Annotated in this window: 47 protein-coding genes and 1 tRNA gene (1 of these 48 running past the window's edge); 17 read left to right on the top strand and 31 right to left on the bottom strand. The window is 71.2% G+C overall.

Annotated elements, in window-relative coordinates:
- The 5 genes from BKI49_RS28165 to miaA form a co-directional block, all read right to left on the bottom strand.
- Positions 1-617: the 5' end (the start) of a M1 family metallopeptidase gene (locus tag BKI49_RS28165; protein WP_095937071.1), read on the bottom strand. Its footprint begins 880 nt before the window's first position; 617 of the gene's 1,497 nt are visible here — the first part of the coding sequence; its start codon is at positions 615-617; its stop codon lies off the left edge, out of view.
- Between the two features lie 78 nt (positions 618-695).
- Positions 696-2,906, bottom strand: a complete 2,211-nt coding sequence (locus tag BKI49_RS28160) for a RelA/SpoT family protein (protein WP_095937070.1) — start codon at positions 2,904-2,906, stop codon at positions 696-698.
- A 467-nt stretch (positions 2,907-3,373) separates the two neighbouring features.
- Positions 3,374-4,243 (bottom strand): diaminopimelate epimerase, encoded by an 870-nt coding sequence (dapF, locus tag BKI49_RS28155; RefSeq protein WP_095937069.1) that lies wholly within the window; start codon positions 4,241-4,243, stop codon positions 3,374-3,376.
- Between the two features lie 70 nt (positions 4,244-4,313).
- Positions 4,314-4,877, bottom strand: a complete 564-nt coding sequence (locus tag BKI49_RS28150) for a hypothetical protein (protein WP_095937068.1) — start codon at positions 4,875-4,877, stop codon at positions 4,314-4,316.
- A gap of 107 nt (positions 4,878-4,984) precedes the next feature.
- Positions 4,985-5,923, bottom strand: a complete 939-nt coding sequence (gene miaA / locus BKI49_RS28145; protein ID WP_095937067.1) for a tRNA (adenosine(37)-N6)-dimethylallyltransferase MiaA — start codon at positions 5,921-5,923, stop codon at positions 4,985-4,987.
- A 183-nt stretch (positions 5,924-6,106) separates the two neighbouring features.
- Here miaA and BKI49_RS28140 point away from each other — a divergent pair, with 183 nt between their 5' ends.
- Both BKI49_RS28140 and BKI49_RS28135 read left to right on the top strand, forming a co-directional pair.
- A complete protein-coding gene (locus BKI49_RS28140) occupies positions 6,107-6,364 on the top strand; it encodes a hypothetical protein (RefSeq protein WP_095937066.1) in 258 nt (85 codons plus the stop codon).
- A gap of 24 nt (positions 6,365-6,388) precedes the next feature.
- Complete coding sequence (locus tag BKI49_RS28135; RefSeq protein WP_028802327.1) at positions 6,389-6,652, top strand: antitoxin; 264 nt, start codon at positions 6,389-6,391, stop codon at positions 6,650-6,652.
- A 106-nt stretch (positions 6,653-6,758) separates the two neighbouring features.
- Here BKI49_RS28135 and BKI49_RS28130 read toward each other — a convergent pair whose 3' ends face one another.
- The 3 genes from BKI49_RS28130 to BKI49_RS28120 form a co-directional block, all read right to left on the bottom strand.
- Positions 6,759-7,478 (bottom strand): class III extradiol dioxygenase subunit B-like domain-containing protein, encoded by a 720-nt coding sequence (locus tag BKI49_RS28130; protein WP_095937065.1) that lies wholly within the window; start codon positions 7,476-7,478, stop codon positions 6,759-6,761.
- A 407-nt stretch (positions 7,479-7,885) separates the two neighbouring features.
- Positions 7,886-9,412, bottom strand: a complete 1,527-nt coding sequence (miaB, locus tag BKI49_RS28125; protein ID WP_095937064.1) for a tRNA (N6-isopentenyl adenosine(37)-C2)-methylthiotransferase MiaB — start codon at positions 9,410-9,412, stop codon at positions 7,886-7,888.
- Positions 9,413-9,452: 40 nt separating this feature from the next.
- Positions 9,453-9,971, bottom strand: coding sequence for a pyrophosphohydrolase domain-containing protein (locus BKI49_RS28120; RefSeq protein WP_095937063.1), 519 nt, complete (start codon positions 9,969-9,971; stop codon positions 9,453-9,455).
- 87 nt (positions 9,972-10,058) lie between these two features.
- Between BKI49_RS28120 and BKI49_RS28115 the strand changes: the two genes are divergently transcribed.
- The gene (locus BKI49_RS28115; RefSeq protein ID WP_095937062.1) at positions 10,059-11,057 is read left to right on the top strand and encodes a TAXI family TRAP transporter solute-binding subunit; all 999 of its coding nucleotides are present in this window, start codon (positions 10,059-10,061) and stop codon (positions 11,055-11,057) included.
- Positions 11,058-11,212: 155 nt separating this feature from the next.
- On the opposite strand, the gene BKI49_RS28110 is transcribed toward BKI49_RS28115, so the two are convergent.
- Together BKI49_RS28110 and BKI49_RS28105 are read right to left on the bottom strand one after the other, a co-directional pair.
- Positions 11,213-12,619: a HAMP domain-containing sensor histidine kinase gene (locus BKI49_RS28110; RefSeq protein WP_095937061.1), complete on the bottom strand. Its 1,407-nt coding sequence runs from the start codon at positions 12,617-12,619 to the stop codon at positions 11,213-11,215.
- A 9-nt stretch (positions 12,620-12,628) separates the two neighbouring features.
- A complete protein-coding gene (locus BKI49_RS28105; RefSeq protein ID WP_095937060.1) occupies positions 12,629-13,315 on the bottom strand; it encodes a response regulator transcription factor in 687 nt (228 codons plus the stop codon).
- Positions 13,316-13,600: 285 nt separating this feature from the next.
- Between BKI49_RS28105 and BKI49_RS28100 the strand changes: the two genes are divergently transcribed.
- The 8 genes from BKI49_RS28100 to BKI49_RS28065 all read left to right on the top strand — a co-directional run bounded on the left by BKI49_RS28100 (position 13,601) and on the right by BKI49_RS28065 (position 20,303).
- Positions 13,601-14,377: an amino acid ABC transporter ATP-binding protein gene (locus BKI49_RS28100; RefSeq protein ID WP_095937059.1), complete on the top strand. Its 777-nt coding sequence runs from the start codon at positions 13,601-13,603 to the stop codon at positions 14,375-14,377.
- Positions 14,378-14,485: 108 nt separating this feature from the next.
- Positions 14,486-15,325: a glutamate ABC transporter substrate-binding protein gene (locus tag BKI49_RS28095; RefSeq protein ID WP_095937058.1), complete on the top strand. Its 840-nt coding sequence runs from the start codon at positions 14,486-14,488 to the stop codon at positions 15,323-15,325.
- 132 nt (positions 15,326-15,457) lie between these two features.
- On the top strand, positions 15,458-16,123 hold the full coding sequence (locus tag BKI49_RS28090) for an amino acid ABC transporter permease (RefSeq protein ID WP_095937057.1): 666 nt from the start codon (positions 15,458-15,460) through the stop codon (positions 16,121-16,123).
- Positions 16,120-17,001: an amino acid ABC transporter permease gene (locus BKI49_RS28085; protein ID WP_095937056.1), complete on the top strand. Its 882-nt coding sequence runs from the start codon at positions 16,120-16,122 to the stop codon at positions 16,999-17,001. Before BKI49_RS28090 ends, BKI49_RS28085 begins: the two co-directional genes overlap by 4 nt.
- A gap of 289 nt (positions 17,002-17,290) precedes the next feature.
- On the top strand, positions 17,291-18,958 hold the full coding sequence (locus BKI49_RS28080; RefSeq protein ID WP_095937055.1) for an FAD-dependent monooxygenase: 1,668 nt from the start codon (positions 17,291-17,293) through the stop codon (positions 18,956-18,958).
- A gap of 61 nt (positions 18,959-19,019) precedes the next feature.
- Positions 19,020-19,304 (top strand): putative leader peptide, encoded by a 285-nt coding sequence (locus BKI49_RS36370; RefSeq protein WP_373557596.1) that lies wholly within the window; start codon positions 19,020-19,022, stop codon positions 19,302-19,304.
- A 76-nt stretch (positions 19,305-19,380) separates the two neighbouring features.
- Positions 19,381-19,908: a cupin domain-containing protein gene (locus BKI49_RS28070; protein WP_179332605.1), complete on the top strand. Its 528-nt coding sequence runs from the start codon at positions 19,381-19,383 to the stop codon at positions 19,906-19,908.
- Positions 19,905-20,303, top strand: coding sequence for a rhodanese-like domain-containing protein (locus BKI49_RS28065; RefSeq protein WP_373557595.1), 399 nt, complete (start codon positions 19,905-19,907; stop codon positions 20,301-20,303). The genes BKI49_RS28070 and BKI49_RS28065 overlap by 4 nt, the downstream gene beginning before the upstream one ends.
- A gap of 104 nt (positions 20,304-20,407) precedes the next feature.
- On the opposite strand, the gene BKI49_RS28060 is transcribed toward BKI49_RS28065, so the two are convergent.
- From BKI49_RS28060 to recA, 4 genes are all read right to left on the bottom strand, one after another.
- Complete coding sequence (locus BKI49_RS28060) at positions 20,408-22,942, bottom strand: FtsX-like permease family protein (protein WP_095937051.1); 2,535 nt, start codon at positions 22,940-22,942, stop codon at positions 20,408-20,410.
- Positions 22,939-23,601, bottom strand: coding sequence for an ArsR/SmtB family transcription factor (locus BKI49_RS28055; protein ID WP_095937050.1), 663 nt, complete (start codon positions 23,599-23,601; stop codon positions 22,939-22,941). Before BKI49_RS28055 ends, BKI49_RS28060 begins: the two co-directional genes overlap by 4 nt.
- 232 nt (positions 23,602-23,833) lie before the next feature.
- Positions 23,834-24,670 carry a recombination regulator RecX gene (gene recX / locus BKI49_RS28050; RefSeq protein ID WP_095937049.1) on the bottom strand — a complete coding sequence of 279 codons (837 nt, stop codon included), beginning with the start codon at positions 24,668-24,670 and terminating at the stop codon, positions 23,834-23,836.
- A gap of 3 nt (positions 24,671-24,673) precedes the next feature.
- Positions 24,674-25,798 (bottom strand): recombinase RecA, encoded by a 1,125-nt coding sequence (recA, locus tag BKI49_RS28045; protein ID WP_095937048.1) that lies wholly within the window; start codon positions 25,796-25,798, stop codon positions 24,674-24,676.
- A gap of 415 nt (positions 25,799-26,213) precedes the next feature.
- Between recA and BKI49_RS28040 the strand changes: the two genes are divergently transcribed.
- The gene (locus tag BKI49_RS28040) at positions 26,214-26,993 is read left to right on the top strand and encodes a hypothetical protein (RefSeq protein ID WP_095937047.1); all 780 of its coding nucleotides are present in this window, start codon (positions 26,214-26,216) and stop codon (positions 26,991-26,993) included.
- A 51-nt stretch (positions 26,994-27,044) separates the two neighbouring features.
- Here BKI49_RS28040 and BKI49_RS28035 read toward each other — a convergent pair whose 3' ends face one another.
- Together BKI49_RS28035 and BKI49_RS28030 are read right to left on the bottom strand one after the other, a co-directional pair.
- Positions 27,045-28,259, bottom strand: coding sequence for an AI-2E family transporter (locus tag BKI49_RS28035; RefSeq protein WP_095937046.1), 1,215 nt, complete (start codon positions 28,257-28,259; stop codon positions 27,045-27,047).
- A 60-nt stretch (positions 28,260-28,319) separates the two neighbouring features.
- Positions 28,320-28,514 (bottom strand): DUF3046 domain-containing protein, encoded by a 195-nt coding sequence (locus BKI49_RS28030; RefSeq protein WP_095937045.1) that lies wholly within the window; start codon positions 28,512-28,514, stop codon positions 28,320-28,322.
- Positions 28,515-28,594: 80 nt separating this feature from the next.
- On the opposite strand from BKI49_RS28030, the gene BKI49_RS28025 reads away from it, so the two are divergent.
- The gene (locus BKI49_RS28025; protein ID WP_095937044.1) at positions 28,595-29,539 is read left to right on the top strand and encodes a hypothetical protein; all 945 of its coding nucleotides are present in this window, start codon (positions 28,595-28,597) and stop codon (positions 29,537-29,539) included.
- A gap of 40 nt (positions 29,540-29,579) precedes the next feature.
- Here BKI49_RS28025 and BKI49_RS28020 read toward each other — a convergent pair whose 3' ends face one another.
- The 3 genes from BKI49_RS28020 to BKI49_RS28010 are packed head-to-tail and all read right to left on the bottom strand — an operon-like array spanning position 29,580 to position 31,494.
- Positions 29,580-29,888: an AzlD domain-containing protein gene (locus BKI49_RS28020; RefSeq protein ID WP_095937043.1), complete on the bottom strand. Its 309-nt coding sequence runs from the start codon at positions 29,886-29,888 to the stop codon at positions 29,580-29,582.
- Positions 29,885-30,604: an AzlC family ABC transporter permease gene (locus tag BKI49_RS28015; RefSeq protein ID WP_257004992.1), complete on the bottom strand. Its 720-nt coding sequence runs from the start codon at positions 30,602-30,604 to the stop codon at positions 29,885-29,887. Before BKI49_RS28015 ends, BKI49_RS28020 begins: the two co-directional genes overlap by 4 nt.
- Positions 30,505-31,494 carry an AraC family transcriptional regulator gene (locus BKI49_RS28010; RefSeq protein ID WP_257004984.1) on the bottom strand — a complete coding sequence of 330 codons (990 nt, stop codon included), beginning with the start codon at positions 31,492-31,494 and terminating at the stop codon, positions 30,505-30,507. The genes BKI49_RS28015 and BKI49_RS28010 overlap by 100 nt, the downstream gene beginning before the upstream one ends.
- 232 nt (positions 31,495-31,726) lie before the next feature.
- Between BKI49_RS28010 and BKI49_RS28005 the strand changes: the two genes are divergently transcribed.
- The 3 genes from BKI49_RS28005 (at position 31,727) to BKI49_RS27995 (ending at position 38,597) form a co-directional block, all read left to right on the top strand.
- A complete protein-coding gene (locus BKI49_RS28005) occupies positions 31,727-36,715 on the top strand; it encodes an ATP-dependent helicase (RefSeq protein WP_095937041.1) in 4,989 nt (1,662 codons plus the stop codon).
- 245 nt (positions 36,716-36,960) lie between these two features.
- Positions 36,961-37,803 (top strand): Fpg/Nei family DNA glycosylase, encoded by an 843-nt coding sequence (locus BKI49_RS28000; RefSeq protein WP_095937040.1) that lies wholly within the window; start codon positions 36,961-36,963, stop codon positions 37,801-37,803.
- 32 nt (positions 37,804-37,835) lie between these two features.
- Complete coding sequence (locus tag BKI49_RS27995) at positions 37,836-38,597, top strand: SDR family NAD(P)-dependent oxidoreductase (protein ID WP_095937039.1); 762 nt, start codon at positions 37,836-37,838, stop codon at positions 38,595-38,597.
- A gap of 3 nt (positions 38,598-38,600) precedes the next feature.
- On the opposite strand, the gene BKI49_RS27990 is transcribed toward BKI49_RS27995, so the two are convergent.
- The 10 genes from BKI49_RS27990 to BKI49_RS27945 form a co-directional block, all read right to left on the bottom strand.
- Positions 38,601-38,837 carry a hypothetical protein gene (locus BKI49_RS27990; protein WP_095937038.1) on the bottom strand — a complete coding sequence of 79 codons (237 nt, stop codon included), beginning with the start codon at positions 38,835-38,837 and terminating at the stop codon, positions 38,601-38,603.
- An 89-nt stretch (positions 38,838-38,926) separates the two neighbouring features.
- Positions 38,927-39,397 carry a Dps family protein gene (locus BKI49_RS27985; protein ID WP_095937037.1) on the bottom strand — a complete coding sequence of 157 codons (471 nt, stop codon included), beginning with the start codon at positions 39,395-39,397 and terminating at the stop codon, positions 38,927-38,929.
- Positions 39,398-39,630: 233 nt separating this feature from the next.
- On the bottom strand, positions 39,631-40,008 hold the full coding sequence (locus BKI49_RS27980) for a helix-turn-helix domain-containing protein (RefSeq protein WP_028802355.1): 378 nt from the start codon (positions 40,006-40,008) through the stop codon (positions 39,631-39,633).
- 109 nt (positions 40,009-40,117) lie between these two features.
- A complete protein-coding gene (locus BKI49_RS27975; protein ID WP_095937036.1) occupies positions 40,118-40,663 on the bottom strand; it encodes a CinA family protein in 546 nt (181 codons plus the stop codon).
- Positions 40,660-41,382 carry a CDP-diacylglycerol--glycerol-3-phosphate 3-phosphatidyltransferase gene (gene pgsA, locus BKI49_RS27970; protein ID WP_095937035.1) on the bottom strand — a complete coding sequence of 241 codons (723 nt, stop codon included), beginning with the start codon at positions 41,380-41,382 and terminating at the stop codon, positions 40,660-40,662. The genes BKI49_RS27975 and pgsA overlap by 4 nt, the downstream gene beginning before the upstream one ends.
- The gene (gene rimO, locus BKI49_RS27965) at positions 41,379-42,857 is read right to left on the bottom strand and encodes a 30S ribosomal protein S12 methylthiotransferase RimO (RefSeq protein WP_095937034.1); all 1,479 of its coding nucleotides are present in this window, start codon (positions 42,855-42,857) and stop codon (positions 41,379-41,381) included. Before rimO ends, pgsA begins: the two co-directional genes overlap by 4 nt.
- A gap of 92 nt (positions 42,858-42,949) precedes the next feature.
- The gene (locus BKI49_RS27960) at positions 42,950-43,816 is read right to left on the bottom strand and encodes a helix-turn-helix domain-containing protein (protein ID WP_095937033.1); all 867 of its coding nucleotides are present in this window, start codon (positions 43,814-43,816) and stop codon (positions 42,950-42,952) included.
- A gap of 264 nt (positions 43,817-44,080) precedes the next feature.
- Entirely contained in the window at positions 44,081-46,816 is a 2,736-nt protein-coding gene (locus BKI49_RS27955; RefSeq protein WP_257004982.1) for a DNA translocase FtsK, read from the bottom strand.
- A gap of 183 nt (positions 46,817-46,999) precedes the next feature.
- Positions 47,000-47,683, bottom strand: coding sequence for a response regulator (locus BKI49_RS27950; protein ID WP_095937031.1), 684 nt, complete (start codon positions 47,681-47,683; stop codon positions 47,000-47,002).
- Positions 47,684-48,025: 342 nt separating this feature from the next.
- The gene (locus BKI49_RS27945; RefSeq protein ID WP_095937030.1) at positions 48,026-53,527 is read right to left on the bottom strand and encodes a HAMP domain-containing protein; all 5,502 of its coding nucleotides are present in this window, start codon (positions 53,525-53,527) and stop codon (positions 48,026-48,028) included.
- A gap of 319 nt (positions 53,528-53,846) precedes the next feature.
- On the opposite strand from BKI49_RS27945, the gene BKI49_RS27935 reads away from it, so the two are divergent.
- Entirely contained in the window at positions 53,847-56,594 is a 2,748-nt protein-coding gene (locus tag BKI49_RS27935) for a SpoIIE family protein phosphatase (RefSeq protein ID WP_095937029.1), read from the top strand.
- 122 nt (positions 56,595-56,716) lie between these two features.
- On the opposite strand, the gene BKI49_RS27930 is transcribed toward BKI49_RS27935, so the two are convergent.
- Positions 56,717-56,789, bottom strand: a tRNA-Thr gene (locus BKI49_RS27930).
- Positions 56,790-56,894: 105 nt separating this feature from the next.
- Positions 56,895-57,557, bottom strand: coding sequence for a DegT/DnrJ/EryC1/StrS family aminotransferase (locus BKI49_RS27925; protein WP_095937028.1), 663 nt, complete (start codon positions 57,555-57,557; stop codon positions 56,895-56,897).
- Positions 57,558-57,671: the final 114 nt, after the last annotated feature.

Raw genomic sequence — 57,671 nt, 5'->3', positions numbered from 1 at the left:
GCGGGCAGGCCGTTCGCCACGGCCGTGTACCCGTCGGGCGCCGTGACGTGGAAGGTGAACATCGCCTTGTCGGAGGGGTGGTCGTTGCACGGGAAGACGAGGTGGGCGGCGTCGGCCTGGTTGGCCATGGCGAGCCCGTCCTTGGTGCGGACCCAGCCGCCGTCCTGGTCCTCGGCCGTGACCGGGTCGCTCGTGTGATGCACGACGACGTGCATCCGGCTGCCCAGCGGCAGCGGCTTCGCGGGCGTGACGACGAGGTCCTGCCCGGCGGTCGTGTATGCCGCGCGCTTCCCGTTGACCTCGACCGATTGCACCTTGCCGTGGGCGTAGTCGAGGTTGATGCGTTCCAGCCGGGAGGACGTGAGGGCGTCGATGGTGGTGACGGCCGCGAGCGGCTTGTCGTTGGCTCCGGGATAGGTGAACGCGAGGTCGTACGACTGGACGTCGTATCCCGGGTTGCCCAGGTGCGGGAAGAGGCTGTCGCCGATCCCGAGAGGGGTCGCCGGCGAGGGGGCGCTCGCGGCGATCAGGCAGACGGAGACGGCCGAGGCGAGCAGGGCGGCCCTGATGCGGCGGGTCGGGGGACGGGGAATCCTGGGGCGGATGTTGCGCAGCATGAAACACCGCTACCAGCGCCCACGCGCCACACGGTGACGGCGCGCGCCCGGCCCACCCGAACGGGTCGGCGCGGCGGCCTATTGCGGGGCTGCCGCCTGGTGCTGCGCGCGGCTCACGTCGTACACCCCCGGCACGTTCCGCATGGCCCGCATCAGGCGGGGCAGGCGCGCCGCGTCCGGAAGTTGGAGCGTGTACGTGTGGCGCACGCGCTGCTGGCTGGGGGGTTCGACGGTGGCCGAGACGATGGCGACGCCCTCCAGGGCGATGGCCTCGGTGAGGTCGGCGAGCAGGTGGGGCCGGCCGAAGGACTCGGCGACCAGGGTGACGCGGCATTCGGTGGTGTCCCCCCAGCGCACGCCGATCTCCGCACGTCCCCCGCTCTTCATGCGCGTCGCCCCGGCGCACTCCACCCGGTGGACGGTCACCACTCCCCCGCGCACGGCGAAGCCGGTCACCTCGTCGGGCGGTACGGGCGTACAGCATCCGGCGAGGCGTACGGACGCGCCCGGTTGGTCGACGACGGCGCTGGCGGCGGGCCGTTCCGCGGGCGTGTCCTGGACGGGACGCTCGGCGGGGGCCTCGACGGCCGGGCGGCGGGCGGCCTCGGGTGCCCCGGAATCCTCGGACGACGGGTCGGCGGCGGGTGAGGGGTGCGCGGCCAGCCAGCGCTGGATGGCGATCCGCGCGGCGGGCGTGTGCGCGTGCTCCAGCCACTCCCTGGACGGCTCGGAGGCCGGGTCCTGGCCCATCAGGAGCTGCACGGTGTCGCCGTCCCTGAGGACCGTACTCAGCGTCGCCAGACGGCCGTTGACGCGGGCGCCGATGCAGGCGTGGGCGTCCTCGCCGTACTGCGCGTACGCCGCGTCCACGCAGCTGGCTCCCTCGGGGAGGCCCAGCGAGCCGCCGTCGGCTCGGAAGACGGTGATCTCGCGGTCCTGGGCGAGATCCTCGCGCAGGGTGGACCAGAAGGTGTCCGGATCCGGGGCACCCTGTTGCCAGTCGAGGAGCCGGGACAGCCAGCCGGGGCGGGTCGGGTCGGCGCGCTCGCCGTCGGGCCGTTCGCCGTCGCCGTCGGCCTGGTCCTCCGACGGCGTGGCGTAGGGGCTGCCGAGCGCGATGACTCCGGCCTCGGCGACCTTGTGCATCTGGTGGGTGCGGATGAGGACTTCGGCCACCTCCCCGTCCCCGCGCGCCACCGCCGTGTGCAGCGACTGGTAGAGGTTGAACTTGGGGACGGCGATGAAGTCCTTGAACTCCGAGACCACCGGGGTGAGACAGGTGTGCAGTTCGCCCAGGACGCCGTAGCAGTCCGCGTCCTCGTTCACCAGCACCAGGAGCCGCCCGAAGTCGGCGCCGCGCATCGGTCCGCGCTTGCGCGACACCCGGTGCACGGAGACGAAATGCCGTGGCCTCACGAGGACTTCGGCCTGGATGCCCGCGTCGCGCAGGACCGCGCGGGCCTCGTCGGCGATCTCCGCGAGCGGGTCGCCGGCGCGCGCCGCGTTCTCGGCGATCAGCTCCCGGGTGCGCTCGTACTCCTCGGGGTGCAGGATCGCGAAGACGAGGTCCTCCAGCTCGGTCTTCAGCACCTGGACGCCGAGCCGTTCGGCGAGCGGGATCAGCACGTCCCTGGTCACCTTGGCGATCCGCGCCTGTTTCTCGGGGCGCATGACGCCGAGGGTCCTCATGTTGTGCAGCCGGTCGGCGAGTTTGATCGACATCACGCGGACGTCGTTGCCGGTCGCGACGAGCATCTTGCGGAAGGTCTCGGGCTCGGCGGCGGCGCCGTAGTCGACCTTCTCCAGTTTGGTGACGCCGTCGACCAGGTAGCGGACCTCCTCCCCGAACTCCTCCCGCACCTGATCGAGCGTCACTTCCGTGTCTTCGACGGTGTCGTGGAGCAGGGAGGCGGTCAACGTCGTGGTCTCCGCGCCGAGTTCGGCGAGGATCAGGGTCACCGCGAGGGGGTGCGTGATGTACGGCTCGCCGCTCTTGCGCATCTGGCCCCGGTGCGAGGACTCGGCCAGCACGTACGCGCGGCGCAGGGCCTCGAGGTCCGCGTCGGGGTGGTGGGCGCGGTGCGCGTCGGCGACATGGCCGATGGCGTCGGGCAGCCGGTCGCGGGCCGCCGGGCCCAGCAGCGCGGCCCTGCCGAGGCGGCGCAGGTCGATCCGCGGACGGCTCTTCCTGCGGTGTGCCGCGGGGACCGCCTGCTCCAGCGAGGCCGAGACCTTGGGGGCGGGCGTCGCAGGACCTGGCGTCGCGGGATTCGTCGCCTCCGCACTCATGGGCACCTCCGGCTGCGTAGACCGGCGGACGGGTGCCCCATGGCGAACACGGCTCAGGGGATTGCCTCGATCCCCCGTCCGGGCCGGTGCTTGATGCTACCGAGCCCATCACGCTCGACTGACCGCCTCTCGCCGAGCGTGAAACGGATCACCCATTCGAGCGATGGATCGGGGGTTTACGGTTTCGATCTTTGGTTGGGGAGAGAGCGGGGAACGACACCTCGACCGGAGCGGCACGGTCCGGTGCCGTGCGGCGCGGTCCGGTGCCGTGTGGTCCCGGCCGGACTCGTGCGGCCCGGCCGGAACGGGCCGATGCCATGCACTGCGCCGCCGCGCCGCATGATCCCGACCAGAACCGTGCGGCCCGGCCGGAACGGGGCGGTGCGGTGCGGTGCGTGCATCGCACCGCGGTGCCGTGTGGTGCGGCTGAAGGCCGGGCGGTTCGCCGGACGGGATGCCGCGGGGGCTCAGCCCTGCGCGGCGGCCAGCCATTCCGCGTCGATCTCGCCCTCGGCGACGATCACCGCGGGCCCCGTCATCTCGATCTCGCCGTCCGGGCGCTCGGTGATGACCAGGCGCCCGCCGGGCACGTCGACGGTGTACGTCGCGGGCGTGCCCGTCACGGCCGGGTCGGCGCCGTCGCGGCGCGCCGTGGCGACGGCCACCGCGCACGCGCCCGTGCCGCACGAGCGGGTCTCCCCGACGCCGCGCTCGTGCACCCGCAGGGCCACGTGGCGCGGTCCGCGGTCGACCACGAACTCGACATTGACCCCGTCCGGGTAGGCCGACGCCGGGCTGAACGGCGGGGGCGTGAACAGATTGCCGGCGTGCGCGAGGTCGTCCACGAAGGCGACCGCGTGCGGATTGCCCATGTTCACGTTGCGGGCGGGCCAGCTGCGCTCGTCGACCCGGACGGTCACGTCGCCTTCGGGGAGGAGTGCCTTGCCCATGCCGACCGTGACGTCCCCGTCCTTGGCCAGGTGCACGGTCTTCACGCCCCCGCGCGTGGCGACCGCGATGTCCCCTTCGGCCACGTGTCCGGCACGCTGGAGGTAGCGCGCGAAGACCCGCACGCCGTTGCCGCACATCTCGACGGTCGAGCCGTCGCCATTGCGGTAGTCCATGAACCACTCCGCCTCGGTGGCCATCGCCCTGGCCTCGGGATGCGCGGCGGACCTGACCACGTGCAGCAGACCGTCGCCGCCGATGCCCGCGCGCCGGTCGCACAGGGCGGCGACGGCGGCCGGAGGCAGGTCGATGGCGTTCTCCGGGTCCGGGATGATCACGAAGTCGTTCTCGGTCCCGTGGCCCTTGAGGAAGGCGATCCGCGTGCTCATTCCTCGATCGTACGGGGTCGGCACGACACTCCCGCCGCCGCGGGGCCCGTCGGCACGGGCGACGGCGGGGTCAGCGCAGCCGCGCCACACGCCACACGGCGAGCACCGCCACCGCGGCGACGACCACCATGTACGCGATCGCCACGCGCCAGTCCGGGCGGCGGCCGGAGCCCCGCGGCGGGAAGCCCGGCCAGGTGTAGCCGACGCGGCGGGCGGCCATCATGCCCCAGCCCGCGGCGCACGAGCAGATCAGCAGGCCGAGCATGGCGACGACGGCTCCGCCGTCACCGAACTCGAAGGCCAACGGGAAGGCGAACATCAGCGAGCCGGTCGCGGCCAGCCCCACGATGGGCGCGAGCTGCCAGATGCGCAGCCTGCGCTGCGGGCGCAGCTCGACCTCGACCTCGGGTCCCGGGGACATCTCGTCGAGCCCGGGCCCGTCGGCGGTCACACCGCCCGGGGTGTCCTCGGGACCGTCGGAGCTCAGTCGCTCCGCGCCCGGCTCGGGGTTCAGACGGTCTCCGTCCGGGTCGATGCTCAGACGATCTCCATCGGGGCCGATGCCCGGACGGTCTCCGTCCGGATCGGCGCCGTGCTCGGTGTCTCGTGCTGTGTCGCGAGGGCCGGCCTCCATCGCCACGCGCCCTCCCAACTCGGACTTCACTGGTCGATCGAAGCTCGATGATGGCACGGCGCCGGAGGCCGCGATGACGGCCGGAGCGTCCCGATGCCATGACGTGATCAGGCTGTAACCGGTCGTTCGACCAACGCCAGTGCGAGTTCCGGGAGTTCTGTGAGATCCGCCGCAGCGCCGCTGAGCCAGTGCACCCGGGGGTCGCGACGGAACCAGGAATCCTGTCGGCGCGCGAAGCGTTTGGTGGCGCGCACGGTCTCCGCGCGCGCCTCTTCCTCGGTGCATTCGCCCGCGAGAGCCGCCAGCACCTGCTGGTATCCGAGCGCACGCGACGCCGTGCGCCCCTCACGCAGGCCCTGCTCCTCCAGCGTGCGCACCTCTTCGACGAGCCCCGCGTCCCACATGCGGTCGACCCGGCGGGCGATGCGGTCGTCGAGCTCGGGGCGCGCCACGTCGACGCCGATCTGGAGGGTGTCGTAGACGGAGTCATGACCCGGCAGGTTGGCGGTGAAGGGCTTCCCGGTGATCTCGATGACTTCGAGGGCGCGGACGATGCGCCGGCCGTTGCTGGGCAGGATCGCGCGGCCGGCCTCGGGGTCGGCCGCGGCCAGACGGGCGTGCAGGGCGCCCGATCCGCGCAGGCCGAGCTCCTCCTCCAGGCGGGCCCGCACCTCGGGGTCGGTGCCGGGGAACTCGAGGTTGTCGACGGCTCCCCGGACGTACAGGCCGGAACCCCCGACCAGGATCGGCCAGCGGCCTTCGGCGAGGAGGGAGTCGATACGGGTGCGGGCGAGCCGCTGGTACTCGGCGACGCTGGCCGTGACCGTGACGTCCCAGATGTCCAGGAGGTGATGCGGGACGCCGTCGCGCTCCTCGGGCGTCAGCTTGGCGGTGCCGATGTCCATCCCTCGATACAACTGCATCGAGTCGGCGTTGACGACCTCGCCTCCGAGGCGCCGGGCGAGGAAAACGCCCAGATCAGACTTTCCTGCCGCGGTCGGTCCTACGACGGCGATGACCCTGGGGGCGGGGGGTGCGCTACTCACCGCACCAGTCTCGCAAACCTCCCGGACTCTCCTCCAACGAGCTACGTGACGCCACGGGTCCGGCGTCGTTGCCTGTTGCGAGGTTCCAGCCGCCGGTTTTCGAGGACCGGTGACCCGGGCGACGCAATGGGACGCACCGGGTGACGCGGGATTTCGCCCTCACGAGTAACGTATGGAGTGGATATGGGCGTTTTTGCACGGCTTCTCCGGAAGTCGAAGGCCACGGAGGAGGCGTCGACCGCCGAGGTGCAGACCGGCCCGCGCCGGGCCGACGCCGCGGCGGAGACGGCGGAGGAGGCGAAGGCATCGTCCGAGACCGGAGGACCGGCCACCGCGGAGAAGCCCGCGGCGACCGCCGCCGAGGAGGACGTGGAGATTCCTCAGCAGCAGACGGCCGACAAGGCCGCGGACAACGAGGCCGGTGAGGGCGCCCGCAAGTAACTGTCCCGCGAGAGAAGGGGAACCATGAGTCTCCTGGAGACATTGAAGTCCAAGCTGGCGCCTGCGAAGGACAAGGTCTCGGACCTCGCGCAGCAGCACGGGGGCAAGGTCACCGACGGTCTGGACAAGGCCGCGAAGGTGGTCGACGAGAAGACCAAGCACAAGTACAGCGACAAGATCCACACGGGCACGGACAAGGCGAAGGGTGCCATGGACCGACTCGCGCACAAGGACAGTGGCGGGCCCACGCCCCCGCCGGACGCGCCGTCCCCGCCTCCGGCATCCTGAACAGCACCGCATATCGGCGGACGGCCGCGGAGCGCACCAGGCTCCCGGCCGTCCGCCGTTTTCACGCCCGGCCCACCCGGCCGGCTCGCGCGCACCGGCAGGTCCGCTACGACCAGGCCGCGACCAGGTATCCCACTCCGTAGGGAGCGTCGTCGTAGAGCAGGGCGCCGCCCAGCCCCGCGCCCTCGGCGGCGCCCGCGAGGACCTGCCAGGCGGCTCGGCCCGAGGCCTTCAGCTCGTACGCAAGCTCGCTGTCCAGCGCCTTCAGCGCCGCCAGGTCCGCCGCTCCCAGCGCCCGGGCGACCTCGGCGTCGAAGGCTTCCGCACGCTCGTCGAGATAGCCCGGCGCCTTGAGCGTCCGGCACGCGCTGGCGTCGCCCATCACCAGCAGCGCCACCCGCTCGGCCCGTCCGGCGATCGCCTGCCCGGCCCGGACGCAGCGCTCGGCCGCGAGGGGTTCGCCCACGCCGAGTCCCTCGACGGGGGCGTCGGACCAGTCCGTCCGCTCCAGCAGCCACGCGGCGACGGCCAGCGACGGCGGCAGCCCACGCTCCGCCGCGGCCGGGGCGGGCCCCTCTCCCCCGAGGTGCACGTCGAGATCGACGCCGAACCCACGGAAGGAGCCAGGTGCCCCTTGCGGGAACGTCCCACGCCCGGACTCGTCGGCGGGCCCCACGACGACCAGCAGGTCGGGACGGGAAGCGGCCAGCAGTCCCACCGCGTCGGTGCACGCGGCGCGCGCGGCGTCCAGCTCGGGGGCCGCGGCGGCGGCGACGTCGGGGACGAGCAGCGGAGGGCAGGGGCAGACTGCGGCGGCTACAAGCATGATCCGCAGCGTAACGCGCTCGGTGGGTGATCAGCCCCGAGTCGCCTTCCAGCCCGTGAGCAGGAAGGGGCGCGTGCGCGTGCAGCCGGGTGAACCCTCGCCGACGAGCCCGCCCGCGGGTCCGGGGCTCGCGTCAGCCCCCGCCTCCGGTCGGTCCGGGACAGTCCCTGGGTCAGGCCTGGGTGGGCTCGTCCCGGTCAGGCCTGGGTGGGCTCGTCCCGGTCAGGCCTGGGTGGGCTCGTCCCGGCCAGGCCTGGGTCGGCTCGTCCCGGCCAGGCCTGGGTCGGCTCGTCCCGGTCAGGCCTGGGTGGGCTCGTCCCGGTCACGTCGGAGCGGCCGACCCTGATCGGACCGGGGTCGGCCTGACTCCGGTCAGGCCGGGTCGCCCCGGCCCCGGTCAGGCCGGTTCAGTCGCAGCCGCAGCCGCTGCCCGTGGCGACCGGGAGCGGTGCGGGCACGCCGATCTTCGGCAGCCCGAGCATGACACCTGCCGGCTTCGCGGCCTCGGCGGCGGTGCGCTTCTCCCAGGCGTCCCCCGCGCGCGTGCGGCGCACGTTCAGGACCTGCCCCTCGGCGAGCAGGTGGTGCGGGGCGGCGTACGTGATCTCGACGGTGACCACGTCGCCGGGGCGCACCTCTTCGTCCGGCTTGGTGAAGTGGACCAGGCGGTTGTCGGCGGCGCGGCCGGAGAGCCGGTGGGTGGCGCCGTCCTTGCGGCCCTCGCCCTCGGCGACCATCAGCTCCAGGGTGCGGCCGACCTGCTTCTTGTTCTCGTCCCAGGAGATCTCCTCCTGGAGCGCGACGAGACGCTCGTAGCGTGCCTGGACGACCTCCTTGGGGATCTGCCCCTCCATGGTGGCCGCCGGCGTTCCGGGGCGCTTGGAGTACTGGAAGGTGAACGCCTGGGTGAACCGGGCCTCGCGGACCACGTGCATGGTCTGCTCGAAGTCCTCCTCGGTCTCGCCGGGGAAGCCCACGATGATGTCGGTGGTGATCGCCGCGTGCGGGATGGCCGCGCGCACCTTCTCGATGATCCCCAGGTAGCGGTCCTGGCGGTACGAGCGGCGCATCGCCTTCAGCACGGTGTCCGAGCCGGACTGGAGCGGCATGTGCAGCTGCGGCATCACGTTCGGGGTCTCCGCCATCGCGGCGATCACGTCGTCCGTGAAGTCGCGCGGGTGCGGGGAGGTGAAGCGGACGCGCTCCAGTCCCTCGATCTGCCCGCACGCCCGCAGCAGCTTGCTGAAGGCCTCGCGGTCGCCGATGTCGCTCCCATAGGCGTTCACGTTCTGTCCGAGCAGCGTGATCTCGGAGACGCCCTCGCCGACCAGCGCCTCGATCTCGGCCAGGATGTCGCCCGTCCTGCGGTCCTTCTCCTTGCCGCGCAGCGCCGGGACGATGCAGAAGGTGCAGGTGTTGTTGCAGCCGACGGAGATGGAGACCCAGGCGGCGTACGCGCTCTCACGCCGAGTGGGCAGCGTCGAAGGGAACGCCTCCAGCGACTCGGCGATCTCGACCTGGGCCTCTTCCTGGACGCGGGCGCGCTCCAGGAGGACCGGCAGCTTGCCGATGTTGTGCGTCCCGAAGACGACGTCCACCCAGGGCGCCTTCTTCACGATGGTGTCGCGGTCCTTCTGGGCCAGGCAGCCACCGACGGCGATCTGCATCCCGGGGCGCTTCGACTTCATCGGGGCGAGGCGGCCGAGGTTGCCGTAAAGGCGGTTGTCGGCGTTCTCCCGGACGGCGCAGGTGTTGAAGACGACCACGTCGGCGTCGCCGTCCGAACCCTCGGGCGCACGCACGTAGCCGGCGCCCTCGAGGAGCCCGGAGAGCCGTTCGGAGTCGTGCACGTTCATCTGGCACCCGTAAGTGCGCACTTCGTAGGTCTTGGGTTCCTGAACGTCCACTGCCTGACTCCGGTCGCTGCTGCTCATGTGACAAGGGTAGGCGGTACCCGGGGTACCTCCTGTCGCCCTATGCCTCAGCGGCCGTCCAGCCCTGACCGCGAAGGATCCGGGCGACGTCCGGGGCCCTGTAGTGGTCCCCCTTGAGGACCTTGCCGTCGGCCCTGCGGGCGACCCTGCCGTCGGGGCCCAGCTTCGTCATGTTGGACCGGTGGACCTCGGCGATCACGGCGTCCAGGTCGATGCCGTGGACGAGCGCGGTGCCGTAGGCCACGTACACGACGTCGGCCAGCTCGTGCGCCAGCCGGTCGAGCGGGCCGCCGACCGAGACCTCGGCGACCTCGGCGGCCTCCTCGGCGAGCAGGTCACCGCGCTGTGCGGCCAGGGCCGGGGACACCTCGGTCGGGGTACTGCTGGCGTCCAGACCGAACGCGAGGTGGAACTCGCGCACCAGGGACGCGGGCGACGCGGCAGGAGCGCCAGGGGTACGGGGCGAAGGCACGGGGACGGCGGAGGAGGGGTCCGGGACGCCGGAGGAGGGGGACGGGACGACGGGCGCGGGGTCCTGGGAGGGGTGGGAGGACTGCATCCGGCGACCCTACCGATCCGGGAGGTGGCCGCGCGGTCGGCGGGGGCGGCCCTGGTCATGGCAGCCCCCGGCTGGCAGGATCGCGGAATGCTTCAGGCACTCCCCCGTATCGGCCGGCGCCGCGCGCTGCTCGGCTCGGCGGCCGCGTTCGTGGTCTTCGGGCTGCTGCTGTGGTGGCTGCTGCCGCTGGGCGAGGAGTCGCCCAGCGGGACGGTCAGGTTCAGCACGGGCACGCCGACGGGGGTCTACCAGAAGTACGGCACCCTCCTCCAGGACGCCATCGCCAAGGACCTCCCCCGCCTGGACGTGCGTCTGCAGAACAGCGACGGCTCGCAGGAGAACGTCCAGCGGGTGGCCACGGGGCAGGCCGACTTCACCATCGCGGCGGCCGACGCGGTGGAGACGTACCTGCTGCACGGCAAGCCGGGGGCGAAGCGGCTGCGGGGCTGCGCCCGGCTCTACGACGACTACGTGCACCTGGTGGTCCCGCGCTCGTCGTCCGTGAGGTCGGTGGCGGACCTGCGGAACAAGACCGTCGCCGTGGGCCCGAGCGGCTCCGGGGTACGGCTGATCGCCAACCATGTGCTCCAGGCGGCCGGGCTCGACCCCGCCGAGGACATCCGCCCGGTGGCCGACGGCATCGCGACCATGCCGGACCTGCTCAAGCGGCACAAGATAGACGCCTTCTTCTGGTCCGGCGGACTGCCGACGAGCGCCGTGGTGGAACTGTCCAAGACGGACAGCATCAGGCTCGTGCCGATCGGCAGCAAACTCATCAAGAAGCTGCACGAGCAGGGCGGCGCCTCCCGCTACTACCGCGCCGCGGTGATGCCCGCCGACGCCTACCCCAAGGCTCAGCGCGGCATGTCCGTGCAGACGCTGGCGGTCGCCAATTACCTGATCACCCGGGAGGACGCGGACGCGGAGCTCACCCAGGAGCTCACCCGCACGGTGATCGCCAGCCGCGACCGCATCGGCGCCGTGGTGCACGCGGCGCAGCTCGTCGACCTGCGCACGGCCATCTACACCGACCCCCTGCCGCTGCACGAGGGCGCCCGCCGCTACTACCGGTCGATCAAGCCCTGACTCCGCTCAAGTCCAAGCCCTGACTCCGCTCAAGTCCTGGCCGCGCGCCGGGGCGGTCACCCACGGCCGGGCCGCGCGTGGGACGTCCGCTCCTCGGGCCGAGGCTCCGCACGAGGGCGGTCGATCGAGCCCCGCCCCGGCCGGACGGCGGTCGCTCAGGCGGCCGGCCCCGACCTCGGCACCTTCACCGTGACCCGCAGGCCGTGCGGCTCGTGGTGGTCGTACGCGATGGAGCCGCCGCCCGCCGAGAGCAGTGCGCGCGAGATGGACAGGCCGAGGCCCGAGCCCTTGATGTTCTGGTGTCCCGCGCTGCGCCAGAACCGGTCCCCGATGCGGGCCAGGTCCTCGTCGCTGAGGCCGGGGCCGCCGTCGGTCACGACGATCGTCGAGGCCTCCCCGTTCGAGGCGACCTCCACGTCGACGCTTCCTCCCCCGGGCGTGAACTTCACCGCGTTGTCGATGACCGCGTCCAGGGCGCTGGACAGTGTGACGGGGTCCGCCCAGGCCGTGGTGGCCGGGCAGGCCCCCGCGAGCCGTACGCCCTTGCTCTCGGCGACGGGCTGCCAGGACGCCACGCGCTCGGCCGTCAGGGCCCCGATGTCGGTCAGCTGGAGGTCGGCCTCGGCGTGCTCGGCGAGCGCCAGGTCGAGGAGGTCGTCGAGCACCTGGGCGAGCCGTTTGCCCTCGGTACGGACCGACGCGATCTCCTCATTGCCCTCGGGCAGTTCCAGGGCGAGCAGCTCGATGCGCAGCAGCAGCGCCGAGAGCGGATTGCGCAGCTGGTGCGAGGCGTCGGCGACGAAGGCGCGCTGCTGCTCCAGGACCTCTTCGACGTTGTCCGCCATCTCGTTGAACGACCGGGCCAGGCGTCTGAGCTCCGGCGGGCCGCCCGCGGCCGCCACCCGGGACTTCAGACGCCCGGTCGCGATGTCGTGGGTGGTGGCGTCCAGGACGCGTACCGGCCTGAGGACCCAGCCGGTGAGGCGCAGCGCCGCGCCGAGCGCGAGCAGCATCGCGGCGATCTCGCCCGCGCCGATGATCAGCCAGCCGTGCAGGGTCTTGGAGCGCATCTGCCCGGTCGGCGAGTCGGTGACGACGACGGCGATGACGTCACCGTCCCTGATGACCGGGGAGGCGACGACGAGGCGGTGCCGCTGCCAGGGCCAGACCTGTTGCGGGTCGTGGCTGCGCCGGCTGACGCGCGCCTCGTTGAACGCGTCGCGCGCCTCGCCCTTCTTGGGCAGGAGCCAGGTGTCCGGGGCGTTGGCCATGGGCGTGTCGTTGCGGTAGAAGACGCCGGCCCGGATGCCGTACACGCTGTAGTAGCGGGCGAGTTCCGTGCGCAGGGTCTGGCCGCGTTCGTCGGTGAAGTTCTCCGGGGCCGCGGTCGGCGGGTCCGTGACGAACTGGGCGAGGGCCGCGAAGCGCGCCGTGTCGTCGATGCGGTCGACGACCACCCGTTGCTGCTCGGCCGCCGCCACACTCACGGCCAGCGGAACACCGAGCGCCAGCAGCACGGCGGCCATCAGGACGATGAGCAGCGGCAGAAGACGTGTGCGCACCCGGCCCCGCTACGGCACCGGGGCGACGAGCCGGTACCCGACGCCGCGTACGGTCTCGATCAGCGCCGGCATGCGCAGTTTGGAACGCAGGGACGCGACGTGCACCTCCAGGGTGCGCCCGGTCCCCTCCCAACTGGTCCGCCACACCTCGCTGATGATCTGTTCCCGGCGAAAGACCACCCCGGGCCGCTGGGCCAGCAGTGCGAGGAGATCGAACTCCTTGCGGGTCAGTTGGACGGTCGAACCGTCGACGGTGACCTGGCGGTTGGGAAGTTCGATGTGCACGGGTCCGAGCCGCAGCGCGGTCTCGCCGTGCGTGGCGGCCTCGTCCGGCACGCTGCGCCGGCTCACGGCGTGGATACGGGCGAGCAGCTCTCCGGTGTCGTACGGCTTCACCACGTAGTCGTCGGCGCCGAGGTTGAGGCCGTGGATGCGGGAGCGTACGTCGGAGCGGGCGGTGACCATGATCACCGGGGTGCTGGTCCGCTTGCGGATCTTGCCGCACACCTCGTAGCCGTCCTGGTCGGGCAGTCCCAGGTCGAGCAGGACGACCCCGAAGCCGTCGCACTCCGGCACCAGCGCCTGGAGCGCCTCCTCGCCGCTGCGGGCGTGCGTGACGTCGAAACCGTGTCGCGCCAGCACCGCGGACAGGGCAGCGGCGACATGGTTGTCGTCCTCGACGAGGAGCAGTCTCATTCCGGCCCCCTCCGGTTCATCGGTCGTACGGTCTCGGCTTGTAGAAACGCGACGCACGCGCGCGTGCACTGTGGAAGTCACGCCGATGGATAAGGATGGCGTCAAGAGCCATCGGGTTGCCGACGGCTTCCGTTACCCAGCCGGTACGCGACCGCGTACCCCCTGCTACGACACGTGTCCGATTGCTACCGGATCGTGATGCTCAAGTTCCCCTCAGATGTAATGACGCTGGTCGTACGGGGTTACTACTGTCCTCCGAAACCGAGGAGGATGGAGCCAAAAGCGATGACCGAAGCATCGGTGGCCAAGGACGCCGTGGCCGCGGCCGAGGAACTGGTCGTCCTGAAGGGCGTCAACAAGCACTTCGGCGCGTTGCACGTGCTCCAGGACATTGACCTGACGATCGCCCGCGGCGAGGTCGTCGTGGTCATCGGGCCCTCCGGGTCCGGAAAGTCCACTCTGTGCCGCACCATCAACCGCCTGGAGACCATCGACTCGGGTGACATCTCGATCGACGGCAAGCCGCTGCCCGAGGAGGGCAAGGCACTCGCCCGGCTGCGGGCCGACGTGGGCATGGTCTTCCAGTCCTTCAACCTCTTCGCGCACAAGACGGTGCTCGAGAACGTGATGCTGGGGCAGATCAAGGTCCGCAAGGCCGACAAGAAGGCCGCGGCGGAGAAGGCCCGCACGCTTCTCGACCGCGTCGGCGTCGGCACGCAGGCGGACAAGTACCCCGCACAGCTGTCGGGCGGCCAGCAGCAGCGTGTCGCGATCGCCCGGGCGCTGGCCATGGACCCCAAGGTCATGCTCTTCGACGAGCCGACCTCGGCGCTGGACCCCGAGATGATCAACGAGGTCCTCGAGGTCATGCAGCAGCTCGCCAGGGACGGCATGACCATGATCGTCGTCACCCATGAGATGGGCTTCGCCCGTTCTGCCGCCAACCGGGTGGTGTTCATGGCCGACGGTCGCATCGTCGAAGAGGCTGTGCCGGACCAGTTCTTCAGCAACCCGCGCAGCGACCGTGCCAAGGACTTCCTGTCGAAGATCCTGCACCACTGACGTCCTGCACTTCTTCACGGCTGGCCCTCGTCGACGGAGTCCAGCCCCCGAAGTCCCTCATTCGTTCCTGAAGAACTGCATCTCTTCACCAGTCAAAGGATGTTCACCATGAAGCTCCGCAAGGTCACCGCCGCCTCGGCCGCCGTCCTCGCGCTCGCGGTCACCGCCACGGCGTGCGGCTCCGGCGACAAGGACGACAACGGGTCGTCCTCCGGCGGCGGCAAGATCAAGATCGGCATCAAGTACGACCAGCCGGGCCTCGGCCTGAAGGAGCCCAGCGGCTCGTTCTCCGGCTTCGACGTGGACGTGGCGACCTATGTCGCCAAGGAGCTCGGCTACAAGCCGAACCAGATCGAGTTCGTCGAGACCAAGAGCGCCGACCGCGAGAACGCGCTCGCCCGCGGCGACGTCAAGTTCATCGCGGCCACGTACTCGATCACCGACGAGCGCAAGCAGAAGGTCGACTTCGCCGGCCCCTACCTGCTCGCCCACCAGGACCTGCTGGTCAAGACCGACTCGGACATCTCCAAGGGCACGGACCTCAACGGCAAGAAGCTCTGCTCCGTGACCGGCTCCACCTCGGCCCAGAACGTCAAGGACACCATCGCCCCCAAGGCCAACCTGCGTAAGTACGCCGGTTACTCGGAGTGCATCGCGGGCCTGCAGAGCGGTGCCGTGGACGCGGTGACCACCGACGACTCGATCCTCGCGGGCTTCGCCGCGCAGGACAAGTACAAGGGTCAGTTCAAGCTCGCCGGGCTCAAGCTCAGCAACGAGAACTACGGCGTCGGTGTGAAGAAGGGTGACACCGCCACGGTCAACAAGATCAACAAGGCGCTGGAGAAGATGGTCAGCGACGGTTCCTGGCAGAAGGCGGTCGAGAAGAACTTCGGCCCGGCCAACTACAAGAACGAGCCGGCCCCGAAGATCGGCGCGATCGTCAAGTAAGGCGGAACTCCGCCGACGCAGGACTCCCGCGGGCAACGCGGGGCTCCGCGGGTGCGCCGCCGCTCACCGCGATCACGGCGGCGGCGCGCCGCGTCCTCCACGTACGCCACAGACCCGGAAGCGCGGGAGATCGTGTTCGACTTTCTTCAAGGTTATGACGTCCTAGGGGCGTTCTGGATGACGGTGAAACTCACCGTCCTGTCCGCGGTCGGCTCCCTCGTCTGGGGCACCCTGCTGGCCGCGATGCGGGTCAGCCCGGTCCCGCTGCTGCGTGGAGCGGGCGCCGCCTACGTGAACATCGTCCGGAACATCCCCCTGACGGTGATCATCGTCTTCAGCTCGCTGGGCCTCGCCGACATCTTCGGCGTGACGATGGGCACCGACAACTTCGACATCCAGGGCTTCCGCCTGGCGGTCCTCAGCCTCGCCGCCTACCACTCCGCCTTCGTGTGCGAGGCACTGCGGTCCGGCATCAACACGGTGCCCGTGGGCCAGGCCGAGGCCGCCCGTGCGATCGGGCTCAGCTTCAGCCAGACCCTGCGGCTCATCGTGCTGCCCCAGGCCTTCCGCTCCGTCATCACCCCGCTGGCGAACGTGCTGATCGCGCTGACCAAGAACACGACCGTGGCAGCGGCGATCGGTGTGGCCGAGGCCGCCAGCCTGATGAAGACGATGATCGAGAACGAGGCCCAGACGCTGCTCATCGGCGCCGTCTTCGCCTTCGGGTTCGTGGTGCTGACCCTGCCCACCGGCCTCTTCCTCGGCTGGCTGGGCAAGCGACTGGCGGTGAAGCGATGACTTCCGTTCTCTACGACGCTCCCGGCCCCCGGGCCAAGCGGCGCAACGTGATCGTGTCCGTGGTGTCCTTCGTCCTGTTCGCCCTCTTCCTGTGGTGGATCTGGCGGACGATGGACGACAAGGGACAGCTGAAGTGGTCCCTGTGGGAGCCGTTCACCACCGCGGAGGCGTGGACGACCTATCTGCTGCCGGGACTCGGCAACACCCTCAAGGCCGCGGCGCTGGCCATGGTGATCGCCCTTCCGCTGGGCGCGCTCTTCGGCATCGCCCGCCTGTCCGACCACCGGTGGATCAGCGTGCCTGCCGGTGTGGTGGTCGAGTTCTTCCGCGCCATCCCGGTGCTGCTGCTCATGCTGTTCGCCAACGAGCTGTACGTCCGCTCCAGCGGTCTCAGCAGCGAGGAGCGCCCGCTCTACGCCGTCGTCACGGGCCTGGTGCTGTACAACTCCTCGGTCCTGGCCGAGGTCGTGCGCGCCGGCATCCTCGCCCTGCCCAAGGGGCAGTCGGAAGCCGCCATGGCCATCGGCCTGCGCAAGAACCAGACGATGACCAGCATCCTGCTCCCGCAGGCCGTCACGGTCATGCTGCCCGCCATCGTCAGCCAGCTCGTCGTCATCGTGAAGGACACGGCGCTGGGCGGTGTGCTGCTCCAGTTCACCGAGCTGCTCAACGCCCGCAGCACGCTCGCGGCCAACTACGCCAACGTCATCCCGAGCTTCATCGTGGTGGCCGTCATCTACATCGTGCTGAACTTCGCCCTCACGAGCTTCGCGTCCTGGCTCGAGGGCCGGCTGCGGCGCGGCAAGAAGTCGACGGGCACGGTGCTCCCGGCGGCCGACACGGGAGACGCGACCGCCGCCGGCGCGACTGTCGCCTGACGGACAGTCAACCCGGGCGGTGACCGAGGGGCAGTGGCGATCGCGCCGCTGCCCCTCGCCGCTTGCCGGAGGTACGGGCACCGGCCTCTCACGCCCTGCGCACACCGCGCGGATGAGGTGCGCGTCGCGCACTCCTCGCGCCATCCGGCGCTAAGGGGACCATTCGTGCGTCCGGCTTGACCAGGTGGCGCACAGTCTGTTGCATACGTTCTGTGATCGTGCACCCCGCTCCAACTGCCTGTTCCCGTACGCCCCTCAGGGCACCGCACCGGGCAGGGGGCGCCGCGTCGTGGACCCGGTGATCATCGTCGGAGCCGGCCCCGTGGGGCTCGCGCTAGCCCTTGCGCTGGCCCGCCAGGAGGTGCCGTGCGTGGTCCTCGACGAGGGGCCGGGCAAGGATGAACAGCGACTCGCCAGGACGGTCGTGCTGCGCGAGGACACGGTCGCGCTCGTCGAGCGGCTGACCGGTTTCCCGCTCTCCGAGCTGGGGTTCCGTTGGGCCGGATGGCGGTCTCTGCGGCGCAAGCAGGTGACGCGCGAGATCACGTTCGGCGGCGAGGCGCCGGCAGCGGACGACCCCGCCGGGACACCCGGCACGGCGTCCCCCCAGAGCAGCGCCGGCGCCGGGACGTACGCCGCCCCGTTGCACATCACGCAGCACGCGCTGACCGGCGCCCTGCGCGACGCCATCGGCGACGAACGGCTGATCAAGCTCGCCGTGGACAGCCGCCTCGACGCCATCGAGCAGGAGCCCTCGGGCGTCACCGCGCACACCAAGGGCCCCAAGGGCACATGGTGGCGCGGCAGCTACCTGGTCGGCTGCGACGGCCCCCGCTCCACCGTGCGCAAGCTCCAGGACATCCGGTTCCCGGGACGCACGGCCGTGGAGCGGCACGCGGTCGCGGCACTGCGCACGGAACTTCCCTGGCCCGGCGAGGCGTTGTTGCATCGCACGCCACCGTGGCGGACATCGAGCCCCTCGGCCGCAGAGGTGACCGCGCGCCCGCTCGCCGACGACCTGTGGCGCCTCGACTGGCTGCTGCCCCCGGGCAAGGACCTGGTGACGCCCGATCTGCTGGTGACCCGTGTCCGGGAAACCCTCGCCGGCTGGAGCGGCGGCCCCACACCCCCGTACGAGCTGCTCGACACCGGAGTCCACACCGTCCACCACCGGCTCGCCCGCCGGTGGCGCGCCCGACGTGTCTTCCTCGCCGGTGATTCCGCGCACCTGCTGGGCGCGCTCGGCACCCAAGGGCTCGACGAGGGGCTGCGCGACGCCGACAACCTCGCCTGGAAGCTCGCGCTCGCCTGGCACCACGGACCGCACGATTCGCTGCTGGACAGCTACCAGACGGAGCGTCGCGCGGTCGTCGCCGCCCGGCTGCGCGCCGCCGACCAGGCACTGCCGCTGCTCCGCGGCGGCGGAGGTCTGCGCGCCTACGTTCCCGGGTCCGCCCGCGGTCATGACGCGCTGCTCACGGACGGTCATCTGGGACGCGGCCCGCTGGGCGCGCCGGGGACGTACGCGGACTCGCCGCTCGCGCCTCCGCGTGCCGAGTCGGAGACCCCCGTGGACACCGCTCCGGGCGCGCCCGTCGTCGACGTGCGGGTGACCGCCGAGGACGGCTCGTTCGTGGGGCTGCGCGAGCGGCTCGGACGCGGGGTCCTCCTCGTGGTGCTGGTCGCTCCCGGTACGGGCGTGTGGGAACGGAAGCACTGGGTCACGGCGGGGATCATGCCCCGGCTCGCGGCGGCCGTGACCGCGCTCCCCCACCCCGCCGAACTGCTGGTCGCCGAGAACTACCCCGGCGCCGCCGCGCACACCGTGCTCCTGGTCCGCCCGGACGGACACCTGGTCACCGCGCTCGGCGGGGTGCGCCCGGCCGACCTGTACGAGGCGGCGGAGGCCGCGCTCGGCGGCCCCACGAGGACGGAGGCGACCGCGAGCACGGGCTGAGTCCCCCGCCCCGGCACCGACCGAGTCCCTCAGGTCCCGCGTCGGCCGTGGGATTCGGGCAGTGCCGGGATGCGCGTCGGTCTGTCTCAGGTCTGCCTCAGGCCTCCACCGACCGCCCGATCACCCGGTGACCCGCTGCCGCACGGATTTCGGCAGCGGCACCCAGGGAATCCAGGAAAACCAGGCCTCCACGATTACCGAGCGTCCACATAGTGACGGTGAGTTGACCGGTCTGCGCCGTCATGGTCTACTCCGGAACGTGACCGACACCCGTGTACGCCTGTGGCGGAGGGTCCACATGGACCTCGTCCGCTATGCGGGCTGCGTGTGTCGCCCGTCCTGCTGAATTCGCATCCCCCTTCCTTCCGCGCGCCGCGCTCTCGCTGCCGTGCGCTCCCACGCGAACCCTCAGGACGGTACGAGTGTCTGTGTCCTCCGCTGTCGACACGCTCCCGCAAACCCCCACGCAGGCCGACCTGCTCGACTTCGTGCGCCGTACGGCCGCCGACGCCGAACTGATCGCCTCGCTGCCCCTCGACCCCGAGGGCCGCACCTGGGTGCGCCTCGAAGGGCCGGGCGGCAGTGAGGCCTGGCTCATCGGCTGGCCGCCCGGGACCGGAACCGGCTGGCACGACCACGCCGAATCCGTCGGCGCCTTCCTCACCGCGTCCGGCGAGCTCAAGGAGAACTCCCTAGGCGCCCGTCTCCCCGCGGACGGCTGGAAGACCCTGGAACTGTCCGAGGGCATCGACCGCGAACGGACCCTGCCGACGGGCAAGGGGCGTTCCTTCGGCCGCCACCATGTCCACGAGGTGCTCAACGAGTCCACCGAGGAGCACGCGATCTCGGTCCACGCCTACTACCCGCCGCTCCCGCAGATCCGCCGCTACAGCCGCACGGGTCCGGTGCTGCGCCTGGAGCACGTCGAGCGTCCGGAGGACTGGCAGTGAGCGGCCCCCGCCCCGTGGGGATCGACGAGTTGCTGGAGCGGGCCCGCGAGGACCTGGACCGCGTGGAGGCCACGGAGGCCTACGAGGATGCGCTGGCCGGCCGGGCGCTGCTGGTGGACACCCGGTACGCCGCGCTGCGCGAGCGCGACGGCGTCATTCCCGGCGCCCTCGTCGTCGAACGCAACGAACTGGAGTGGCGGCTCGACCCGCAGGGGAGTCATCGCGCCCCGCAGGCCACGAGCCACGACCTGCGCATCGTGGTGATCTGCAACGAGGGGTACGCGTCGAGCCTCGCCGCCGTGTCCCTGCGCCAGTTGGGACTGCACCGGGCCACCGATCTGGTCGGTGGGTTCCAGGCGTGGAAGGCGTCAGGGTTCCCGGTGATCGCCGCGTAGGCCGGAACACCCGGCGTACCCGCCTGCCTTGGGCGCCGCTCGATGTCGTACGCACCAGGGGGCGCCCCTGGAGGTAAGGGGCGCCCACCCTTGCGTGTCGCCCCTTACTCCTTGGCCGTGGCCACCGCCACGGGGCGCACCCGCAGGGCGACGCGGCCGGGCAGCGCGGTGGCGACGAGTGCGAGCACTCCGGCGACCGCGACGACCGTCACGTACACCAGAGGCGTGACCACCGGGGCCGCGCTGCCCGTCATACCGACGCTGAAGGCGGTCAGGACGGCGAGCGCGATGGAACTGCCGAGCGCGGTGGCGAGCAGCAGCACCGACAGGGCTTCGGTCCGCAGCATGCGCAGGACCTGGCGTCGGGTCGCCCCGGCGAGGCGGAGCATCGCGAACTCACGGACCCGCTCGGACACCGACATGGCGAGCGTGTTGACGACGGCGATGGCGGTGAACGCCAGGACAAGGCCCATGGCGAGGTAGTTGACCTCGGCGTTCGCCTGCTGCCGTTCGGCCTGGATCGAGTCGGCGGTCGCGGGTGCGAGAACGCGGACCGCCGGGAACTTACGGAGCGTAGTCGCGAGTTGTGTCTGTGTACGGTCCGTGCCGACCAGGACGGAGGTGGCGAGCGGGTTGTCGACGTGGCGTGCGACCAGATCATGGGCGAAGGTGAGGTCCCCGAAGCCGAGTCCCTTCGCGTAGACGGCGGCGACGGTCACGGTGACCGGGGTGCCGTCACCGAGGGTGAGTTTCAGGGTGCTGCCGGGCTTCAAGTGGCGCTGTTGCGCGGCGAGTTCGCTGACGGCGACGGTGTCGTTCTTGAGGTTCTTCAGGGAACCCGCGGTGACCTCCGGGTCCCAGGTGCGGGTGAGACCGGCCGGCGTCACTCCCTGGGCCGCGTATTTGTCGAGGCCGACGCGGACGGTCGTGCGGACCACTTCGGTGACGACGTCGCGCCCCGTGCGCAGTGCCCGGGCGGCCTCGGCCGGGACACCAGGGCCCTGCGCGGCGAGCACCCAGTCGGCACGGATTCCCTCGCGTGCCTGGGCGCGGGCCGCGTCGCCGAGGGTCGGCTGGACGAAGAGCACCGTGCAGGTCATGCCGATGAGGAGGGTGAGAGGGGTGACGACGGAGGCCATGCGTGCCGCGTTGCCCCGCAGATTGGCGCGCGCGAGGCGGCCACCGGGGCCGCTCAGCCGCAGCGGTCCGGCGAGCACGGTCGCGGCGGCCTTGACCAGCAACGGTCCCAGCAGTGCCACGGCGCAGGCGAGGACCACGACGGCCAGGAAGGTCACGGGAGTCGAGGCGGGTTCGGTGCGCAGCACACTGAGCACGGCTATCAGGACGGCGCCTCCGGCGAGCAGGAGGAGGCCGGTGAGGAGGCGTCCCCAGGCCGGGCGGGTGCGCTCGGCGCGGGCCTCGGCGAGTGCTTCGGCCGGACGGATCCGGGCGACCCGGCGCGACGAGATACGGGCGGCGGCCCAGGCGCCCAGGAGCGTGGCGGCCACCGCGGCGAACGGCGGGAAGACGCCGGCCGAGTGCTGGAGCGTGGCCGGGACGGCTCCCATGGCGACGAACCGGCTGTGCAGCCAGGCGCCCAGCGGAAGTCCGGCGAGCGCGCCGGTCACCCCGGCGGCCGCCCCGACGATCAGCGCCTCCTTGCCGAGGAGTGCGCGGATCTGGCCCGGTGTGGCGGCGATGGCGCGCAGCAGGGCGAGTTCGCGGTGGCGCTGCTGCACGGAGAGGGCGAAGGTGCCGACGACCACCAGCACGGCCACCAGCAGGGAGGTGCCGCCCATCGCGCCGCCCATGCTGACCAGCTTCGTACGTGCGGCGGCCGCGTCCAGGAACTCGACCTGGCCGCGTGCGTCCCCCGAGCTGACCTGTGCGGTGGTGCCGTGCAGCGCCTCGGTCACCGACCGCTCCAGGGCGGTGGTGCCGGTCCCCTTCGCGGGCAGGACGCCGAAGGCGGTGACGTGTCCGGGGTGTGCGGCCAGGCGCCGCGCCTCGGCGGTGGAGAAGAAGAGCGAGGTCTGGTGGCGTACGTTCACGGCGGCCTGGGCGATTCCCGTGATCCGGTAGGTGCGCGGCGACTGCGTCGACTGGACGGTGAGACGGTCGCCGGGCTCCAGGTGGGCGCGCTCGGCGAAACGGCGGTCGACGACCAGGTCACCCGCGGCCCTGGGCGCCCTTCCGGCGCTCAGCGTGTAGGGGGTGAGCACCGCGGAGTCCCATGCGTGACCGTAGGCGGGCCGGCTCTCCTCGACGGCGGCGCCGGACATCAACGGCTGGGCCAGGAAGGTCAGTTCGGGGACGACGCGGCCCACGCCCGGTGCCCGGTGGAGCCGTGCGGCGAGGCCCTCGTCGAGCCAGGCCCGTTCCGCGATCGGCTTGGCCTTGTGTTTGACCTTGGTCTTGCCCTTCTTGTGCTTGACCGTGGTCCGGTGGACGTTCTGGTCGGCGGAGACCACGACGGGGGCCGCGGCATAGCGTTCGGTGCTGATCGTGCCGCGCAGGCCGGTTTCGAGGAGGGTGCCGCATGCGGTGATCAGAGCGGCGGCGCACATCAGGGCGAGGAAGGCTCCGAGGAAGCCGCCCTTGCGGGCCCGGACGGTCTTCAGGGCGTACCGCAGCATCATGAGGGGTCGCTCTCTCTTCTGTTGTGGGGCGCCGGGTGGGTCTCGGGAGCGGCGCCGGGAGCCGGGAAGGCGAGAAATCGGGTGAGCACGGTGCGCGCTCCGCGCGGGGTGTCCGCGTCCGGGCGCTTGTAGCGGTTGAGGAGCGCGATGTACTCCTCGAAGAAGGCGCGGAGTTCGGGGAGGGTCAGCCGGATGCTGCCGCGCGAGTAGGGGAAGGCGTCCGCCCAGGGGTCTTCGTATCCGCCTGCCTGGAGCTGGGTCTGCTCGAAGAGTTCGAGGTCGGCGGCGTAGGCGTGATGGTTCAGCTCGTCCATGACGAGCCGCATCTCGGGGCTCTGCCGGCTGCGCGGCGGGAAGCGGCGGTCTCCGGGCACGGCCCGCCACCAGCGCTGCCTGCCCTGACCACGCGGTTCGGACGACTCCTCCACGAAGCCGTACCGAGCGAGCTCGCGCAGGTGGTAGCTGGTGGATCCGGTGTTGAGTCCCAGCGCCCGGGCGAGCGTGGCGGACGTGGCGGGGCCGTGCAGGGTGAGGTGCTGGAGCATGCGCTGCCGACGGGGCTGCGCGAGCGCCTTGAGCGTGGCGAGGTCGGAGAGCTCGGTGGGTGCGTGCGGCGCCTTCGAGGGGGATTCCGCTCGCGCGCCGGGTTCCTGTGCCATGCGTACACAGTCGTCTGTGCACAGGTGTCTGTGCAGCGCGGTGGCCCGGCGTCTTCGACCGGGGGTTAACCCCACCCCGGCCAAGGGGAGTTGAGTCGCTGGAGTCGAGCGTGTGCTGCGGTGTGCCCGGACGGCGAGCGGGCTCTGAACGCGATCGGCGCCCCCGCGCGTCGACCGTGCTCAGAGCCCTCGTACGTCTGCCGGTGTGCGAGCTCTGCCGCTGTGAAGCCGGTCAGTACCCCGCGTCGTCCAGCCCCTCCGTGTCCTCGCCCTCTTCCTCCAGCGCCTGGCGGACCACGCGCAGGGCCATGCCTTCCGGGTAGCCCTTGCGGGCGAGCATGCCCGCGAGCCGGCGCAGCCGCTTGTCGCGGTCGAGACCGCGGGTGGAACGCAGTTTGCGGGCGACCAGCTCCCGCGCGGTCGTCTCCTCCTGCTCGGAGTCGAGCTGTCCGACGGCCTCGTCGATCAGCGTCGAGTCGACGCCCTTGGTCCGCAACTCCTGCGCGAGCGCCCGTCTGGCCAGCCCCCGGCCGTGGTGCCGGGACTCCACCCAGGCGTCCGCGAAGGCACTGTCATTGATCAGGCCGACCTCTTCGAACCGTGTCAGCACTTCGTCCGCCACGTCGTCCGGGATCTCGCGCTTGCGCAGCGCGTCGGCGAGTTGCTTCCGCGTGCGCGGGGTCCCGGTGAGCAGGCGCAGACAGATTGCCCGCGCCCGCTCAGCCGGGTCCCCTGAAGACTCCCCCTTCTCGGCCCTCGACGAGGCAGGGGCGCCTTCGTCCTGTGGGTCGCCGGACGCCTCGCCGAAACCGCCACGCCTTCGACGCCCTCGGCCACCGCGCGGCCCCCCGTCGGCGCGCCGGCCCCCGCCGCGGCGCGAGCCACCGCCGGGCGAGGCACCGCCCGGCGCATCGCCGTCCGGGTCGCCGTGGAACCCGTCGTGCGCTGCGGTGTCGTACGCGCTGTCACCCTGTCCGGCCGAGCCGCCGTCCCGCCCGTCGTACCCCTGCCCCGGCCCTTCCGGAGCGATGGGGTACGCGTACTCGGCCCAGTCGGTTCGTCGCGTCATGGACTAGCTCTTGGCCGCCGCGGCCTTGGACTTGGTCGCCTTGGCAGCCGGTGCGGGCACCGTCTTCGCGGCCTCGTCGGCGCCCGCGGAGACCGCGGCGTCCGTGCCGGGCTCGGTGGCGGGCTCCTCGGGACGCACGCCGACGCCCAGCTTCTCCTTGATCTTCTTCTCGATCTCGTTGGCGAGGTCGGGGTTGTCCTTGAGGAAGTTGCGGGCGTTCTCCTTGCCCTGGCCGAGCTGGTCGCCCTCGTACGTGTACCAGGCGCCGGCCTTGCGGACGAAGCCGTTCTCCACGCCCATGTCGATCAGGCCGCCCTCGCGGCTGATGCCCTGGCCGTAGAGGATGTCGAACTCGGCCTGCTTGAAGGGCGGCGCGACCTTGTTCTTGACGACCTTGACGCGCGTGCGGTTGCCGACCGCGTCCGTGCCGTCCTTCAGCGTCTCGATGCGGCGGATGTCGAGTCGCACCGAGGCGTAGAACTTCAGCGCCCGGCCACCCGTCGTGGTCTCCGGCGAGCCGAACATCACGCCGATCTTCTCGCGGAGCTGGTTGATGAAGATCGCGGTGGTCTTCGACTGGTTGAGCGCGCTGGTGATCTTCCGCAGGGCCTGGCTCATCAGGCGGGCCTGCAGACCCACGTGCGAGTCGCCCATCTCGCCCTCGATCTCCGCGCGCGGCACCAGGGCGGCCACGGAGTCGATGACGATGAGGTCGAGGGCGCCCGAGCGGACCAGCATGTCCACGATCTCCAGGGCCTGCTCGCCGTTGTCCGGCTGCGACAGGATCAGGTTGTCGATGTCGACGCCGAGCTTCTTCGCGTACTCGGGGTCGAGGGCGTGCTCGGCGTCCACGAAGGCCACCTGGCCGCCGGCCTTCTGCGCGTTCGCCACCGCGTGCAGGGTCAGGGTCGTCTTACCGGAGGACTCCGGGCCGTACACCTCGACCACTCGGCCGCGCGGCAGTCCGCCGACACCGAGGGCGACGTCGAGTGCGGTCGACCCGGTGGGGATGACCTCGATGGGCTCATTCGGCCGCTCGCCGAGGCGCATCACGGCGCCCTTGCCGAACTGCCGTTCAATCTGTGCGAGCGCGGCGTCGAGTGCCTTCTCGCGGTCGGTTCCTGCCATGGGTTCCACCCGGTTTGCTTGAGTCGATCGCTTCACGTCAAAGACGCTAACGCCTGCCACTGACAATGCGCCCCGACGCCCGTCCGGCCTGTGGATAACTCGGGCACATCTCCATCAAAACCCTGTCGAAATGCCCGCCGAGAGCCTCGCTGGAGCCTCCATAAGAATGGATGTTCGATTTTCGTGTCAAGCGCACCACGCGCATCTCCGAGAGTACGGCGGCGCTCCGACAACACCCCGGCCCTCCACCGGACGACGCCCGGTCCTCCACCGGCCGGGCACGGATCGTCCGGGCCCGGCGGGCGGTCTCTCCCGCGCCGCGCCCACCCGGCGGCCGGGCTACTCCCCCGGGCGTACGGCCGGTGCCTTCGGGGGTACGACGACGCGGCGGGGCCCGGTCGCCAGGCTGTGAGCCATGGAGACCATCACGTCCCGATCGCCGGCACCGGTGAGGACCACGCCCCGCCCGGCCGAGCGGCTCTGCTACGCGACGGGCGCGCTGCTCGTCCTGACGGGATGCGCGCACCTGGCGGTCTTCGCCGTCGACGGCGGCCCCTGGGACGGTCCCGTCTCCTGGCGCAAGCCCGTCACCTTCGGGCTCTCCTTCGGACTGACACTGATCGCGATCACCTGGGTCACGTCCTACCTGCGCGTCGGCAGCCGGCTGCGCACGGCGCTGCTGGTCGTGTTCGCCGCGGACTGCGTGGTGGAGGTCGGCGGGATCACGCTTCAGGCATGGCGCCGGGTGCCGTCGCACCTCAACATGGAGACCGGCTTCGACACGGCGGTCTCCATGACGCTCGCCGTGGGCGGCGGTGTGCTCGTCGTCCTTTTCACGGTGTTCGCCGTCGCCTCGTTCCGCGGCCGGCCCACGGGCCCGGCGGGCATGCCGCTCGCGCTCCGTTCCGGGTTCGCGATCCTGCTCGTCGCCCTGCTGTCGGGCGCCGCGATGATCGCGCGAGGGGTCGTCCTCACCCGGACCGGCCACCAGGAGGCGGCGTACCACTCGACGGCCCCGCTCAAGCCGCTGCACGGGGTGAGCCTGCACGCCGTGCTGGTGCTGCCCGCGCTGGCCCGGCTGCTCTCCCGTACCGCCTGGAGCGGCGCGGCCCGGCAGCGGATCATGTACGCGGCGGTCGGCTGCTACACGGCGGCCGTCGTCGGCGCCGGTGTGTGGGCGGCCCTCACCTGGTGAGCGACCGGGCGCCCGCACGGGCGGGCGTCCCGGTGAACGGCCCGGCGGACGTCAGCGGGTGAACAGGCCCCGCACCCGCCCGAGGAAGGCGCTCGAACTCCGCGTCCGGTGCCCGTGCACCCGGGGGTCGTCCGTGACGTCGTACCGCTTCACGTAGGCCCCGAGGAACGCCTGGAGCGTGGCGACGGCCGGGATGGCGATCAGCGCGCCGACGGCGCCGAGGAGCGCGGTGCCCGCGATGACCGACCCGAAGGCGACCGCGGGATGGATGTCCACGGTCTTGGCGGTCAGCTTGGGCTGAAGCACGTAGTTCTCGAACTGCTGGTAGACCACCACGAAGATGAGCACCCACAGCGCGTACCAGGGGTTGATCGTGAAAGCGATCAGCATGGGCAGGGCGCCCGCGAGATAGGTGCCGATGGTGGGGATGAACTGCGAGACCAGGCCCACCCACACGCCGAGCACGGGCGCGTAGGGCACGCCCAGGGCCTGCAGCAGGATGTAGTGGGCGATGCCCGAGACGAGCGCCATCAGGCCGCGCGAGTACAGATATCCGCCGGTCTTGTCGACCGCGATCTCCCAGGCACGGAGCACCTCGGCCTGCCGGGCCGGCGGTAGCACCGAGCAGAGCGCCCGACGCAGGCGCGGCCCGTCGGCGGCGAAGTAGAACGAGAACAACGCGACCGTCAGCAGCTGGAAGAGGCCGCCCAGCACCTGCGCGGACACGTCGAGGACTCCGGTGGCGCTGTTCTGCACGTACTTCCGCAGCCAGTCGGAGTGGAGCAGGCTGTCCTGGATGTCCACCCGTCTCAGGTCGGTGTGGAAGTGCGTGTTGATCCAGTTGATGACCGAGTCGAGGTACTCGGGGAAGCCCTCGACCATCTTGATGATCTGGCCCGCGAGCATCGAGCCGAGGAGCGTGATGAACCCGGCTATCACGATCATCGACCCGATGAAGACGAGGAAGGTGGCCAGCCCCCGGCGCATGCCGCGCGAGGCCATCCAGCTCACCGCGGGCTCGATGGCGAGCGCCAGGAAGAACGCGATGAGAATGTTGATCAACAGGCCGGTGAGCTGGTGGAAGGCCCAACTGCCCAGTTGGAAGACGGCGATGAGGGCGAGGGCGAGCACCATGGCACGCGGCAGCCAGCGCGGCATGCGTCCGCCGCGCGCGTCGGCGTCTCCGCCCGGGGGCGGGTCGGGCGGCGTCGTGCCGAACGGGGATGCCTGCGGGTCGACCTGCGCGGTCTCGTCTGTCGGGGCCACCCCGCAAGTCTCGCCCACGCCACCGACAATCGGGACCCGGCCCCGGATCTTCGTGGCCGGTCAGCGGTTTTCGTGCGGAATGTTCATGGTCGCGCACACCACACGCCACACATCCTTGGCTTCCCAGCCCTCGTCCAGCGCCTCGTGCACGGTGCGCCCGCCGAGTTCCGTCATCACATGATCGCGCGCGAAAGTGTCGGCGTACCCCACACCGAAGTGATCCGCCATCCGCTGCCAGAAGACCGTCAACCGCATGACTCCAGTATCCCGCCCCTGAGAGTGGGCCGGAGCCGGGACCGCTTGCCGAGACCGCTTTCCGCCCTACGGTCTGTCGCATGGCCGATACAGGAGCATCCCCACTCCCCCCGACGTCCCCGGCGCACTCCCCGCTCTCGCGCGCCGAGCACTTCGTCTGGCTCACCGCGCGCGTGCTGGAGCAGCGCCGTTTCGCGTACCACTTCCTGCGCGGCGACGCCGACGCGGTGGAGACCGCGCTGGCCGCCTACCGCAATGAGGACGAGGGGTACGGCCACGCGCTCGAACCCGATCTGCGCGGTCCGGTCAGCCAGCCGCTGCACACCGGTCACGCACTGCGCGTGCTCGACTCCATCGGGCGCTGCGGCGGACAGCGCGTGGAACGCGTGTGCCGCTACCTGACCTCCGTGTCCACGGCGGACGGCGCCCTGCCGGCGATCCACCCGAGCCAGCGCGGCTATCCGACGGCCCCCTTCGTGCCGATCGTCGACGACCCGCCCAGCGAACTCCTCGCCACAGGACCCGTGGTCGGCCTGCTGCACCGCAACGAGGTGTGGCACGCCTGGCTGTTCCGGGCCACCGACTTCTGCTGGCACGCGGTCGACTCCCTGGACAAGTCGCATCCCTACGAGATCGAGGCGGCCGTCGCCTTCCTGGACTCCGCGCCCGACCGCTCCCGCGCGAAGGCCGCCGCCGACCGGCTGGGCCGGATGGTGCGCGAGCACCGGCTCGCGGCGCTGGATCCCGAACGCCTGGAGGCGTTTCCGGTCGCGTCCGGATACGCGCCGGGCGAGCACCACTTCCCGCACGACTACGCGAAGACTCCCGAATCGCTCGCGCGCGCGTGGTTCACCGACGAGGAGATGTCGCGCTCCCTGGATCACCTGGCGGACGAGCAGGAGGCGGACGGAGGGTGGCCGGTCCGCTGGCGTCAGTGGGCGCCGGGCACGGCCCTGGAGTGCCGCCCCATGGTGACCATCGAGGCGTTGCGCACACTGCGCGCGTACGGCCGGCCCATCGGCTGACGGCCGGGACGTCCGCCGGGCGGCTGCCGCGAGAGGGCCGTCAGCCGGTGAGCGCCCGCACACCCGCCGTCACCCCGACGGCGGCGCCGACCACGAGCAGGAAGGGCGCCCGCAGGACCAGTGCGACGGCAGCGGCGGCGAGCCCCGCGGCCTTCGCGTCGATGACGAGGACACGTCCGTCGGCGAAGGTCTGCTGGGCGGTGAGCGCGGCGAGGAGGGCGACGGGCAGCAGGGCGGAGAGGCGCTGCACGAGCGGGCGTTCCAGCACTCCGGCCGGGACCAGCAGCCCGATGAGCTTGACGGCGTAGCAGCCCACGGCGGTGGCGCCGATGGCGATCCAGATGTTCAACGCTCTTCCCTCGGTCCGTCGTCGGCGGTCTTCGTCCCGCGGCGCCCCTGCAGCCAGAGAGCCACCGGCGCGGCCAGCGCCGCCATCAGGACGGGTACTCCGGCGGGCAGCACGGGCAGCAGGCCCAGTCCCAGCAGGACCGCGGCTCCGGCGACCGCACGCTCCGTGCCGGTCCTCAGCATCGGCGCGAGCAGGGCCAGGAAGACGGCGGGTCCGGCGGCGTCCAGCCCCCAGGCGGCGGTGTCGCCGATGGCCTCGGCCCCGACGGCCCCGAGCAGCGTGGTCAGGTTCCACAGCACGTAGAGGGTGAGTCCGGTGACGGTGAAGCCGATGCGGACACTGCGCCGGGTGGGCTGGGCGAGCGCGACCGCCGTGGTCTCGTCGATGACCCACTGGGCGGCGAAGGGACGCACCGCGCGCGGGAGGGCCAGCAGCTGCGACAGACGCAGTCCGTAGAAGGCGTTGCGGACCCCGAGGAAGAAGGCGCCCGCGGCAGCCGTGAGCGGGTTGCCCCCGGCCGCGAGCGCGCCCACCAGCGCGAACTGCGAGGCCCCGGTGAACACCAGGAGACTGAGCGCGCAGGTCTGCAGCAGTGTGAGCCCGCTGCCCGCCGAGGTCACCCCGAAGGCGAAACCGGACAGTCCGACGGCGACCCCGACTCCCAGGGCGTCCCGGACGACGGCGGCGTCGGGTTTTCCGCGTCCTTCACTGCGTATGTCTGCGAGAGCCGTCTGTTCTGCCACACCCCGGACGGTACGGCCAGGCGTCCGTGATGGTCTTGTACGTTCTTGCGCTCGCGCTGGTAGGCGCCCGGGGGCACGCCCACGATCCGGCTGAAGTGCCGGTTCAGGTGCGGCTGGTCCGTGAAGCCGACGGCGACCGCCGCTTCCGCGGGCGCGGAACCGGCGTCCAGCAGGTGCCGCGCCCTGCGTACCCGGGCGTCGGTCAGCCAGGTGTGGGGAGGCATGCCGTAGGCGTCCCGGAACGCGCGCAGCAGGGCGAACGGGCTGGCCCCGAGGTCGGCGGCGAGCCGCTCCAGGGTCGGGGGCTCGGCCATCCGCTCCTCCAGCACGGCACGCGCGCGTGCGGCGGTGCGGGCGCCCGCGGAGCGCACGGACCGCTGGGGCAGCGGCCCGCCGTTGAGGCGCAGCAGCCGGGTCACCGCGACGCGCAGCATGGTGTCGGCGGCGAGTGCGTTGCCCTCCTCCGCGGCCCGCAGCACCTGGTGGACCAGGCCCACCGTGTACGGGTCGTCGAGCACCGGGGCGACGAATCCGGGGGTGCCGCGGATGGACGTGGTCTCGGCGGCGATCTCGGCGACCAGCTCCGGCGACGGATACACCGCCCCGTACCGCCAGCCTTCGGGTACGCCGGCGCGGCCGGTGTGCGCGGTGTCCGGGTTGACGAGGGCCAGGGAACCGGGACCCGCGTACTGGTCGGCGCCGCCGTGGTGGAAGACCTCCACGCCGTCGGCGATGGCGGCGATGACGAAGTTCTCGTGGGTGTGCCGCACGAAGATCTTTTCCACGTAGCGTGCGCGGAGCAGGTCGACGCCGGGCAGTTCCGCGTACTGCCAGTGCCGTGCCCGTTCCGCCGAGGTCGCCATGCCCTCCATTCTCTGTCAGCGGCGGCGGCCGGATCGCGGGCCCGGCGGCCGCCGCAGGGCCCGCGGGCCCGGAGGAGCGACGGAACCGGCTGGCCACTCGCGCCCCGACATCACCGCCACCTCCCGGTCTCCCGGCTCCCGGCTCCCGATCTCCCGGTCTCCCGGCTCCCGGTCTCGACGATCATTTCCGCAGGTCAGGCACATTGTCAGTGGCCGGGTGCAGGATGGACGCATGGTCAGCTCCGCACACCGAGCCCTCGACGGCTTCTCCCCCGCGACCCGCGGCTGGTTCACGGGGGCCTTTTCCGCGCCCACCGCGGCCCAGGCCGGGGCGTGGGCAGCCATCGGCGAGGGTTCGGACGTCCTCGTCGTGGCCCCCACGGGCTCCGGCAAGACGCTGGCCGCCTTCCTCGCCGCGCTCGACCAGCTGGCCTCCGCCCCGCCCCCGGCCGACCCGCGCAAGCGCTGCCGGGTGCTGTACGTGTCCCCGCTGAAGGCCCTCGCGGTGGACGTGGAGCGCAATCTGCGCAGCCCCCTCACCGGCATCAGGCAGGAGTCGGTGCGGCTCGGGCTGCCCGAACCCGAGGTCAAGGTGGGCATCCGCTCCGGGGACACCCCCGCGGCCGAGCGGCGCGCGCTGGCCACACGTCCGCCGGACATCCTGATCACGACTCCCGAGTCGCTGTTCCTGATGCTGACGTCGGCCACGCGCGACGCGCTGACGGGCATCGAGACGGTGATCCTCGACGAGGTGCACGCGGTGGCGGGCACCAAGCGCGGCGCCCATCTCGCGCTCACCCTGGAGCGCCTCGACGAGCTGCTCCCGAAGCCCGCCCGCCGGATCGGCCTCTCGGCCACGGTGCGCCCGGTGGACGAGGTGGCCCGCTTCCTCTCGCCCCGCCGCAAGGTGGAGATCGTCCAGCCGCGGTCCGGCAAGGAGTTCGATCTCTCCGTGGTCGTCCCGGTGGAGGACCTGGGCGAGCTGGGCGCCTCCCCTGCCGCCGACGGCAATGAGGGCGCCGAGAAGCCCTCCATCTGGCCGCATGTCGAGGAGCGGATCGCCGACCTCGTCCAGTCCCACCGCTCGACGATCGTGTTCGCCAACTCCCGCCGCCTGGCGGAGCGCCTGTGCAACCGGCTCAACGAGATCGCGTACGAGAGGGCCACCGGGGAACCACTCGAAGAAGCGCACGCGCCTGCCCAGTTGATGGGCGGTTCGGGAGCCGCGCAGGGCGCCCCGCCCGTCATCGCCCGCGCCCACCATGGCTCCGTCTCCAAGGAGCAGCGGGCCCTCGTCGAGGAGGACCTGAAGGCCGGTCGCCTGCCGGCCGTGGTCGCCACCTCCAGCCTGGAGCTGGGCATCGACATGGGTGCGGTCGACCTCGTCGTCCAGGTGGAGTCACCGCCGTCCGTGGCCTCTGGCCTGCAGCGCGTGGGGCGTGCCGGTCACCAGGTGGGCGCGGTCTCCACCGGTGTGGTGTTCCCCAAGTACCGGGGCGACCTGGTCCAGGCGGCCGTGGTCACCGAGCGGATGCGCACCGGTTCCATCGAGTCCCTCCGGGTGCCCGCCAATCCCCTGGACGTGCTGGCCCAACAGCTCGTCGCCATGACCGCGCTCGACACATGGCAGGTCGACGACCTGCTCGCCATGGTCCGCCGGGCGGCCCCTTTCGCCTCACTCCCGGAATCGGCCTTCACCGCGGTGCTCGACATGCTCGCGGGCCGCTATCCCTCCGACGCCTTCGCCGAGCTCAGGCCCCGCGTGGTGTGGGACCGCGTCGCCGGCACGGTCACCGGACGGCCCGGCGCCCAGCGCCTCGCCGTCACCTCCGGAGGCACGATCCCCGACCGGGGACTCTTCGGCGTCTTCCTCGCGGGGTCCGACCCCAAGAAGGGCGGCGGCCGGGTCGGCGAGCTCGACGAGGAGATGGTCTACGAGTCCCGCGTCGGCGATGTCTTCACGCTCGGCACCAGCTCGTGGCGCATCGAAGACATCACGCGCGACCGCGTACTGGTGTCGCCGGCCCCGGGCGTCCCGGGCAGGCTCCCCTTCTGGAAGGGTGACCAACTCGGCCGTCCTCTCGAACTGGGCCGCGCGGTCGGCGCGTTCCTGCGCGAGGTGGGCTCGCTCTCCAAGGAGGACGCGCGGCTCCGGCTGCTCGCCGCCGGTCTGGACGCCTGGGCCGCGGACAACGTGCTGTCGTACCTGGCCGAACAGCGCGAGGCGTGCGGTCACGTGCCCGACGACCGGACCATCGTCGTCGAGCGGTTCCGCGACGAGCTGGGCGACTGGCGCGTCGTCGTGCACTCGCCGTTCGGGGCCCAGGTCCACGCCCCCTGGGCGCTCGCGCTGGGCGCCAAGCTCTCCGAGCGGTACGGCATGGACGCCCAGGTGATGCATGCCGACGACGGCATCGTGCTGCGGCTGCCCGACGCCGACCTGATGGGCCTGGACCTGCTCGACCAGACCCCGACGAAGGCGGGCACGGAGTACGACGCGGAGCAGGCGCCCGTGGGAGCGGCGGACGTCGCCTTCGACAAGGGTGAGGTCGACCAGATCGTCACCGACCAGGTGGGCGGCTCCGCGCTGTTCGCGTCCCGCTTCCGCGAGTGTGCCGCCCGCGCGCTGCTGCTGCCGCGCCGCAATCCCGGCAAGCGCACTCCGCTGTGGCAGCAGCGCCAACGCGCCGCCCAGCTCCTCGAAGTGGCGAGCGAGTACGGATCGTTCCCGATCGTCCTCGAAGCGGTGCGCGAGTGCCTCCAGGACGTCTTCGACGTGCCGGGCCTCACGGAACTGATGGGCGACATCGAGTCCCGCAAGGTGCGGCTGGTCGAGGTCACCACACCCGAGCCCTCCCCCTTCGCCCGTTCCCTGCTCTTCGGGTACGTCGCGCAGTTCCTGTACGAGGGGGACTCCCCGCTGGCCGAGCGGCGCGCGGCGGCCTTGTCGCTGGACTCGCGGCTGCTGGCCGAGCTCCTCGGTCAGGCCGAGCTGCGCGAGCTCCTCGATGCCGACGTCCTGGCCGAGTTGGAGCGTGAGCTCCAGTGGCTGACGGAGGACCGCCGCGTCAAGGACGTGGAAGGTGTCGCCGACCTGCTGCGTCTGCTGGGTCCGCTCACGGACGGCGAGCTGGCGGAGCGCGGCGCCGAACCGCAGTGGGCCCACGAGTTGACCGCCGCCCGCCGCGCGATCCGGGTGCGGATCGCCGGGGCGGACCACTGGGCCGCCATCGAGGACGCGGGCCGGCTGCGCGACGCGCTCGGCACGGCACTGCCCGTCGGTGTCCCGGAAGCCTTCACCGAACCGGTCAAGGATCCGCTCGGCGACCTGCTCGCCCGGTACGCGCGCACCCACGGCCCGTTCACCTCCACGACGGCCGCGGCCCGCTTCGGTCTCGGCACGGCCGTCACGGACGGCGCGTTGCAGCGGCTCGCGGCGAGCGGGCGTGTGGTGCAGGGGGAGTTCCATCCGGCGGGGATCGGCCAGGAGTGGTGCGACGCGGCGGTGTTGCGCAGGCTGCGGCGGCGCTCCCTCGCGGCCCTTCGTCACGAACTGGAGCCGGTGTCGCCCGCCGCGCTCGCCCAGTTCCTGCCCCAGTGGCAGCACGTGGGCCAGGGGCACGGGCTGCGTGGCGTCGACGGACTGGTGCGCGCCGTCGAGCAGTTGCAGGGCGCGTCCGTGCCCGCGTCCGCGTTGGAGAAGCTCGTCCTGCCCTCCCGGGTCGCGGGTTACGCCCCCGCGATGCTCGACGAACTCACCGCCGCCGGAGAGGTGGTGTGGGCCGGGGCCGGGTCGCTGCCGGGCAAGGACGGGTGGGTCTCGCTGTATCTGGCCGACGCCGCCCCGCTGCTCCTGCCGGCCCCGCACCCTCTGGAGCTGACGGCGCTCCACCAGTCGGTGCTGGACTCCCTGTCCGGAGGGTATGGCCTCTTCTTCCGCCAGATCGCCGACCAGGTGCGCGCCACCACACACCCCGACGCCACCGACCCCCAGCTCGCCGACACCATCTGGGACCTGGCCTGGTCCGGGCGCCTGACGAACGACACGCTCGCGCCGATGCGCTCCGTCCTGGGATCCGGCCGCACCGCGGGGTCCACGGCGCACCGCGCCAAGCGCTCCGTCCCGCGCGGGCGTTACGGCTCACTGACCGGCGGTGCGCGTCCGCAGTCCCGGACCGGTCCCCCGACGGTGGCGGGCCGCTGGTCGCTGCTCCCCGAGCGCGAGCCGGATGCCACGGTGCGCGCTCATGCCCTGGCCCGCACCCTGCTCGACCGGCACGGCGTGGTGACCCGGGGTGCCGTCGCCGCGGAGGGGGTCGAGGGCGGCTTCTCGGCGGTGTACCGCATCCTGTCCGCGTTCGAGGACAGCGGCCAGGCCCGACGCGGCTATGTGGTCGAGGGGCTCGGCGCGGCTCAATTCGCGATGGACGGCGCGGTGGACCGCCTGCGCGCGGCGGCGAACGCCCGGGACCGGGGCGAGGCCCTGTCCGCCCAGGGCATGTCGGACGGATTCCCGGGCTTCCCGGACGGACTCCCGGCCATCCCCGCCTTCCCCGGCGATCTCGGCTCCGCGAACACCCCCGCGTTCCCGGGCGACCCCGGATTCGGGGACCCCCTCGGTTTCCCGGACGGCACGGACTTCCCCGACGACCACGGCACCGACGGCGATCACACCTATTCCGCCGACTCCGCGTTCTCGGCAGGTTCCGCCTTCCCGGCCCGCTCCGGCGGCCCCTACGGTTCCGCCCGCCCCCCGTCGGGCTACGGCGACGGCACCGGCCGTCCGGGCGGCCCGGGCTTCGGGAGCGGCCGCTCCCGCACCCGAGCGGCCGCCCCGGCGGTGGTGCTCGCGGCCGCCGACCCGGCCAATGCGTACGGCGCGGCGCTGTCCTGGCCCGAGCCCCCGACCGGTGCGGGACACAAGCCGGGCCGCAAGGCAGGTTCGCTCGTGGTCCTCGTCGACGGCGAGCTGGCCCTCTACATGGAGCGGGGCGGCAAGACCCTGCTGGCCTGGCCCTCGGACCCGGAGGCATCGGTCATGGAGGACGCCCGGCTGCTCAGTGCCGCCGAAGCGCTCGCCGGTGCCGCCCGCGCGGGCTCCCTCGGCACGGTGACGGTCGAGCGGGTCAACGGCGCCTCCGCGCTCACCTCCCCGTTCGGCACCCTCCTGGAAGGAGCGGGCTTCATCGCGACCCCCCGCGGACTGCGCCTGCGCGCCTGAGCCTCCCGCAGGCACCTCTCACGCGCCACCGGTCCGGGCCCCATCGACACCCCGCCACGCGCCACCGGCCCGAGCCACGAACCGACACCCCGCCACGCGCCACCGGCCCGAGCCACACGCACACCCCACACACCCGCACACCCCGCACGTTCCGCACCGCGGACCCCGCACCCCGCACCCCGCACCCCGCACCCCACAACTGCACCCCACGTCCACCACCCCCCGACGCGTGCCACCCTGGAGCCATGCCCGAAGGAGACACCGTCTGGCAGGCCGCGAAAAGGCTGCACACCGCCCTCGCGGGCAAGGTGCTGGTCCGTTCCGACCTGCGGGTGCCCCGGTACGCCACCGCCGACCTCACCGGCCGTGCCGTCCTGGAGGTCGCCCCGCGCGGAAAGCACCTCCTCACCCGGATCGAGGGTGGGCTGACCCTCCACTCGCATCTGCGGATGGACGGCTCCTGGAAGGTGTACGCGCCCGGCCAGCGCTGGAGCGGCGGCCCCGCGCACCAGATCCGGGCCGTCCTCGGCACCGCCGACCGCACGGCCGTCGGCTACCGCCTCCCCGTACTGGACCTCATCCGCACCGGCGAGGAGGAGCGGGCGGTGGGCCACCTCGGCCCCGACCTCCTGGGCCCGGACTGGGACCCGGACAAGGCCCTCGCGAACCTCCTGCGCGACCCGGCCCGTCCTCTCGGTGAGGCCCTGCTGGACCAGCGCAATCTCGCCGGGATCGGCAACGTCTACAAGAGCGAGCTGTGCTTCCTGCTGGGCGTCACCCCCTGGCTCCCCGTCGGCGACCTTCCCCCTGACCGAGCCGCTCAACTCCCGGTCCTCGCCAAGAGGCTGCTGGAGGCCAACCGCGACCGCCCCACCCGCGTCACCACGGGACGCCGCGACCAGAACCTGTTCGTGTACGGCCGCACGCCCCGCCCCTGCCTGCGGTGCGGCACCCCGATCCGGTCGGCCGACCAGGGAGACGGTTCCCGCGAGCGCCCCACGTACTGGTGCCCGAGGTGCCAGCCGGGCCCCACCCCGCCGCCGGGCGCCGGCCGACCGCGTACAAGTCCCTGGCACACGACTAATTGACGACCCGTCAGAAACCCTCGTACCGTCACTTCATGCCCCTCACGGCGTACGACCTCACCGGACGCACCGCATTCGTCACCGGCGCCGCCAGCGGCATCGGCCGCGCCTCCGCCCTGCTGCTCGCCCGGGCCGGAGCCACCGTCCATTGCGCGGACCGCGACGCACAGGGCCTGGACCGGACGGCCGTGCTGATCAAGGACGAGGGCGGCACGGCCCACACGCACCCGCTCGACGTCTCCGACCGCGCCCAGGTCCAGCAGGCCGTCGCGTCCTGCGAGCGCCTGGACGTCATGGCCGCGATCGCCGGGATCATGCACAGCAGCCCGGTTCTGGAGACTCGGGACGAGGACCTCGACCGCGTTCTGAACGTCAACTTCAAGGGCGTGTGGTACGCCTGCCAGGAGGCCGCCCGTCTGATGATCGCGAAGGGCATCAGGGGCAGTGTCATCACGATGGCGTCGGGCGCCATCGACACCGGCGGCCCCGGACTGTTCTGCTACGGGGCGGCGAAGGCAGCCGTGGTCCAGCTGACGAAGACACTGGCCACCGAGGTCGGCTCGCACGGCATCCGCGTCAACGCGGTCGCGCCCGGCTGGACCCGTACGGCGATGACCGATCGTCACGGGGAGGCGCAGGCCCACACGGAGGCGTTCATGGCGCGCCTGTCACCACTGGGCCGGGTCGGTGAACCGGAGGACATCGCCCACGCGGTGCTGCATCTGGCCTCCGACGCCTCGGCGTTCACCACGGGTCAGATCCTGCGCCCCAACGGCGGCGTGTCGATGCCCTGGTAGCGGTCATGAGTCCGGCCCCGCGGGCCGCGCGGCCACGGCGACCCGCGCCGGCCTCGCGGCACGCGCCGTCCGGGACTTCGGCACGCAGCGCACCGGCAGCACGCTCAGCCCCCAGCCGCCGGCCGCGACCGCGCCCTCCAGCATCCCGGCGCCCGGCACCAGCGCGAGCCTGAGCACGCTCCACCACCACAGCGCCCCCAGCCCCAGTGCGGCCCCCCAGCGCGCTATTCGCCCTGCCATGCCGCCACCTCCAGCCCGACGCTAGATCGCTGTCCCGGCACACGAGCAGGGCACACCCGGGCACGCCCCGGGCGTGGCCCCGCGGACGGTCACCCGTTCTCCGCCTGGAACATCCAGTGATGCTTCTCCAGGTCGGCCGTGATTCCGATGAAGATGTCCTGGCTCACCGGGTCCGGCTCCGCCGTGGCCTCCACCCGCTCACGCATCCGCGCGATCACCGCGTCCAGCGCGTCCACGAGCGTCTTCACGGCGTCGGTGTCCCTCACCCAGCCTTCCGGCGTCACGTCGATGCCGGAACTGGTGGCCACGGTCGAGGCCCGCCCGTCCGGCGGGACCCCGAGGGTCGCGGCGCGCTCGGCCACGGTGTCGGAGTGCAGCCGAGCGGTGTCGACGACCTCGTCGAGCTGGAGGTGGATGGAGCGGAAGCGCGGCCCCACCACGTTCCAGTGGACCTGCTTGGCCACGAGCGAGAGGTCCACCAAGTCGACCAGTGCGCCCTGCAGCGCATCGGCCACGGTCTTCAGGTCCGCGTCGGACAGCGGGCTCTTCACGACGTACATCCACATCCTCCGATTACGACGATCGATCGCGATCAAGACGTCCGGCAGCAGCCGCCGGCCGCTACCGGGCTGCCCCTCCACCATGGCCGCCGCGCCGGATACCGGCAAATGGACGCATAGAGGACACCCGCACAACGTGAAAACCCCGGCCGCACTCCTCCAGGTCTCCCCGGAGAAGCCCCGGCCGGGGCTCTCACACACTTCCTCGACCCACGAGCGTGAGCCCGCGGGCGTCAGGCGGCGACGACGTCGACCGCTTCTGTAGGCGCCTTGATCGTGACCCGTTCCGGTGGCACACCGGTCACCGACACGGAATTGAGCATCGGGCGACGTACCGGTGCGGGCACCGGTTCGGTGGCCGCAGCCGACTGTGCCAGCTCGGCGAGGGCGAGCTCGTCGCTCACTTCCCGCATGAGCTCGGACATCCGTACGTCCAGCGCGTCGCAGATCGCGGAGAGCAGCTCGGAGGATGCCTCCTTCTGCCCCCGCTCCACCTCGGAGAGATAGCCGAGCGAGACTCGGGCGGACGAGGAGACTTCGCGCAGAGTACGGCCCTGGCGCTGGCGCTGCCGACGCAGCACGTCACCCAGCAGGCGACGGAGCAGAATCATCGGTGGCTCCCTCCTCGGACCGCGTAGCCGCATCCTTCACGCCCCACCGTACCGCCTCGCGCCGCGGCCGTGCGGGGAGCGATGTCGTGTTCACTCAGGGCTGCAAACATCAAAACCCCCCGTTCTGTTCCGTATCCTGTGCCCGCTCATTCCCGGTCTGTTCGCCCGCCAGCTCCTTCAGGAGCAGTGCGAGTACGCTCCGTACACTCTCCATACGGATTTCCGCCCGGTCGCCGTTCAACCGCAGCGGTATCACTTTCCCGCCACGGGCGGGTTCAAAAGTCGTCGGGGAAGGCGCTTCGACGGCCACGAAGACGGTGCCGACCGGCTGGCCGTCCTGGGGGTCCGGACCGGCCACACCGGTGGTCGCGATCCCCCAGTCCGCGCCGAGCGCCTTGCGCACACCGACCGCCATCTGGGCCGCGACCTGCGGATCCACCGCACCACGCTCGGCCAGCAGAGTGGCGTCGACGCCGAGCAGCTCGTGCTTGAGCTCGGTGGCGTACGCGGTCACGGAGCCTCGGAAGACCTTGGAGGCTCCCGGAACCGCGGTGATCTCCGCGGCCACCAGGCCACCGGTGAGCGACTCCGCGACGGCCAGGGTCTCACCCCTCACCGTGAGTAGTCGCACCACGTCAGTGGCCGGGGAAGTCACCGCTCCGCCTCCTCCGCGGCCGCCCGGCGCTCCGCGATTCCGCGCCTGCGCAGCACAATGGCCTGTCTCACGTAGTCGAGTCCTGTGACCACGGTGAGGACGACCGCCACGGCCATCACCCAGAACCTCAGGGTGGCCAGCGGTCCCGTCAGCGCCAGCACGTACATGCCGACGGCCGTGCCCTGGGCCAGCGTCTTCATCTTGCCGCCGCGGCTGGCCGGGATGACCCCGTACCGGATGACCAGGAAACGCATCAGCGTGATCCCGAGCTCGCGCCCGAGGATCACCCCGGTCACCCACCAGGGCAGATCGCCGAGGTACGAGAGGCAGATGAGCGCCGCGCCCATGATCGCCTTGTCGGCGATGGGGTCGGCGATCTTCCCGAAGTCGGTGACGAGGTTGTACGTCCGGGCCAGGTGACCGTCGAAGATGTCGGTGATCATGGCGACGGCGAAGGCCGCCCAGGCCCAGGCACGCCACACCGGGTCGTACCCGCCGTCGGCCAGCATCAGCGCGATGAAGCCGGGGACGAGGACGAGCCGGACCATGGTCAGGATGTTGGCGATGTTCCAGAGGCTGGCCTCGTTGACGGCGGCAGCGCCCAGTTTCCCGCCCCGCACCGGCTTGGCACCTCCTGGAGCACCGGATGCGCCGGGGGCGCCCGCCGCGCCCTGTGCGCTGGAGGAGCCGCCCGCCGCGGACGCCGGGACTCCGGTCATCTGGCCGCCTCCTCAGGACACGACAGCGAGCCCACCAGGAGGGGCTCGGCCACCAGGTCGACACCTTCCGTGCCGACCACCTTCGCCTCGACGATACGGCCCACGGTGAGGCCCTCGCCGCTCGTGAACAGCACCTGTCCGTCCGTCTCCGGCGCCTGGTGGGCGGCACGGCCGTAGGCGCCGTCCTCGTCGTCCAGGGACTCCACGAGGACGTGCAGGGTCTCTCCGACCCGCTCCTCGGCGCGCTGCGCGACGAGCTCCTCGGCGAGGCGGGAGACACGCGCGAGGCGCTCGGCGACGACGTCCTCGTCGAGCTTGTTCTCGTACGTCGCCGCCTCGGTGCCCTCCTCGTCGGAGTACCCGAAGACGCCGATCGCGTCGAGGCGCGCGCCCGTGAGGAAGCGCTCCAGCTCGGCGAGGTCGGCCTCGGTCTCGCCGGGGAAGCCCACGATGAAGTTGGACCGCACGCCGGCCTGCGGGGCCTTCGCGCGGATGGTGTCGAGCAGCTCCAGGAAGCGGTCGGTGTCGCCGAAGCGGCGCATCGCCCGCAGCACGCCGGGCGCGGAGTGCTGGAAGGACAGGTCGAAGTAGGGCACCACGCTCGGTGTCGAGGTGAGCACGTCGATGAGGCCGGGGCGCATCTCGGCGGGCTGGAGGTAGCTGACGCGGACACGCTCGATGCCGTCGATCTCGGCGAGCTCGGGCAGCAGCGTCTCCAGGAGGCGGATGTCGCCCAGGTCCTTGCCGTACGAGGTGTTGTTCTCGGAGACCAGCATGATCTCCTTGACGCCCTGCTCGGCGAGCCAGCGGCTCTCGTTCAGCACGTCGCTGGGGCGGCGCGAGATGAAGGAGCCGCGGAAGGACGGGATGGCGCAGAACGAGCAGCGCCGGTCGCAGCCGGAGGCGAGCTTCACCGAGGCGACGGGCGAGCCGTCGAGGCGGCGGCGCAGGGGGGCGCGGGGGCCGGACACCGGGGCCACGCCCTCGGGCAGGTCCTCGGGTGCGCCGTGGCCGGGCAGGGCCACCTCCTCGCCCGCGGTCTGCCGCTCGGCGGGGCTGATCGGCAGCAGCTTGCGCCGGTCGCGCGGGGTGTGCGAGGCGTGGACGCCGCCGCTCAGGATGGTCTGGAGGCGGTCGGAGATGTCGGCGTAGTCGTCGAAGCCGAGCACGCCGTCGGCCTCGGGCAGGGCCTCCGCGAGTTCCTTGCCGTACCGCTCGGCCATGCAGCCCACCGCCACGACGGCCTGGGTTCTGCCGTGCCCCTTGAGATCATTGGCTTCGAGGAGGGCATCGACGGAGTCCTTCTTGGCGGCCTCGACGAAGCCACAGGTGTTGACGACCGCGACGTCCGCTTCCTCGGCGTCCTCCACGAGTTGCCAGCCGTCCGCCTCCAAGCGGCCTGCGAGCTCCTCCGAGTCCACCTCGTTACGGGCGCAGCCAAGGGTGACGAGTGCGACGGTACGGCGTTCAGGCATGGGCTCAAGACTACTTTGTCTCTCCGACAGCCCACGTCGACGGGGTTGGCCGATCTTGGCCAACCCCGTACCGGCCATCCCCTTCGGACGGTTTATCCGACCTGGGGGTCGCCCTTCGTGTACGTGAGACGCTCGACCGCGCCGGGCTGGAAGTCGTCCTCGATCTTCTTGCCGTTCACGTACAGCTGGATGGCTCCGGCGTCCCCGAGGATCAGGTTGATCTTCGAGTTGTCCTGGAAGGTCTTGGACTCGCCCTGCTTCAGCAGGCCGTCGAAGAGCATCCGGCCGTTGTGGTCCTTGGCGGAGATCCAGCTGCGTCCGTCGGCGGCGCTGACCTGGACGGTGACCTTGTCCTGCGGCGCGGCCGCGATGGCGCTGTCGGAGGGGTCGGGCTTGGGGTCGGCGGGCTTCGTGGTCTCGGGGCCGGCCGAGGAGGCGGTCTTGCTGGCGGTCGGCTTGGATCCCTCGGCGACCTGTGTCTTCGAACCGTCCTCGTCGCCGCCGCTGCCCTTGACGACGGTGAACCCGACGAAACCGATCACCGCGACGATCGCGGCGACCATGGCGGCGGTCCAGTTCGGCCCCCGCCGCTCTGGGCGGATACGTTCCGCCTCGAAGAGCGGGGCGGCCGGCGTGGGTGCGGGGCGCCCGCCGTGCTCGGCGTCGTACCGGGCGAGCAGGGGGGCCGGATCGAGGTGGACGGCGCGGGCCAGGGTCCTGATGTGACCGCGGGCGTAGACGTCGCCGCCGCAGGGGGCGAAGTCGTCCTGTTCGATCGCGTGGACGATGGCGATGCGGACCCTGGTGGCGTTGGTGACGTCGTCGACGCTCAGTCCCGCCTCGATGCGCGCCTGCTTGAGGGCACGGCCGATCGAGAGGAACTGCTCGGCATCGCGGTCGTCTTCGAACGGACGCTCGTCTTCGGGGAAGTTGCCGTCAGGGGAGTTGCCGATGGACACGGGGGCGCCTTTCGAGCGTGTAGCCACCTGTGCTGGACGTTCAGTCTAGGGGGGGTACGAAAGGGTGGGGCAACCGGGCGGTAGGACTTTGTACGCCATCAGAATGGCCGGTCATCCTGATATCGGGACACCTTCGCGCCCCTTCGCTCAACTTGACGTGCGACGACGGGAAACGGTTGCTCGCGGTTTCCTCACAGCTGAGTCACGTTCGAATACCCGCGTGTCGCGGACTCATCCGTCCGGTGACCGACCTGTCCTGTTTCCTTACGCTTCAGCTTCCCCACGAATCACGGCGAGCACTCCATCGAGTTCGTCCGCCTTCACCAGGACGTCGCGCGCCTTGGACCCTTCGCTGGGGCCGACGATGTTGCGCGACTCCATGAGGTCCATCAGACGACCGGCCTTCGCGAAACCGACACGCAGCTTGCGCTGGAGCATCGAGGTCGATCCGAACTGCGAGGTGACGACCAGTTCGGCGGCGGCGCACAGCAGGTCGAGGTCGTCGCCGATGTCCTCGTCGATCTCCTTCTTCTGCTTGGTGCCCACGGTGACGTCGTCCCGGAAGACGGGCGCCATCTGGTCCTTGCAGTGCTGGACGACCGCGGCGACCTCGTCCTCGGTGACGAAGGCGCCCTGCATACGGGTCGGCTTGTTCGCGCCCATCGGCAGGAAGAGTCCGTCGCCCTTGCCGATCAGCTTCTCGGCGCCCGGCTGGTCGAGGATGACCCGGCTGTCGGCGAGCGAGGAGGTGGCGAAGGCGAGCCTGGAGGGCACGTTGGCCTTGATGAGACCGGTGACGACGTCGACGGACGGCCGCTGCGTGGCGAGCACGAGGTGGATGCCGGCCGCGCGGGCGAGCTGGGTGATGCGGACGATCGCGTCCTCGACGTCGCGCGGGGCGACCATCATCAGGTCGGCGAGCTCGTCGACGATCACCAGCAGGTAGGGGTACGGCTGGAGTTCGCGCTCGCTGCCCTCGGGCAGCTTCACCTTGCCGTTCCTGATGGCCTCGTTGAAGTCGTCGATGTGCCGGTAGCCGAACGCCGCGAGGTCGTCGTAGCGCAGGTCCATCTCGCGGACGACCCACTGCAGGGCCTCGGCGGCCCGCTTCGGGTTGGTGATGATCGGTGTGATCAGGTGCGGGATGCCCTCGTAGGCGGTGAGTTCCACGCGCTTGGGGTCGACGAGGACCATCCGTACGTCCTCGGGCGTCGCACGAACCATGACCGAGGTGATCAGGCAGTTGATGCACGAGGACTTGCCTGAGCCGGTGGCGCCGGCGACGAGGACGTGCGGCATCTTCGCGAGGTTGGCCATCACATAGCCGCCCTCGACGTCCTTGCCGAGCGCGACCAGCATGGGGTGGTCGTCCTCCGCCGCGTCCGCGAGACGCAGGACGTCACCGAGGTTGACCATCTCGCGGTCCGTGTTCGGGATCTCGATGCCGACCGCCGACTTCCCGGGGATCGGGCTGATGATCCGGACGTCGGGGCTGGCGACGGCGTACGCGATGTTCTTGGTGAGGGCGGTGATGCGCTCGACCTTCACGGCGGGGCCGAGTTCGACCTCGTACCGCGTGACCGTCGGGCCGCGGGTGAAACCGGTGACGGCGGCGTCGACCTTGAACTCCATGAAGACGTTCTGCAGGGAGGCGACGACCGCGTCGTTGGCGGCGCTGCGCGTCTTGCCGGGGCCGCCGCGCTCCAGCAGGTCGAGTGACGGCAGCGAGTAGGTGATGTCGCCGGACAGTTGGAGCTGCTCGGCGCGCGGGGGCAGTTCGCGCGCCTCGTCGGGCGCGGACTTGGTCAGGTCGGGCACGACGGAGTCGACCGGCAGGGCCTCCTGCTTGGGCGCCTTGGCCGCCTTGGGGCTCTTGGCGCGCGCGGCCGGTACGGGCGTCGTCTCCTCGTATCCGTCCCGCTCCACGCTGCTGACGCCCTGCGTGAGGTCGGCGACCAGCGGCGAGGGCGGCATGCCGTGCAGCACGGCTCCGTCGAGGGCGGCCGCCGCGGCGGCGGCGACGTCCACCGCGTCCATCGGGCGGTTCATGTCGGGCTGCTGCACGGCGGACCGCCTGGGGCGGCTCCGGCGCTTGCTGAGCGCGTCCTGCTCGGCGCTGTCCGGGTCGTATGCCTCGGGGGCGCTCGCACGCCTGCGGGGGCGCGCGGGAGTCGCCTCGCGCCACTGCTCGTCGTAGCCCTCTTCGCCGAGGTCGTCCTCGTCGGCGTCGGCCTGGACGACGCCGAGCCGCTGGCCGAGCATCCGCAGCCGCTGCGGAATGGCGTTCACCGGGGTCGCGGTGACGACCAGCAGCCCGAAGACGGTGAGCAGCACCAGGAGCGGTACGGCGAGGACGTCACCCATCGTGTACGTCAGCGGGGTGGACGCGCCCCAGCCGATGAGCCCGCCGGCGTCCCTTATGGCCTGCATGCCGTCGCTGCGCGCGGGTGCCCCGCACGCGATGTGGACCTGGCCGAGCACGCCGATCACGAGCGCGGACAGGCCGATCACGATGCGGCCGTTGGCCTCCGGCTTCTCGGGGTGCCTGATGAGCCGCGCGGCGATGACGCCGAGCAGTATCGGGACGAGCAGGTCGAGGCGGCCGAAGGCGCCCGTCACCAGCATCTCGACGAGGTCGCCGACGGGGCCGCGCAGGTTGGACCAGGTGCCCGCCGCCGTGATCAGCGCCAGGCCGAGCAGCAGGAGTGCGACCCCGTCCTTGCGGTGAGCCGGGTCGAGACCCTTCGCGCCCCGCCCTATGCCGCGGAACATCGCTCCCACGGCGTGCGCGATGCCCAGCCAGAGGGCGCGTACGAGTCTGTACACGCCCCCGGTCGGGTTGGGCGCCGGCGCGGGAGCGGGCTTCTTCGCCGCGGTCTTCTTGGCGGGCGCCTTCTTGGCGGCTGCCTTTTTCGCGGGGGCCTTCTTCGCCGGAGCCTTCGTCGGAGCGGCCGCCTTCTTCGCTGGCGGCTTCTTCGCTGCGGACTGACGTGAGGCCATGTGTGTGAGGTTACCGGTGGAGACGGCAGCGGACACGTGTGCCTACTGCTTCACCCGTTCGTGTCGCCTTTGCGAGGGACGGAAACTGACGCCGCCTCACCCGGGAGGCGTGACGTCCGGGTTCGTCCTGGAGGGACGGGAGTGGTCGTCCTGGAGGGACGGGAGGGACGGGAGGGACGGGGCTCAGTTCTGCGACGTCACCGAGGGTGCCCCGCTCCCCGTGCCCGGCTCCAGTGCGTCCAGCGCCCTGCGCAGGCCGGTGAGTTTGCGTTCGAGATGGGCCGCGGTGGCGACCGCCGCCGCGTCGGCGGAGTCGTCGTCGAGCTGCTTGGACAGCGCCTCGGCCTGTTCCTCGACGGCCGCGAGCCGCGCGGAGAGCTCGGCGAGGAGTCCGGCGGGCTCCTTGACCTCGCCCAGCGCCGCCTTGCCGCCACCCTCCAGCTGGAGGCGCAGCAGAGCCGCCTGCTCCCGGAGTTGGCAGTTCTTCATGTAGAGCTCGACGAAGACGGAGACCTTCGCGCGCAGCACCCATGGGTCGAACGGCTTGGAGATGTAGTCGACCGCACCGGCTGCGTACCCCCGGAAGGTGTGGTGCGGACCGTGGTTGATCGCGGTGAGGAAGATGATCGGGATGTCCCGGGTCCGTTCGCGGCGCTTGATGTGCGCGGCGGTTTCGAAACCGTCCATGCCCGGCATCTGGACGTCCAGCAGAATGACCGCGAAGTCGTCCGTGAGCAGCGCTTTGAGCGCTTCCTCCCCGGACGATGCCCGAACCAGTGTCTGATCGAGCGCGGAGAGGATCGCCTCCAGCGCCAGCAGATTCTCCGGCCGGTCATCGACCAGGAGGATCTTGGCCTTCTGCACCATGGCCCGCCCTCCTCGCCCCGGCATGGGGCCTCCCCTGTCCGAAGGACTTGAGGTGGCACCGGGCGCCGCCCCAGGGGACGACTCCCTTGCGTCGTCCGTCCTTGTGCCGGTCATGGTAGCCGCACCCCGCCTGTCGCCACACCCTGTCACCGCGATGTCACTGTGCACGTAGCAGAAACGTAGCGGGAGACCAGAAGGTTCCCCGTATCCCGTACTTCTACACGGCTTCAGGCACAGTCAGTTATGCGACACAGGGCCCGCGGCGCCGCCGGCACGGCGCGCGGAACCCAACATTCCGGTCGCTGACGGTGCGTGACGGCCGGAACGCCCGGTCAGACTCCGTCACTCCCCATGCATCCACTGTTCCATCACCGTGAGCAAGTGATCGGGATCGACCGGTTTCGTCACATAGTCGGACGCACCCGATTCGATGGCCTTCTCCCGGTCGCCCTTCATCGCCTTCGCGGTGAGCGCGATGATCGGCAGCCCGGCGAACTGCGGCATCCGTCGGATCGCCGTGGTCGTCGCGTACCCGTCCATCTCCGGCATCATGATGTCCATCAGGACGACCGTCACGTCGTCGTGCTGCTCCAGGACCTCGATGCCCTCACGGCCGTTCTCCGCGTACAGCACCGAGAGGCCGTGCTGCTCCAGGACGCTGGTCAGCGCGAAGACGTTGCGGATGTCGTCGTCGACGATCAGTACCTTCTCGCCCTCGAAGCGGATGCCCCGCTGCGGCTGCGCCGGGGCCTCCGGCCGGCTCCCGGCCTGCCACTGCTCCTGTGCCGCCGCCGTGGCGCCCGGAGGCTGCTCGGGCAGCGCGGGCCGCTGTTCGGGCGCGGAGACCGCCCTGCGGCGCCGCCTGAAGAGCGCGGCCGCGCCGTTCTGGGTCTCCCGGTACGACTTCACCTCGGCCGGCGTCTCGATGTCGGACCCGGCCAACTCCGCCTCGGACGCGAGCAGCTCCCCCGCCTCCAGGGCGGGCGCGAGCTGCCCGTAGCCCTGCGGCGGCAGTTCGCTCGGGTGCAGCGGCAAATACAGCGTGAAGGTGGAACCACGTCCCGGCTCGCTCTGCGCGTGGATCTCGCCGCCCAGCAGCCGCGCGATCTCACGGGAGATGGAGAGCCCGAGGCCCGTACCGCCGTACTTCCTGCTCGTCGTGCCGTCCGCCTGCTTGAAGGCCTCGAAGATGACGCGCATCTTGCTGGCCGCGATGCCGATGCCGGTGTCCGTCACGGAGAACGCGATCAGATCGGCGTCCGCGTCGCGCAGCGAACCGGACTCCAGGAGCTGCTCCCGGATGGCCACCGGAACGTCCGCACCGGCGGGCCGGATCACCAACTCGACCGCTCCGGAGTCGGTGAACTTCACCGCGTTGGACAGCAGGTTGCGCAGCACCTGGAGGAGCCGCTGCTCGTCGGTGTGCAGGGTGGCGGGCAGCTCCGGCGAGACCCGTACGGAGAAGTCGAGGCCCTTCTCCGCGGTCAGCGGCCGGAACGTGGCCTCCACGTAGTCGACGAGCTGGACCAGCGCGATACGCGTCGGCGACACGTCCATCTTGCCCGCCTCGACCTTCGACAGGTCGAGGATGTCGTTGATCAGCTGGAGCAGGTCGGACCCCGCGCCATGGATCGTCTCGGCGAACTCGACCTGCTTCGGAGTGAGGTTCGTGTCCGCGTTGTCGGCGAGCAACTTGGCCAGAATGAGCAGGGAGTTGAGCGGCGTACGCAGCTCGTGCGACATGTTCGCCAGGAACTCGCTCTTGTAGCGCATGGACACCGCGAGCTGCTCGGCGCGCTCCTCGAGGACCTGGCGGGCCTCCTCGATCTCGGTGTTCTTGACCTCGATGTCGCGGTTCTGCTGGGCCAGCAGCTCGGCCTTGTCCTCCAGTTCGGCGTTCGAGTCCTGGAGCGCCTTCTGCCGGTTCTCCAACTCCGCGGAACGTTCCCGCAGTTGCTCGGTGAGCTCCTGCGACTGCCGGAGCAGAACCTCCGTCTTGGTGTTGACGGAGATGGTGTTGACGCTCGTCGCGATCATCTCGGCGATCTGGTTCAGGAAGTCCTTCTGGATCTGCGTGAACGGCGTGAACGAGGCCAGCTCGATGACGCCGAGCACGGTCCCCTCGAAGAGCACCGGCAGCACGATGACCTGCGCCGGGGGCGCCTCACCGAGCCCGGAGGAGATCTTCAGGTAGCCGCTGGGCGCGTTCTCCACGAGGATCGTGCGCTTCTCCTGGGCGGCCGTGCCGATCAGCGCCTCGCCGGGCCGGAACGACGTCGGCATGGAGCCCATCGAGTAGCCGTAGGACCCGAGCATGCGCAGCTCGTACGCGTCCTCGTCCTCGGTGCCCGGCTCCTTGCCGTCGACGAGCGGCATGGAGAGGAAGAACGCCCCGTGCTGCGCGGAGACCACGGGCGTCAGCTCGCTCATGATCAGCGAGGCCACGTCGTCGAGGTCACGGCGGCCCTGCATGAGCGCGGAGATACGGGCCAGGTTGCCCTTCAGCCAGTCCTGCTCCTTGTTGGCGATCGTGGTGTCTCGCAGGTTGGCGATCATCTTGTTGATGTAGTCCTGAAGCTCCTGGATCTCGCCGGAGGCGTCCACGTCGATCTTCAGGTTCAGGTCGCCGCGGGTCACCGCGGTCGCCACGCGCGCGATGGCACGCACCTGCCGGGTGAGGTTCCCGGCCATCTCGTTCACCGACTCGGTGAGGTCGCGCCAGGTGCCGTCGACGTCACGCACGCGTGCCTGACCGCCCAGCTGCCCCTCGGTGCCCACCTCGCGGGCCACCCGGGTGACCTCCTCGGCGAAGGACGACAGCTGGTCGACCATGGTGTTGATGGTGGTCTTCAGCTCCAGGATCTCGCCGCGGGCATCGATGTCGATCTTCTTGGTCAGGTCGCCCTTGGCGATGGCCGTGGTGACCATCGCGATGTTGCGCACCTGGCCGGTCAGGTTCGACGCCATCCCGTTCACGGACTCGGTGAGGTCCTTCCACGTACCCGACACGCCCGGTACGCGTGCCTGGCCGCCGAGGATGCCGTCCGTGCCCACCTCGCGGGCCACCCTGGTGACCTGGTCGGCGAACGAACTCAGCGTCTTCACCATGGTGTTGACGGTGTCGGCGAGCTGGGCGACCTCGCCGCTGGCCTCGACCGTGACCTTCTTGGTCAGGTCGCCGTTGGCCACCGCGGTCGCGACCTGCGAGATGTTCCGCACCTGGTTGGTCAGGTTGTTGGCCATCACGTTGACGTTGTCGCTGAGGTCCTTCCAGATGCCCGTGACACCCGGAACCCGCGCCTGACCGCCCAGGTTGCCCTCGGTGCCCACCTCGCGGGCCACCCGGGTCACCTGCTCGGCGAAGTTGGACAGCTGGTCGACCATCGTGTTGACGGTGGTGACGAGTTCGAGGATCTCGCCCTTGGCGTCGACGGTGATCTTCTTCGACAGGTCGCCCTTGGCGACCGCGGTGGTGACCTCGGCGATGTTGCGCACCTGGATGGTCAGGTTGTTCGCCATGAAGTTCACGGACTGCGTGAGGTCCTTCCAGGTGCCCGAGACACCCTGCACCTCCGCCTGCCCGCCGAGCATGCCCTCCGTGCCCACCTCACGGGCCACCCGCGTGACCTGCTCGGCGAAGTTCGAGAGCTGGTCCACCATCGTGTTGAGGGTGTTCTTCAGCTCCAGGATCTCGCCGCGCGCGTCCACGTCGATCTTCTGCGACAGGTCACCGCGCGCCACCGCCGTCGCCACCTGGGCGATGTTGCGCACCTGGGCGGTGAGGTTGCCGGCCATGCCGTTCACCGAGTCGGTCAGGTCACGCCACACACCGGCGACGCCGGGCACCTGCGCCTGACCGCCGAGGCGACCCTCCGTACCCACCTCGCGGGCGACCCGGGTCACCTGGTCGGCGAAGGCCGAGAGCTGGTCGACCATCGTGTTGATGGTGTTCTTCAGCTCCAGGATCTCGCCGCGGGCGTCCACGTCGATCTTCTGCGACAGGTCACCGCGCGCCACCGCCGTGGTGACCTGCGCGATCTGACGCACCTGCGAAGTCAGGTTCCCCGCCATGAAGTTGACGGAGTCGGTCAGCTCCTTCCAGGTGCCGGACACGCCGTCCACCCGGGCCTGACCGCCGAGGCGGCCCTCCGTACCCACGTCACGGGCCATCCGGGTCACCTGGTCGGCGAAGCTCGACAGCTGGTCCACCATCGTGTTCACGGTGTTCTTCAGCTGGAGCATCTCGCCGGAGACGTCCACGGTGACCTTCTGCGACAGGTCACCGTTGGCCACCGCCGTCGTCACCTGCGCGATGTTGCGGACCTGACCGGTCAGGTTCCGGAAGGCCGTGTTGACGGAGTCCGTGAGGTCCTTCCACGTCCCCGCCGCACCGGGCACCTGCGCCTGGCCGCCCAGCTCACCCTCGACACCGACCTCGCGGGCCACCCGCGTCACCTCGGCACCGAACGACGACAGCTGGTCCACCATCGTGTTGACGGTGTTCTTCAACTCCAGCATCTCGCCGGCCACGTCGACGGTGACCTTCTGCGACAGGTCACCGTTGGCCACCGCCGTCGTCACCGCGGCGATGTCACGCACCTGGGTCGTCAGGTTGCGGAACACCGTGTTGACGGAGTCCGTGAGGTCCTTCCACGTCCCCGCCGCGCCCGGCACGTTCGCCTGACCGCCGAGCCGGCCCTCGCCACCGACCTCGTTGGCCACGCGCGTGACCTCGTCGGCGAACGTACGCAGCGTCTCGGTCATCTGGTTGATCGTCTCGGCCAGCTGCGCGACCTCACCGCGCGCACTGACCGTCACCTTCTGCGACAGGTCACCGTTGGCCACGGCGGTCGTCACCTGCGCGATGCCGCGCACCTGCGCCGTCAGGTTGCCGGCCATCAGGTTCACCGAATCGGTGAGGTCCTTCCACACGCCGGCCACACCCGGCACCTGCGCCTGGCCGCCCAGCTCGCCCTCCGTACCCACCTCGCGGGCGACTCGCGTCACCTCGGAGGAGAAGGACGACAGCTGGTCCACCATCGTGTTGACGGTGTTCTTCAGCTCCAGCATCTCGCCGGCCACGTGAACCGTGACCTTGCGGGACAGGTCGCCCTTGGCGACCGCCGTCGTCACCAGGGCGATGTCACGCACCTGGGCCGTCAGCCGGTAGGCCATGGTGTTGACCGAGTCCGTGAGGTCCTTCCACGAACCGGACATCCCACGGACCCGGGCCTGCCCGCCGAGCTTGCCCTCGGTGCCGACCTCGCTGGCCACCCGCGTCACCTCGTCGGTGAACGTGGACAGCTGGTCGACCAGATTGTTGACGGTCCGCCCGACCTTGAGGAACTCGCCGCGCAGCGGATGCCCGTTGCCGTCCGCCGCCTGCGCGCGCAGTTCCATGCGGGGCGACAGATCGCCCTCGGCGACCGCGGACAGTACCCGGCCGACTTCGGAGACGGGCCGTACGAGATCGTCGACCAGCGCGTTGGACGCGTCGATCGCGGCGCCCCAGGACCCTTCGCAGGCGCCTGTTTCCAGCCGTTCCGTGAGCTTCCCCTCACGTCCGACCATGCGACGCACCCGGGACAGCTCACCCGTCAGATGGAGATTCCGGTCGGCCACCTCGTTGAAGACCGCGGCGATCTCGGACATCACCCCGTCGCCGGAGACCGTGAGCCGCTTGCGGAAGTTGCCGTCCCGCATCGACACGAGGGCCGCCAGCAGGCGGTTCAGGGCAGCGGTGTCGACCTCCGTCGTACCGTTGCGCGGTGTGCGCCCGTTCTCCAGGGACTGTCCGCCTTTCGCGCGCGTCTTACTGCCCCGCGTCGCTGCGCCAGACTCCACTGTGTCCCTCCCGCAAGGGTCGACCATTACTGCTCGGCGTACTCGGGTACTTCTGTTCGGCGTGCTGGACGGCATTCAGCCCGCCCGGACCTTCTCCATGAAGCCTGCCCAGTGTTTCACCCCGGCTGAACCAGGCCATAACAGTTCGGCAGCTTCGCACATCGTCCGCACACCCTCCGGGCGGAAACACTGGTGACCGGCATCCGCACGGACGGCGAAGGTAAGTAACCTTGCATGCGGCTGTCCAGCCGTGCCGGTCCCGTCCGGCCTGGGCGGTGGCACGAGCACGAGCGGGCAGGCATCGGAGGGGCACCGCACCATGACCACCGGACTGCGTCCTGAGGGACACCCCCAGGATCCCCGGCCGACGGGGAGCCACGCCCTGCAACGGCAGGAGCAGGTCGGCCACGGGGCCCTGCACGCAGACAACCGCACGAGGAGTTCTGTGATCACCGCGCGCGCGGCCGCCAGTTTCGAGCCCGTGGGGCGCTCCGTCGCGACCGCCCGCTCGTTCGTCCGTGACACCCTCCAGGGCTGGGGCTTCGCCGACATCGTCGACGATGCGGTGGTCCTGACCAGCGAACTCGTCACCAACGCCGTTGTGCACGCGGGCACCTCCGCGGACGTACTGTGTCTGCGCAGCGACGAGGGCGTACGCATCGAGGTGGCGGATCGCTACCCGGAACGCGAGATTCCACTCCAGGGTGCGGCCATCAATATGGGCAGCCCCGACCGCGAAGGCGGCCGCGGGCTCCAACTGTGCGCCGCACTGGCGGCCCGCTGGGGCGTCGAGTACACGCCGACGCACAAGCAGGTCTGGTTCCGGCTCGACCTCCCCGAACGCCCGGTCGGCACCCGCGCGGCAGGCCCCTCCCTGCCCGCCGACCTCCTTCCGCTCGCCGACGGACGCGTCCGTGTCGCGGTCGTCCAGATCGACCGCTCCGGCTGCATCAGCGCCTGGAGCGAGGACGCGGAGGAACTCTTCGGATACGCCGCCGAGCAGGTCGTCGGCAAGCCCCTCACCGACCTCGCGGCCTGGCCGCACACGCCCGGCACCAGCACGGGCATCGCCGAGGCCCTCCAACTCTCCCGCTGGGAGGGCAGTTACGGCATCCGCGGCGCCGACGGCCGGGTGACACCCGTCTACGCCTCCCACCTCCGCGTCCGCGACACGGCCGGCGAGCCCTCCACGGTCTGCCTCCTCGTCCGCGACCACGAACGCGCCGTCCTCCAGACCCCGTTGCGTCTGCCCGCCTCGGACACGGCCGCCGGCCCCGAGGGCTCCACCGCGGACGCCTTCGAGGTCTTCATCGGCTCACCCGCCCCGGACGACCTCGACGGCCTCCTCCAGCGCACGGTGGAACGCGCCCGGGACATGCTCGACGGCGACTCGGCCTTCCTCCTGCTGGCCACCGACGACGAGACGGAGCTGGAGGTACGGGCCTCGACGGGCCTGCCCTCCGCCCGCCAGCGCTTCGCCCGCGTCCCCGTCGAGGCGGGCCCCGGCCGCTACGGCTCGGCCCGCATGCCCGCCGTGCACGAGGACCTCACGGTCGTCCCCGGCGCCGTACCCCTGCTCGGCGGCACCGGCATGCGTTCGGTCGTCACCGTCCCGCTGAAGGTCGAGGGCCGTCTCACCGGCTCCCTCGGCGTCGCCGCCGAAGCACCCGGCCGGTACTCCAACGAGGAGGCCCTGCGCCTCCAGTTCGCCGCCGACCGCATCGCGCTGGCCGTGGAATCCGCCCGCCTCGGCGAACTGGAGCGCCTGCGCCGCGGTTCGCTGAGCTTCCTCGTGGAGGCCTCCGACCTCCTCGCCGGCACCCTGGACCGCGACCAGACGCTGGCTCTCATGGCCCAGATGACCGTCCCGACCCTGGCGACCTGGTGCGCCGTCTACACGATCGCCGACCAGGCCTCCGAGCCCTACCTCTCGTACGTCCTGCACGAGGACGAGGAACGCATCGACGGCCTCAAGGCTCTCCTCGCGAAGATCGCCCCGCCGGACCCGGTCCCCACCCCGGGCGCCCGGGTCTGGTCCGCGCCGGCCGAGGCCGCCCACCAGGCGGCCCTGCGTACTTCCATGCGCAGTCTGGGCCTGGGCGAGCAGCCCTCGGTGTCCTCCGGCATCGGCACGACGCTGGCGACGGCCTCCGCGGTCGGCGGCGAGACCGTCGTCCTCCCCCTGGTGGCCCGCAACCGCGTCATCGGCATGCTGACGCTCGGCAAGCCCTCCGACGAGCACTTCCGCCAGGAGATCCTGGAGTTGGCGGAGGACCTGTCCCGCAGGGCGGCCCTGGCACTGGACAACGCCCGCCTGTACTCGGAGCGCATGGCGATCAGCCAGTCCCTCCAGCGCAGCCTCCTGCCCCCGGAGCTCCCCCTCATCGACGGCGTCGAGGTCGAGGTCATCTACCGCGCGGCCGGCGAGGGCAACGAAGTCGGGGGCGACTTCTACGACCTCTTCCCGATCCGCGACGGCGCGTACGGCTTCGCCATCGGCGACGTCTGCGGCACGGGCCCGGAGGCCGCGGCGGTGACCGGTCTGGCCCGGCACGCGCTCAGGCTGCTGGCCCGCGAGGGCTACGGCGGCCCCGCGGTCCTGGAGCGCCTGAATTCGGCGATCCTCGACGAGGGTGCCCGCAGCCGCTTCCTGACGCTCCTGTACGGCGAGTTGTGGCCCCAGGAGGACGGTTCGGCGATCCTGAAGGTCGTCTGCGCCGGCCATCCGCTCCCGCTGCGCCTGCGCCAGGACGGCACGGTCGAACCGGCCGCGGAACCGCAGCCGCTGCTCGGCGTGATGGAGGACCTGGAACTGTACGAGCAGACCGTCACGCTCGACCCGGGCGACGTCCTGCTGTGCGTCACGGACGGCGTGACGGAGCGCCGCGAGGGCACTCGCATGCTCGGAGACGACGGTCTCGCGGACGTCCTCACCGCTTGTACGGGTCTGACGGCCGGCGCGGTCGCGGCCCGCATCATGCGGGCGGTCGAACGCTTCGCCTCCGACGCCCCGTCGGACGACATGGCCATTCTGGCGATGCGCGTGCCGGGGCTTCAGAAGGACTGACACCGAGGACTGGCAGCGGGGCCCACGAGCACTCGACGGCCGGGCCCCGCACGCGCTGAACAGCCTTCCCGCGGAAGGCACATGCAAAAGGCCCCGCCCACATGGGCGAGGCCTTTTCTCTGAGCCCCCAAACGGAATCGAACCGTTGACCTTCTCCTTACCATGGAGACGCTCTACCGACTGAGCTATAGGGGCCTGTTGCTTTCCGAGGTTTCCCTCGCGGCAACGAAATAGATCATACCCCGGGCAGAGGCGTGCTCCTAATCGGTCCCGTATCACTCCCGTTGGAGTCCCGGCAGGTCAGAACGCGGGCTGCAACAGACCACCCAGCGCGTTGCACGCGGAGACGATCCGGTGCATCTCCCGCTTCGTCAACGCCGCGTCCACGGGCAGCGCGAGGGTCTCGTCGGCGGCCCGCTCCGTCTCCGGGAGCTGGATGTCGCGGCGGAAGGCGGGCATGCGGTGCACGGGGGTCTTCACCGGCACCCGGCACTCGACTCCCCTGGCCCGCACGGCCCGTGCGAACGCGTCACGGTCGGGGCGCCCGTTGCCCGGCACACGCACGACGTACTGCTGGTAGGTGTGCCCGTCACCGCCGTACGGCGTCCGCACTCCGTTCAACCGTCCGTCGAGGTACGCGGCCCGCTGCCGGCGCTGCGCCGTCTCGTCGTACGGCGCCTCGGACTCGCCCTGTTCCAGCACCAGGAGTCCGTGTCGCTGTCCGACGTCCCTCAGCCGCGCCATGTCGGCCGTGCGCCCGAAGCGGTGCACGACCACGAGAGCGGCCGACCGGGGAGTGAGGACGGCTTCCGCCATGCTCGGGTCGAGGCAGTATGTCGCCGGGTCTATGTCGGCGAAGACCGGGGTCGCGCCGGCCTGGGTCACGGCCTCGGCAACCTCCACGTTGCCGAAGGCCGGCACTATGACCTCGTCGCCCGTCCCGACGCCCGCGGCCCTGAGCATTGCAGCAGTACCCATGTCACGGATGTTGGTCGCGCAACGTGAACGCGAAGTGACGCGAAACAAAAAAGAGCTGGTCCCCGAACCGAAGTTCGGGGACCAGCTCTTTCAATATTA

Source organism: Streptomyces sp. Tue6028 (genome assembly GCF_002300165.1).
GTDB classification, from domain to species: Bacteria; Actinomycetota; Actinomycetes; order Streptomycetales; family Streptomycetaceae; genus Streptomyces; species Streptomyces siamensis.
The sequence above is the reverse complement of the archived record's forward strand: the minus strand, read 5'-3'. Positions and strand labels throughout refer to the sequence as shown.

Coding starts and splice junctions, on each gene's coding strand:
- BKI49_RS28160 (WP_095937070.1), bottom strand. CDS start 2,906: ATGAGTGCGGAGGCGACGAATCCCGCGACGCCAGGTCCTGCGACGCCC.
- dapF (WP_095937069.1), bottom strand. CDS start 4,243: ATGAGCACGCGGATCGCCTTCCTCAAGGGCCACGGGACCGAGAACGAC.
- BKI49_RS28150 (WP_095937068.1), bottom strand. CDS start 4,877: ATGGAGGCCGGCCCTCGCGACACAGCACGAGACACCGAGCACGGCGCC.
- BKI49_RS28140 (WP_095937066.1), top strand. CDS start 6,107: ATGGGCGTTTTTGCACGGCTTCTCCGGAAGTCGAAGGCCACGGAGGAG.
- BKI49_RS28135 (WP_028802327.1), top strand. CDS start 6,389: ATGAGTCTCCTGGAGACATTGAAGTCCAAGCTGGCGCCTGCGAAGGAC.
- BKI49_RS28130 (WP_095937065.1), bottom strand. CDS start 7,478: ATGCTTGTAGCCGCCGCAGTCTGCCCCTGCCCTCCGCTGCTCGTCCCC.
- miaB (WP_095937064.1), bottom strand. CDS start 9,412: ATGAGCAGCAGCGACCGGAGTCAGGCAGTGGACGTTCAGGAACCCAAG.
- BKI49_RS28120 (WP_095937063.1), bottom strand. CDS start 9,971: ATGCAGTCCTCCCACCCCTCCCAGGACCCCGCGCCCGTCGTCCCGTCC.
- BKI49_RS28115 (WP_095937062.1), top strand. CDS start 10,059: ATGCTTCAGGCACTCCCCCGTATCGGCCGGCGCCGCGCGCTGCTCGGC.
- BKI49_RS28105 (WP_095937060.1), bottom strand. CDS start 13,315: ATGAGACTGCTCCTCGTCGAGGACGACAACCATGTCGCCGCTGCCCTG.
- BKI49_RS28100 (WP_095937059.1), top strand. CDS start 13,601: ATGACCGAAGCATCGGTGGCCAAGGACGCCGTGGCCGCGGCCGAGGAA.
- BKI49_RS28095 (WP_095937058.1), top strand. CDS start 14,486: ATGAAGCTCCGCAAGGTCACCGCCGCCTCGGCCGCCGTCCTCGCGCTC.
- BKI49_RS28085 (WP_095937056.1), top strand. CDS start 16,120: ATGACTTCCGTTCTCTACGACGCTCCCGGCCCCCGGGCCAAGCGGCGC.
- BKI49_RS28060 (WP_095937051.1), bottom strand. CDS start 22,942: ATGATGCTGCGGTACGCCCTGAAGACCGTCCGGGCCCGCAAGGGCGGC.
- BKI49_RS28055 (WP_095937050.1), bottom strand. CDS start 23,601: ATGGCACAGGAACCCGGCGCGCGAGCGGAATCCCCCTCGAAGGCGCCG.
- recX (WP_095937049.1), bottom strand. CDS start 24,670: ATGACGCGACGAACCGACTGGGCCGAGTACGCGTACCCCATCGCTCCG.
- recA (WP_095937048.1), bottom strand. CDS start 25,798: ATGGCAGGAACCGACCGCGAGAAGGCACTCGACGCCGCGCTCGCACAG.
- BKI49_RS28040 (WP_095937047.1), top strand. CDS start 26,214: ATGGAGACCATCACGTCCCGATCGCCGGCACCGGTGAGGACCACGCCC.
- BKI49_RS28030 (WP_095937045.1), bottom strand. CDS start 28,514: ATGCGGTTGACGGTCTTCTGGCAGCGGATGGCGGATCACTTCGGTGTG.
- BKI49_RS28025 (WP_095937044.1), top strand. CDS start 28,595: ATGGCCGATACAGGAGCATCCCCACTCCCCCCGACGTCCCCGGCGCAC.
- BKI49_RS28010 (WP_257004984.1), bottom strand. CDS start 31,494: ATGGCGACCTCGGCGGAACGGGCACGGCACTGGCAGTACGCGGAACTG.
- BKI49_RS28005 (WP_095937041.1), top strand. CDS start 31,727: ATGGTCAGCTCCGCACACCGAGCCCTCGACGGCTTCTCCCCCGCGACC.
- BKI49_RS28000 (WP_095937040.1), top strand. CDS start 36,961: ATGCCCGAAGGAGACACCGTCTGGCAGGCCGCGAAAAGGCTGCACACC.
- BKI49_RS27995 (WP_095937039.1), top strand. CDS start 37,836: ATGCCCCTCACGGCGTACGACCTCACCGGACGCACCGCATTCGTCACC.
- BKI49_RS27990 (WP_095937038.1), bottom strand. CDS start 38,837: ATGGCAGGGCGAATAGCGCGCTGGGGGGCCGCACTGGGGCTGGGGGCG.
- BKI49_RS27985 (WP_095937037.1), bottom strand. CDS start 39,397: ATGTACGTCGTGAAGAGCCCGCTGTCCGACGCGGACCTGAAGACCGTG.
- BKI49_RS27980 (WP_028802355.1), bottom strand. CDS start 40,008: ATGATTCTGCTCCGTCGCCTGCTGGGTGACGTGCTGCGTCGGCAGCGC.
- pgsA (WP_095937035.1), bottom strand. CDS start 41,382: ATGACCGGAGTCCCGGCGTCCGCGGCGGGCGGCTCCTCCAGCGCACAG.
- rimO (WP_095937034.1), bottom strand. CDS start 42,857: ATGCCTGAACGCCGTACCGTCGCACTCGTCACCCTTGGCTGCGCCCGT.
- BKI49_RS27955 (WP_257004982.1), bottom strand. CDS start 46,816: ATGGCCTCACGTCAGTCCGCAGCGAAGAAGCCGCCAGCGAAGAAGGCG.
- BKI49_RS27950 (WP_095937031.1), bottom strand. CDS start 47,683: ATGGTGCAGAAGGCCAAGATCCTCCTGGTCGATGACCGGCCGGAGAAT.
- BKI49_RS27935 (WP_095937029.1), top strand. CDS start 53,847: ATGACCACCGGACTGCGTCCTGAGGGACACCCCCAGGATCCCCGGCCG.
- BKI49_RS27925 (WP_095937028.1), bottom strand. CDS start 57,557: ATGCTCAGGGCCGCGGGCGTCGGGACGGGCGACGAGGTCATAGTGCCG.